We start from the raw sequence: 57,671 nt of genomic DNA on the forward strand, positions 1-57,671 counted from the left end.
CGGCGTGTTTTGGGCTACCATACGCCGTCAGAGCTATTTGATGCATTCCTCGATGAAGTTTATGCTAGTGAGTGTGTTTCCTGATTATGGTTGTTCAAATTCAACTTGCAATTTACCAGGCTAAAACAAAGGCGGCGTCGAAAGCCTTCCCTCTGCCGGGTCCGGTTTCAGCGCCGCGCCGCGTCTTATTCTTCCGTATCTTCTTTTAAGTACGTCCAGCCTTCTTGCTGGTAGATTTTCTGTTCCTTCATGAGATGGCCCAGGGCCCGCTTGAACGCAGCCTTGCTCAGGCCGAACTTCGTCTTGATGACCGCCGGCGCCGTCTTGTCGCCATAGGGCATCTTCCCCTTTCGCTGCTTGAGGAAGGCCAGGATTTTTTCGCTGTCCGGGTTGATGGCGTTTTCCTTAGTCTGGCGCAGGGAAATGTTGATGCGGCCGTCTTCGCGCAGGTACGTGATGCGCCCCTTGACCATCTGGCCGATGAGGATGGGGCCGCTGAATTCGCTGCGGTGCAGAAAGGCAATCCACCGTTCCCGCGTCATGAGGTAGGCTCCCTGGTCGGTCATGTTGTAGACCGCCCCTTCGACCCAGTCGCCGACCTTGGCGTCCGTCGCCGCCCTGGAGGCCCGGCGCATTTCGTCTTCTACTTCCATAGATACGGCCAGGCGATGGGACTTGTCTTCATACAGCTTAACCCATACGTATTCCCCTTCCTTGGGGCGTCCCTTCATTTCGGCAAAGGGCATGAAGATGCCCCGCTCCGTACCGACGTCGACGAAGGCGCCGAAGCGCGTCGTGTTGATGACCGGCGCATAGCCGATCTGGCCGACCTTGATTTTCGGCAGGCGCATACTGGCCGTCAGGCGGCCCGACGGGTCATGATACAAGAAGACCGTAACCTTGTCGCCGACATGGACCTCTTCGGTCTGCTGATTTTTATGGAGCAGTATGTCGTCGTTCGTATTGCCCGTGCCGCCGTTTAAAAATACGCCCATGTCGCTGGCGCGCAATACTTCCAGCGTGGCAATGCTGTTTTCCTGCAGTACCTGCATCTTACTCACCTTCGAACGGAATCCGTTCGGCGTCGCACCACAAGTTTTCCAAATCATAGTAGCTGCGGTCCTGTTCGACAAATACGTGAGCCACGACTTCGCCGGCGTCGATGAGTATCCACTTGCCTTCGCGGTAGCCTTCGACGTGGCGCACGTCGTAGCCGTGCTTTTCCATTTCTTCTTCAATGTTGTCGGCAATGCTCTGGGCCTGCTTGTTGTTGCGGGCGCTGCAGATGACGAAATAATCGGCCATCATGGACGACTGTTCCATGTCGAGGATGACGATGTTCCAGCTCTTTTTGTCACTAGCGGCCTGGGCCGCAATTTCATAGCTTTTCAGTTCTCTTTCTTCTTTCGTTGTCTTTATGGTAATTGGCATTCTGTGTTCTCCTTCTCTGACTCTGCCTTACGGCGTGTTGCTGGGCGGTTCGGGTGCCGGCGCGATGGCGTTGTTCGTCGCGCCGATGATTTTCTGCCCTTCTACGGGGTCGTAGCTCCACAGCGTTTTGCCGCCTGTCGCCCCGTCGTTGGTATTTTCGCCAGGCAAAATATAAAAATGAATGTCTTCAGCCGGCACGTGGCGGAAGCTGAAGGCCAGGGCCGCTATATCCTTTGCGGAAATATTCGAATCTACATTGTTCCAGAAGCGGTATAAAAACAGCATATTGGAAATGCCGAAGCGCTGCTGCCGGTCGGCGTAAAACAGCTTGACCAGCCGTTCCTGCCGCTGGGTCCGCGACAGGTAACCGTCTTCATCGATGTAGCGCATATAGCCCGCTGCTTCCTGCCCTGTCAAGGTCTGATACCCTTGGAACAGGTTGATATCCGTCGCGCCCGTTTCGTCGGCGTGGTACATGTTTTCTTCCACATACATGGGCAGGCCGCCGCTCATGTCGATCATCTTCACGAAGGTATCTTCGGAAAATTCGACATAAAAAGGAACGGGAATGTGAAACATGTCTTCCACGACGGCCTGAACGAGGGTCCGGCCGCCTTCGGTATACACGTCCTGGAGCTCCTGAATCCCCTTTTCCTTGCGGCCTTCAATCTTCGTATTGTCCGGCAGCATAATGAAGTCGATATGCTTCTTTTCCTTATTGACCGCCGCCAGGCCGACGAAGTTGACCTGCTGCGGCGTGTTGCCGTCGCGGCCGATGACCAGTACGTACAAGGGCGTATCGGGGCTGATCTGCTCAAAGGAACCTGACGCGCCGTTCTGCACGGCGTCGAGGCGGTTCTGAAACTGTTCGGCCCGGGACGTCTGGTAGTGCCGCCACGCCGTCACGGACAAGAACAGAACGGCCGCAACGGCGACGATGCCCGCCAGCAGGTGCAGTAGCTTTCTGCGCCGCTCCCGTTCGCCCGGCATAGTATGCTTTTTTTTCGGACGGTGAAACCATTTCTTCTTATCCATGATGGGTCCGATCCTTCTTCATCGATAAAATATGGGCATTCCGATTGGTCACCGTGCCGACGTAAATCATCTTGCCCTGCTCCAGCAGATGGAATATGGTCGAATCGTAGCCGGCCAGCACGGCTTTATCCAAGTCTTCCGCAGCTAGTCGGCGCAGCTTGTCCACGCCGTCGAAATCGCGGTTGACCTCGATGTAATCAGCCATAAAAATAATTTTTTCCAAGAGGCTCATATGCTCGGCCCCCGTCGTATGATGGGCCAGGGACGCTAAAAGGTCGGCGTCGTCGATGCCGTACTGTTCCCTGGCTATGGTCACGGCAGCGTAGCCGTGGAGCAGGCTGCCGATAGAAACGACCGTATCGGGCAAGGTAGTGCCGAAGCTTCGCCAGGCCAGCTTCTGCATGGCCGGCAGGTCCATCTGCTTGGCCGCGTCGTGCAGCAAGCCGGCAACCTCGGCCTGATCGACATCGCCGCCGTACTGCTCGGCCAGCTGGCGCGCCGCCTGGGCCACGCCCAGTACGTGCTGGTACCGGTGCTGGCTCAGCGTCGCTTTTAAATGTTCTTTAATGGTTGTCTTGAGTTCTTCGCTGTACATTGATATACTCCATGTTTTTCGATATATTCTATAACGACTTTGGGCATCATGTATCGGACGGACAGTCCGCTGCGTATACGGTGCCGCAGTTCAGTCGAAGAGATTTGCATAGTCGGTACGGTCAGCTTTAAAATGTGCTTTCCCAGCTCGCCGAAATGCTCGACGACCTGACCGATGGACTGCGTGCCGTCAGGCCGCGTCGCGCCGACAAACTGGCACAGCGAGAGGATTTCCTCCGGCTTGTACCACTGCGGCAGATCCTGTATCGTATCGGTTCCCGATATAAAATACAAAATATACGACGGGCCGTAAAATTCCTTTAAAAAGCGCAGCGTATCGACGGTGTACGACCGTCCCTTGCGGCGTATTTCCAAATCGCTGACGGCAAAATAGGGATTGTCGGCCGTCGCCAGCCTGGTCATGGCCAGGCGCTGCTCCGCCGTCGCGCCGTCTATATTTTTATTGGGCGTTATGTACGAAGGGATGAATAGCACCCTGTCGAGATGAAAGGTCTGCCGCGCTTCTTCGGCGATCATCAGGTGTCCCAGGTGAATAGGATTAAAAGTTCCCCCCATGATCCCCAGCCTAGTGATTTCCATGGTACAGATAAATTCCTCCCCACACCAGCGCCAGCGTCAGGCCGTATAACAACAGCCAGATGGCGTAGTGCTTGTATTCATAGCGAGTCTTCGGCGCTGACAGGTACTGCCGCAGCGTCCGCATGTAGGCCTGCACGACGCGCTTCATTACCGGATCTGGCCCTGACCGCGGACGACGTATTTATAGGATACGAGGGCTTCCAGCCCCATGGGGCCGCGGACGTGCAGCTTCTGCGTGCTGATGCCGATTTCCGCGCCGAAGCCGAATTCAAAGCCGTCGGTAAACCGCGTCGATGCGTTGACGTACACTGCTGCCGAATCGACGCTGCGCAGAAAGGCTTCGGCCGTTTCCGGATTGTCCGTTACGATGGCTTCGGAGTGATGCGTGCTGTAGCGGCGGATGTGCTCTAGCGCTTCTTCTAAGGACGACACGGTCTGGATAGACATGACGAGGGCGTTGTATTCCGTTTCCCAGTCGGCTTCCTCTGCGGCAAGGACGGCGCTGTCGACGCTGCGCGCTAGGTCGTCGCCGCGCATTTCGACGCAGTCCTGCTTCATGACCGGCACGAGCTTCTTCATCAGCGGGGCCAATACGCTTTCATGAACCAGCAGCGTTTCCATGGCGTTGCACGTCGACGGCCGGGACACCTTGGCGTTTTCGATGATGCGGACGGCCATGTCCAGGTCGGCGTCCTTGTCGACGTAGACGTGGCAGACGCCGCTTCCCGTTTCGACGCAGGGCACCGTCGCCGTTTCGACGACCATGCGGATGAGGCCGGCGCCGCCGCGGGGAATGGCCAGGTCGATGTACTGGCGCAGGGTCAGCAGCTCCTTCACCAGAGCCCGGTCCGTATTTTCCAGCAGACCTACGATGTCGGGATTGAGGCCCGCCGCTTTGAGAGCCTCCTTAATAACGGCAACTAAAGCCGTATTGGAATGAATGGCCTCGCTGCCGCCGCGGAGGACGCAGGCGTTGCCCGACTTGACGCACAGGGCAGCAGCGTCGACGGTGACGTTGGGCCGCGATTCGTAAATGATGGCGATGACGCCCAAGGGCACAGTCACCTTGCAGATATGCAGCCCGTTGGGCCGGTCCCATTCTTCAAGGCAGCGGCCGACCGGGTCGGAAAGCTCGATGACCTGGCGCACGCCGGCAGCCATATCGTGAATCCGCTGTTCTGTCAGCTTCAAACGATCCAGCATGGCTTCGCTCATGCCGTTGTTCCGTGCCGCGGCAATATCCAGGTGATTGGCTTCGATAATGCGGGCCGACTGCCGTTCCAGCTCGTCGGCTAAATACGCCAATGCTTTGTTTTTCGTATCCGTACCAACTAAGGCCAGCTCCTGGGCCCCCATTTTAGCCGCTCTGGCTTTGACTACTACTTCTGATTCCATAACAATCCCTCCTCACTGCATGACGACGAGGTTGTCGCGGTGAATGACTTCTTCATATACGCCTTCGTGGCCGAGAATCTTTTCGATGTCGTCGGTCTTGTGGCGCTTAATGGCTTCGACGCTTTCGCTGTTGTAGTTGACGATGCCCTTGGCAATGACGAGGCCTTCGTACATGACGTTGACGATGTCTCCTTCGTGGAACTCGCCCTCTACGGCGGCGATGCCTACGGGCAGCAGGCTGGAACCGTGCTCGACGAGGGCGTTGCGGCAGCCTCCGTCTACGATAAGGCTGCCCCGGGCCTTGCCTCCCGACAGGAGCCAGCGCTTTTTCGTATGCAGGTTCGAATCCTTGGCCGTAAACCAGGTGCCGACGTCCTCGCCCTGGCAAATGCGGCGCAGTACGCCGTCTTCACTGCCCGAAGCGATGACCATGTCAACGCCTGACGAGGTGGCAATGGACGCGGCCTGTATCTTCGTATACATGCCGCCCGTGCCGATAGACGAGCCGGCTCCGCCGGCAATGTCGTAGACGTGCTTGTCCACCTCCGTCACGACGGGAATGATGCGAGCCTCGGGATGGGTCTGCGGATTGGCCGTATACAGGCCGTCTACGTCGGAGAGGATGATGAGCAAGTCGGCTTCGATGAAATTGCTGACCATAGCCGACAAGGTGTCGTTGTCGCCGATTTTAAACTCGTCGATGGCTACGACATCGTTTTCGTTGATGATGGGGATGACGCCCATCTGCAGCATCGTCAGCAAGGTATTGCGAGAATTCATAAATTTCTTACGGTCCTGGGCATCCATGCGCGTCAGCAGTACCTGACCGACGTTCTGCCCGTATTCGCGGAACATCTTTTCATAAGTATGCATGAGGACGCCCTGCCCAACGGCGGCGACGGCCTGCTTTTCGCGGATCGTCTTGGGCCGCGCCGACAGCCCCAGCGGCCCCATGCCGGCGCTGACGGCGCCTGACGACACGAGGACCATTTCCTTCCCCTGATTTGCCAAATCGGCGATTTCCATTGCCAGCCGCTCGATGCGGTGGTAGTTGAGCTTTCCCGTCTCGTGGGTCAGGGTGCTCGACCCTACCTTGACGACAATGCGATTTTTCTTTTGCAGCAATTCCCGGTTACCGGCCATGTTATCCCAACCTTACATCGTAATAAAATCGAAGTGTGATTTTTCGTCTTTTTTCTTGAACAATACGCCGTAGTGGCCGATGACCTGCACCAGCTCGGCGCCCAGCATATCGGCCAGGTCTTCCATCGCTTCCCGCGTGTCCAGATTGGCATTGTTCAGGACGTGGGCTTTGATGAGCTCCCGCGCCGTGATGGCCGCTCTGGCGCTGTCGATGACGGCGTCGCTCAGCCCTTCCTTGCCGATCTGTACGACCGACGGCATGAGGCTGGCCATTGCTTTTAATTTCTTCTTATCTTTATTGTTCACTCTCGTTGCTCCTTTTATTCGTGATATTCAAATTCCATTTCGCAGATGCGGACGGTATTGCCGTCGCAAATGCCCTTTTCCTTCAGCAGCTTATCCAGCTCCATGTAGCGCCAGATGCGCTGGAAACGGCGCAGGGACTGGTCGTCGTCGAAGTTCGTCATGGCTACGAGGTTTTCAATACGGGGCCCCGTGACGACGAAGGCTCCGTCGTCGGCCCGCTTGACTTCAAAGTCCGGCTTGTCCTGCGCCTTGTAGACGACTTCTTCGGCGATTTCTTCCGGCTCTTCGACGTACGTTTCCAGCAGATCCCACAGCCGTTCGAGAAGGACTTCCAGCCCTTCTCCGGTCATGGCGCAGATAGGGTATACTTCCTGCCCCCGTTCGTCCATATAAGCTTTCAGCCGTTCCAGATTGTCCGAATCACCGAGCATGTCGATTTTATTCGCCGCAATGATCTGCTTTTTCCGCGACAGCTTTTCACTGTATTTGCGCAGCTCTTCGTTGATCTTTTCGTAATCCTCAATGGGGTCGCGGCCTTCCATGCCCGACACGTCGAGGACGTGGACCAGTATCTTCGTCCGCTCGATGTGGCGGAGGAAATCGTGGCCCAGGCCTACGCCTTCGCTGGCTCCTTCAATGAGGCCGGGAATGTCAGCCATGACGAAACTGCGGTGATCGTTCAGGTCGACGACGCCGAGGATGGGGTTGAGCGTCGTAAAGTGATAGGCCGCCACCTCCGGCTGAGCCGCCGACACCTTGCGCAGGATGCTCGACTTGCCGACGCTGGGATAGCCCAACAGGCCGATGTCGGCCAATACCTTCAGCTCCAGGCGGAGCCATCGTTCTTCGCCCGGTTCGCCCCGTTCGGCAAAGGTCGGCGTGCGGTTGGAGCTGGAACGGAAATGCCAGTTGCCCCGGCCGCCGCGGCCGCCTTTGGCTACGATGGCCTGCTGGCCGTCATGGCTCAGGTCGGCGATGATCTGGCCCGATTCTTCGTCTTTTACGATCGTCCCCAAAGGAACCGTAATGAGCAGGTCTTCGGCGTTGCGGCCGTAGCAGTTCGCCCCCTGGCCCTTGCCGCCGGGCTTGGCCTTGAACAGGCGGCGAAAGCGGAAGTCGACGAGGGTGTTGACGTTGCGGTCGGCTACGAGGACGACGTTGCCGCCGTGGCCGCCGTCGCCGCCGTCAGGACCGCCCTTGGGGACAAATTTTTCGCGGCGGAAGCTGCTCATGCCGTCGCCGCCTTTTCCAGACTGCACAAAAATTCTGGCTCTATCGATAAACATAATTCACCTCATTGAATACGAAATGTCTGAAAAGGACGCTATATACAGAAAGAGACACAGCATACATATACCATGTCTCCTGTCTATCTGTCCTGCTATATACACTTAAAACGGTACTGTTCAAATTTTAAAGCAAAACGGCTCGTCTGTAAAGTCATTTTGCCCAAGAAATTCAATTCGTTTACGGCTGCTGCAAGAGTTCCAGCCCTTTTTCCAGCTGATAGTCGACGGGATCGTTCGGCTGCAGGGGCACGACGACATCGGGCTCGATGCCCTTGCCTTCGACTTCCCGCCCCTTCGTCGTCCGATACTTGGCTACGGTGACCTTTACGGCGTCGTCCTTCGTAACGGGATAGACGCCCTGGACGGTTCCCTTGCCGAAGGTACGGACGCCGACGATGGGCCCCAGCTGCAAATCCTGTACGTCGCCGGCAACGATTTCCGACGCGCTGGCCGAATTTTCATTGACCAGCACGACGAGGGGAATGACCTCATCTGTCCCGTCGGCGACGAACTGCTGTTCCTGGCCGTCGCTGCTCGTATAGGACACGACGACGCTGTTCTTCGGCACGAAGTTGCTAGCCACCAGCGTCGCCTGGTCAACCAGGCCGCCGGGATTATTGCGCAGGTCGAGAATCATCTTTTTCATTCCCTGAGCCCGCAGGGACTGATAGGCTTCGGTAAATTCCCGGCCCGTATCCTCGCTGAACAAGGCGATGCGGATGTAGCCGATATCCGTCCCTTCGATCATCTCGCCGGCCGCCGTCTGCATGTGGATATTGCGGCGTATCAAGGTCATGTCCCTGTCGGCGCCGTCGCGGCGAATCGTCAGGACGACGGACGTATTTTCCGGGCCGCGGATGGACAGGGATACGTCTTCCAGCTCCATTCCCGCCGTCAGCTGGCCGTCGATAGCCATGATGACGTCGCCCCGCTGCAGCCCCGCCTCGCTGGCCGGGCTGCCGTCGATGACGCCGGCAATGAACACGCCTTCCTCGGCCTGGCTGATGTACACGCCGATGCCGGCATAGGAGCCGGTCATCTGCTCCGTAAACATCTTGAATTCGTCGCCGGTCAAATAGGTCGAATGCTTGTCGCCCAACGTGTCTACGACGCCCTTCATGGCCCCGTCGAGCAGGGCCTTCTTGTCGATGTCGCCGGCATAATGGTCCTCTACGACGGCAATGGTGCGGAAGAATTTAAAAATTCCCATATAATCGCCTGTCAGTTCGTACGACAAGGCGGCCAGCAGAAGAAGAACTGAGGCGACGACCGTCGTAATCCACTGGAAAAAGGGCTTTGCTTCCTGAAAAAAACGCTTCATAGACTCTTTCATCACAGCGCCGCCTTATAAGTAGGCCATGGGGTCTACAGGGTCCCCGTTGGAACGCACTTCAAAGTGAACGTGCGGCCCCGTCGAATTGCCCGTCGAGCCGGCATAGGCGATGGTCTGCCCTTTAGAGACAGACTGGCCGGCCGATACGGCCAGGGATTCGTTGTGGCCGTACAAGGTCGACAGGCCGTTGCCGTGATCGATGATAACGGCGTAACCGTAGCCGCTGATCCAGCCGGCTTCCACGACGTAGCCGCTGTCGGCAGCCGCTACGGGCGTGCCGTAATCGACGCCGATATCCATGCCGCTGTGATAAATAGTCGAGCCGAAAATAGGATGGACGCGGTAGCCGTACTGAGACGTAATGACTCCGTTGACCGGCCACATCATAGCTCCCGACCCGCTGACAGGCTGATAGCTCGTATATCCTCCTCCGCCCGCCGACTGCTGTGCTGCCGCTGCCGCCGCAGCTGCGGCGGCCCGTTCGGCCGCGCGCTGGCGGAGCATTTCGCCGATGGCTGCTGAAGACGCTTCCAATTCGCGGTACGCCGCTTCTGCCGTGGCCTTATCGTTTTCAGCCTGATACAGAATAGCTTGCTGTTCCTTCTTATGTTCTTCAATTTCAGCCTTCTTCTGTTCCGCTTCGGCCTTCAGCTGTACCTGATGCTGCCGTTCCGCTTCCAGTTCCTGCCGGGCCTGATGGATGATGTCCCGCTGTTCCCGAATGGACGAAATCAGCTCCATGTCGGCGGCGACGACCCGGCGCAGCAATTCGACGCGGTTGGCAAAGTCATTGAAGTCCTTGGCTCCCAGAATAACGTCGAGATAATTGAGCTGGCCGTGCATATAAATATCGCGGATGCGGACGCTGAACACGTCGAGACGCTTGTCCAGCTTAGCCTGTTCGGCCGCCAGCCGGGCTTCCGTATCCCTGATTTTGGCTTCCGTCTGGGCCAGCTGGTCGGAAATCGACTTGTATTCCGCTTCGGCGGCGTCGAGGCTTTCCTGGATGACCCGCAGCTTTTCAAAGACGCTGCCGATGACCGCTTCGGCTTCGTTTTTCTTTTGTTCCTGTTCCGCCATCTGCTGCTGCACGTCGGCCAGCTGGTTCTGCAAATCCTCGTCTTCGGCGAAGGACGCGAAGCACGGGCTCAGCAAGGCCGATATGACCATGGCAGCTACGTATTTTTTCTGTTTCGTAAACGTAACCATACCTTACACCTTCATATACCGCTTCAACGAAATCGTACTGCCGATAGCCCCGATGACCATGCTGAGGAGCAGGAGGACGCCCCCCATTTGATACATGAAGGGGTACATGCCGACCATGGGCAGGAACGCCAGAGTACGGTGAATCGTCACCGTAATGAATTCATAAAACTGCAGCAGGGCCAGGTCGGCGATGACGCCGCCGATAAAGCCCAGGAACAGGCCTTCCAGCAGGAAGGGCCAGCGGATAAACCAGTTCGTCGCACCGACGTATTTCATGATACCGATTTCCTTGCGGCGGGCAAATACGGTCAGGCGAATCGTATTGGAAATGATGAACAGCGTCGCAAAGGTCAAGAGGATGATCAAGGCAATGCCGCCCCAGCGGACGACGGCCGTAATCTGAAACAGCTGCTCGATAATTTCCTGGCCGTAATGGGAGCTTTCGACTTCCGGATATTCGGCGACAATAGCCGCCGTCTTTTTAACGGCTTCCGGATTGGTGAAGGTCAGCTCGTACGAGCTGGGCAGAGGGTTCTTCCCTTCCAGGGCATTCAGGATACCCGGCTGGTCCTTCATCCGTTCCTTCAGCTTTTCCATGGCCTGATCTTTATTGGTAAAGCTGAGTTCCTTGACATCGGGCAGAGCTTTCAGCCGGCGGCCGACGCTCATGACCTGGTCCGTCGTCAAGTCGTCCTTTAAATAGATGCTGATCTGCACCTGGCTCTCCAGATTTTCTGCAAAGTGATCCAAATTGGCGACGATAATCGTAAATACACCTAAGATGAAAAAGGACAAGGCGACTGTCGCAATGGACGCGATAGTCATGAAGCTGTTGCGCCAAAAAGACTTGACCGCTTCGGACACGAAGTAGCGCATCGTTCTAATCTTCATCACCGTATCCTCCCTTCTGTTCGTCCCGGACTACTTTGCCGTCGACGATTTCGATAACCCGCTTGTTCATCAAGTCGACCATCTGCTTATCATGGGTAACCATGAGGACTGTCGTGCCCATATGGTTTATTTTCTTAAACGTTTCCATAATATCCTTGGACGTGTCCGGGTCCAGGTTGCCCGTCGGTTCGTCGGCAATGAGCAGCAGAGGGCGGTTTACGATTGCCCGGGCGATGGCTACGCGCTGCTGCTCGCCGCCGCTCAGATTCTGCGGCAGGTCGTCGGCCTTGCTCAGCAGGCCGACCAGGTCGAGAACCGTCCGTACCCGCTCTTTAATGACCTTCCGCGGCGATTCGATAACTTCCATGGCGAAGGCCACGTTTTCCGCAGCCGTCTTATTGGGCAGGAGGCGGAAATCCTGGAAGACGATCCCCATTTTGCGCCGCAGATAAGGCACGCGGCTCTTAGGCAGCTTATTGACTTCTATCCCATCGACGAAGACCGAGCCCTGGCTGGGCAGTTCTTCGTGGGACAGCATCTTGATAAACGTCGATTTGCCGGCGCCGCTGGCGCCGACGACAAATACAAATTCGCCCTTGCCGATGTGCAGCGACACATGGCTCAAGGCTACGGAACCATTTTCATATACTTTTGATACGTCTTTGAAATCAATCATGGGAAACCTCTTTCCAAGTATCTGTGCAAACTGCGGCCCTAACGGCCGTCCGTATTTCTGCTCTTCAGGCGAGCCCGCAAACTGTCCTTTCCTTCGATAATCCGCAGGGCCAAATAAGCGTTGCGCAGCGACTGGCGGCGCAGGTGATTGAGCCGCGCCTTCACGTCCGGCGCAATGCCTCCGGCAGCCAGCTTCCTCGTCACGTCGGCGACAAGATCTCCGGCGGAAACCGTCTCGACGGTACCGCAGAGCTTCTCTCCGATGAGCTGGATAAAGCTGTCTATCTTCGGGTCATAGGAAATAGCCGTCACGGGCACCTCCATGAGGGAGGCGAACACCAGGGCGTGCAGGCGGTTGGCAATGACGGCGTCCATGCAGCCGATGAGGGACATGAATTCCACCGTATTATAGCCTTCCCGCAGGACGACGGCTTCCGTTTTCATCATGGCGGCAATATCCTCACCGGCCTTGACGTCGGCGGGATACTGCATGGGAATGAAGATGATGCGGGCATCCAGACGGCGCTGCAGCTCGTCGGCGGCCTTGGCAATTTCTTCTTTATACCCCGTCATCCCCTGCCAGTCGCGGACGGCGATGCCGACGCGGGTCCGGATGCCTGTGACGCCGGCTTTTTTCAGCAAGTAAAAGCCGATTTTCTTATCGACGGGATGCATGGAAAGGACGGCGTCGGCCGTGACGTGAACCGGCGGAACCGTCACGCCTAAAGACGCCAGCTCCCGCTTCGACTCGCTGTCGCGGACGCCGATGACCGTCGCCTGCTGCAGCACGCGCCGCACGGCCTGCCGGGCCTTCTTGCCCCGCACGGGACCTATGCCCTGAGCATAGAGCATGACGGGCTTACGGAAAAACAAAGCGATGCGCATGACCAGCAGATAGTAGTAGAGGCTGCGCGTGCTGGTCACGTCCTGAAGCAGGCTGCCGCCGCCGCTAATAAGAATATCACAGCGGCGAATAGCCGCTGCGATAGCGAAAAAGTTCATGCGGTGAACTGTATGTACGTTGTGATGTTTCCGGGTCGTCTGGCAGTTGCCCGTAATGACCGTAATCTCCACGTGGGGCATGATGTCCCGCAGGGAGCCGATAATAGCCGACAGCATGGCCTCGTCGCCGGCGTTGGCAAATCCGTAATAGCCGGAAATAACGACTTTACTCACGGGGCTTCACCTGCTTTCCCAGCCAGTTCGTAATGTACTCGAGGAAGGCGACGCCGCAGACGCCGACGACGCCTAACGGCAAGCCCAGCAGCCAGCCGTCGATGCCCCGGATAAAGGACATGAGGAAGGGCGTGCGGATGTGGGCAAACGTTTCGACCATAGAGCCGACGCCTATCGTCGCGGCCAGCACTAACAGGAAGTGCAGTATCTGCGGCCATTTGCGGTACATGGCGGCGACCATGAGGAAGAACGCCGGATGGCCGACGAGAAATTCCTTTTCCCGCGGACGGGCGTACATGGCGTTTTCCAGAAAACGGCGCAGCGCCACTTCAAAATCGGGCACGGGAACGCCTGCCGTATGGCCGCTCCGCCCGACGAAAATGAAGGCTACCATAGCCAGCATACCCAATAGGATGAGCGTCCCCATCTTGATGGGAATATTGAGGAAGTCCTTCGCAAAGGCCGCGAAATCCTGCGGCGAGGCAATCGTCCGGCCCCACAGGGGGAAGCGGAGCAAATAGCCTGCGGCTACCAACAGGATGGGCAGCACGAAGGTCAGCTTGACGCCGCGGTAAAAATCAAATTCCATAAAGAAGCGGATATTGCCGAGCATGGCCGCAATATACAAGCCGCCGATCATGGCAATCGCGACGGCGCAGGTCAGGCCGACGGCGCCGTCGCGGACGACTCGTCCGTACCCCAGGGGCGCGTCTATCGGCTTCTTTCTCCACCAATCCAGCAGGAGGAGCATGGCCGCTGTCGGCGACGCGACAGCACAGCCGATAGCCATGAGCTGCAGGAACAGGGCGCTATGAAACAGAGCCGTTCCCCCGGCTCCGCCGACGACTGCCAGCGCCAGGAGAATATAATTTACCTTTTCCGATAAGGGAATGAACAGGTTCAGCACGAAGACAAACCCGCAGGCCGCGGCCGCGGCCGTCACGGCCAGCAGCAGGGCGTTGGGATAATACCCTTCCATAATAGAGGCCCTGCCCAGCGCATAGCCCCGGTCTTTCAATTTCCGGGACGTTTCCTGAATATAGGACAGATTCGTCTCCGTCAGGTTCATGCCGTGAAGGGGCTTTTTATACAGGGGATACAAATTGACGCGGACGTTGCGCTCCAAATCGCTGATGTAAAAGCGCATGGCCGCTTCTTCCGGCGTAATCTTTTCCAGCTCTTCCTTGGACATGGCGTAAATACGCACCGTCTGATAATCGAGAAGGTCGGCCAAATCGTACATGCCGTCCTGACGGTCGTACTGCAGCTGGTTAGCCGCTTCGATCATGTAAAAGGGCAGGCCCTGGGCCTTCATATGCTCCGCCGTCACGGCCAGCATCGCTTTGCGCTGTTCCTTGTCCGGCGTATAGCCCAGCACTTCCTTGCCGACGAACATGATGCCCGACACGTCGGGAATATCCGCGGCCCGCTGGAAAAACTGATCAATCTGCTCTTTCGATACGTTGCTGTAATTCGTCGGCCGCAGGATGACGTGGAACCCGCGGGCCGCAATGGCCTTGGCGTCGGCCGACAAGATTCCCAGATTCGTATCGCCCAACGCCGGCATGGAGCCGCGCAGGCCTAAGATGCGGTATTGGGAATTGGCAATGACGCTGACGCTGTCCGCGCCGAGGCGGGTCTTCAGGTCTGCCGCAATTTCGTCGAAGTACGGGTCTTCCTTGTCCTTAGGCTGGCCGACGACGTAATAATCATAAGACAAATCGCCGATCTGCAGCTGCGGATAATACAGCTGGAAGCCCAGCCGCGTAATGAGCGATATGTCGCCCCGCTGGGTCAGCTTGTTCAGCGTCGTGTCGTATATGGTAAAGCTCGTAATGCCGGCCTGCCGGAATTTTTCCAGCGCCTCGCCGACGTCATAGCCGTCGTTGCGGACCATGCTGACGACGGCGTCGTAATCCATAGCCTGCTCGATCGTCATCGTCCGTTCTTCCACGGCGTAGCGCTGGACGCACATGTATATGGAGCAAAGGAGGCCGATGAGCACGGCGGCAATCATCAGCATGTTGCTGTAGCGATGTTGTTTTTCCATGTTTCCACCTTACTTAATGAGCGGCCGTCTGGCCGTGTATAGTCAGCACGTCGCCGTGCATCATCACGCTGTCCGGTACGATTCCCAGGGGAAATTCGCTGAAATCGTACACTTCGGCGCTGCCCAGACCGCGGGCGCGGTATTTCATGCCGAAGCCCTCGACGGTGACGTCGTCGGGAATGAACATGAGCTTTTTCTCATCCATGCCGAAGCGGCCGTGAATAACCGCCCGGGCGTTCAGCAGGCCGCCCAGCTTGGCCGAGCCGCTGACTTCAATCGTATCGCCCAGAAAGACGACCGACACGTCCTTCAGGCCGTCTACCTTTTCCACTAAAAAATTGCGCAGCTCATTGCTGCTCACGGACGCCGACATTTCGCCGTGCGCGGCGGAAGCCAGGGTCATCTGCTGGTCCAGCAAGGCGTCCATCGGACTGAATTTCACGCCCTGCAGGTCGCAGTCAAAGCTGTCGAACATCAGGCCGCCGACGCGGAAGGCCTTGCCGTGGACGCTGACCGCGTCGAGCTCGCCGAGGAGCACCTTCATGCCCGGCGAGGCCTCGACGCGCACGTCTTCCGGCTTGAGGTCCATCTTCTGGGACAAGGCGTAATGAAGAGCCACTTCCGCCGTCTTCGGGCCGAAGACGTTGACGCCGACGAGAACTGCCGCCGCGATGATCAAAAGTGTGATTAGCTTTTTCATTTATATATCCTGCTGTCTTGAAATCTTCTTATCCTTTTCCTGCTGCAGATAGCCTTCAATGAAGATATCTAAATCGCCGTCCATAACGGCCTGGATATTGCCCGTTTCCACGCCGGTGCGGTGATCCTTGACCAGGTTGTAGGGATGGAATACGTACGAGCGTATCTGGCTCCCCCATTCGATGGCCTGATGGACGCCGCCGATTTCGGCTTTCAGTTTTTCCTGCTTTTCCCGTTCCAATTCAAAGAGCTTGGCCCGCAGGTACTTCAAGCACATTTCCTTGTTCTGGAGCTGGGACCGTTCGTTCTGGCACTGGACGACGATGCCCGTCGGCATATGGGTCATGCGGACGGCCGAGCTGGTCTTGTTGACGTGCTGGCCGCCGGCGCCGGAGGCGCGGAAGTAGTCGACGCGGACGTCGTCCATATTGATTTCTACGTCTACGTCGTCAGGCAGCTCGGGCATGACGTCTACGGCCGTAAAGGACGTATGGCGGCGCGCCGCCGCGTCGAAGGGGGAAATGCGGACCAGGCGGTGCACCCCTTTTTCCGACTTCAAATACCCGTAGGCATATTCGCCTTCAATCGTAAAGGCTGCGCTCTTGATGCCCGCTTCGTCGCCGGGCTGCATATCCATGACGTTGATGCGGTAGCCGTTGCGCTCGGCCCAGCGCATGTACATGCGGATGAGCATCTGCGCCCAGTCCTGGGCTTCGGTGCCGCCGGCGCCGGCGTGGAAGGTGACGATGGCGTTGCACGTATCGTATTCATCGGAAAGAAGCAGGAGGATTTCCCTCTTTTCTACGTCTTTTACCAGTTCCTTATACTGCTTTTCGATTTCGCCGGCCAAATCGGCATCGCCTTCTTCCATAGCCAGCTCCAGGTAGTCGCAGGCATCCTGCACCCGCTGCACCAGCTCTTTATGGCCTTCGACTTCGGCTTTCAGCTGCGTCGCTTCCTGGGAAATAGCCTTGGCCTTTTCCGGGTCATTCCAAAAGTCCGGATCGCTCATCTGCATATCCAGATTCATAATTCGTTCTTCTTTTCGAGGTAAGCTAAAGTGAATCCCCGATTTCTTGTATTCTATTCTGCAAATCTTCCAAAGGCTTACGCAACTCTTCTAATAGCACAAGTATCACCATCTTTCATATATCAACATTAATTACCGATTATATCACAGGCATTCTCTTTTTTACAGAGAATTTACTTTCTTTTTCTGCATTTCAGCCTTAGTCCTGCTGCTGTTGCTTTCTCTGTTCTTCCCGTTCGATATCCTCGCGGCTGACGGGCTTGCTTTCTTCGTGCACTTCCGTCGCGCCCTGGAGTCGGTCTTCCGCCTTGGGAACGGGCTTGCTGTACGTTACCTGAATGTGATAGAGGAAGGTAATGACCGTCCGCTTGATGGAATCGATCATTTCTTCAAACATTTCATAGGCTTCGAATTTGTATTCGACCAGAGGATTCTTCTGGCCGTACGCCCGCAGGTTGATGCCTTCCTTCAAGGCGTCCATGGCATCGAGGTGATCCATCCACTTGCTGTCGACGACGCGGAGCATAATGGCTTTTTCCAGCTCGCGCATCGTTTCGGCGCTGATTTCCTTTTCCCGTTCGTCGTACAAGGCGACGGCAATGTCCTTGAGCTTTTCCTGTACTTCGATGCGGCTGAGGTTTTCCAGTTCTTCTACCGTTACAGTTCCCTTGGGCACGAAGTACTGTTCCATCTGAGCCAGGAGGCCGGCAAAATCCCATTCTTCCGGATAGAGCTTTTCGTCGGCATACCGGTCCAGACCGTCGAGAATAATATCATCGACCATGCCGAGGATCGTATCGCGCAGCGATTCGGCGACGAGGACCTTGCGGCGCTGCCCGTACAGGACCTCACGCTGCTGATTCATGACGTCGTCGTATTCAAGGACGTACTTACGGATTTCAAAGTTGTGGCTTTCGACCTTCTTCTGAGCCTTTTCAATGGAGCGGGTAATCATGGAATGGGTAATCGGTTCGTCTTCGTCCATGCCCAGCTTGTCCATGAATTTAGAAATGTTTTCCGAGCCGAAAATACGCATGAGGTCGTCTTCCAGAGACAGGAAGAACTGCGTCGTGCCCGGGTCGCCCTGACGGCCTGCGCGGCCCCGGAGCTGGTTGTCGATGCGGCGGCTTTCGTGCCGTTCCGTACCGATGATCATCAAGCCGCCCAGCTCGGCTACACCCTTGCCGAGCTTGATGTCCGTGCCGCGGCCGGCCATGTTGGTCGCGATGGTGACCATGTTCATCTGGCCGGCGTCTTTGATGATTTCCGCTTCCTTTTCATGATACTTGGCGTTCAGCACGTTGTGGACGATATTTTCTTTTTTCAGAAGCTGGCTGATGATTTCCGACTGGCTGATAGACGTCGTGCCGACGAGGATCGGCTGGCCCGTTTCGTGGCGCTTCTTGACTTCCCGGACGACGGCCCGGTATTTGGCGTGCTTCGTCTTGTAGATGACGTCGGGCAGGTCCTTGCGGATAGCCGGCTTGTTCGTCGGAATGACGTAGACGTCCAGCTTGTAAATCTTGTTGAATTCGTCTTCTTCCGTCTTAGCCGTACCGGTCATGCCGGCCAGCTTGTCGTACATGCGGAAGTAGTTCTGGAAGGTAATCGTCGCCAAGGTCTTGCTTTCGCCCTGTACCTTGACGTTTTCCTTCGCTTCGATGGACTGGTGGAGCCCGTCGCTGTAGCGGCGGCCGAACATGAGGCGGCCCGTAAATTCGTCGACGATGACGATTTCGCCGTCTTTGACGACATAGTCCTTGTCGCGGTGCATCATGAAGCGGGCCCGCAAAGCCTGGATGACCAAATGGTTCAAATCAAGGTGGTCATTATCGAACATATTCTTAATGCCCAGCATCTTTTCGACCTTGGCGACACCGCTTTCCGTCGGCGCGATGGTCTTTTGCTTTTCGTCCATCGTGTAGTCTTCTTTTTCAAAGGTCTTGACGATATGAGCCAGCGTATAGTACAAATCTGTCGATTTTTCGCCCGGGCCGGAAATGATGAGCGGCGTGCGGGCTTCGTCGATGAGAATGGAGTCCACTTCGTCGACGATGCAGTAGTTCAGGGGACGCTGTACCATCTGATCCTTGCTGATGACCATGTTGTCGCGCAGGTAGTCGAAGCCGAATTCGTTGTTCGTGCCGTACGTAATATCGGAATTATAGGCACGACGGCGCTGTTCATACGTCAGGTCGTGGACGATAAGGCCGACGGACAATCCCAAGAACTTATAAATCTGCCCCATTTCCTCGCTGTCGCGCGTAGCCAGGTAGTCGTTGACCGTGACGACGTGGACGCCTTTGCCGGTCAGGGCGTTCAAGTAGACGGGCAGCGTCGCGACAAGGGTCTTGCCTTCGCCTGTACGCATTTCTGCAATGTCGCCGCGGTGCAGGACGATACCACCCAGAAGCTGTACGTCAAAATGGCGCATGCCGAGGACGCGGCGCGACGCTTCGCGCACGACGGCAAACGCTTCGGGCAGAATATCGTCCAGCGTTTCCCCTTCGGCCAGGCGGCGCTTGAATTCAAAGGTCTTCTCCTGCAGCGAAGAATCGCTCAAGGCCGTAAGCTTCGGTTCCAAATCGTTAATATGGTGGACGATAGGCCACATCTTCTTTAATTCGCGTTCGGTATTATTGCCGAGCAGTCTCTGCATTATTTTATTAAACACGTAATAAGCCCTCCAATTGCAACTAAGTTATTGATACATATTTATATTCAATTATACATTGTATCAAAACAGGCCCTAAATGACAATACATTCTGCCCTTCCCCCCTCTCATCGGTCCCTCTGCGCCTCATCTTTTTACATTTTTTACTTATTCTATACATGATTTTCTGGTACAATATAGGTGTACTCATATCACCTGCATCGAATTTATGTGGATATGACTATTTATCTCTTAGAAAGAAGGGTATATATGATAACCATTTCTGAAGAAACAAAAAAGACCTTTCAAGACAGATATCCCGAATTTGAAAACGCCTGTCAGGCTTTTTTCCGCCAGGAGCTTCCGGCAGGCCAATATAAGGGCATTTCCGGCAAATACGGCAGCTACGCCGAACGGGGCGGTAAAAGCGGCATGCTGCGCATGCGGTTCTCCGGCGGCCGCGTCACAAAGGACCAGATCGCATTTTTAGCCCGGGCCATCGATACGTACCACGTACAGCTGGCTCATTTCACGACGGCTCAGGCCATTCAGTATCACAAGATGGACGGCCCCTCTATTTTATCCTTATATAAGGAATGCCTGGACCACGGCATTTACTGTATCGGAGGCGGCGGCGACAACCCCCGCAACATCACGGCCAGCCCGCTCCGCGGCGTAGACCCGAAGGAATTCTTCGACGTATCGCCCTACGTCGACGCAGCGGCTTCGTTCATTCTCACGCTCATTCCGGAGCTGCACCTGCCGCGGAAATATAAAATCGCTTTTTCCAACGGCACGGACAACGAAAGCCACGCCACCTTCAAGGATCTGGGCTTCTTAGCCAAGAAGAACGGCACCTTCGACGTCTATGCCGCCGGCGGCTTAGGAGCGGCCAATCCACGCCTGGGCGTCAAGGTAGGCGAAGATGTAGCGCCGACAAAGATTTTGTATTATATCGACGCCTTCGCCCAAATGTTCATGGCCCACGGCGACTATAAAAACAGAGCCAGAGCCCGGTCCCGCTTCATGCCAGTCAATCTCGGCGACGAAGAATTCTGCAAGACCTTCCAGACCTTCCTGAAACAATCGCAGGAAAAAGACCTCTCCTTTATCCCCCAGGAATACGTCGTAGCCAAGAAGGCCCCGTCCTCGGCCAAGCCGAACATCGCCCGCATCCACAGCCAGAAGCAGGACAACCTCTACTACGTAGAATACCATCCCCTCGGCGGCACGCCGGACATGACCGTATTCAAGAAGGCCCTGCAGTTCCTATCAGACGTTGAAGACGCAGAACTCCGCCTGAACACGGACGAATCGCTGTACGCCGTCAACCTGACGGCGGAAGAAGCTATGGCCTTCGCCGCCATCACCGAAGAGGACACGGCAAAAAATACCTTTGAAAAATCGGTCTGCTGCATCGGCGCGGCCATCTGCCAGCAAGGCCTGCGCGATTCCCACGGCATGTGGCTGCGCACAGTCAAAGCCCTGCGCGACAGCGGCGTCGACACGTCGTACCTGCCCAAGCTGCACATTTCCGGCTGCCCCTCGTCGTGCGCAGCCCAGCAGGTCGCAGCCATCGGCCTGCGCGGCGCAGCTAAAAAAGTGGACGGCGATATGAAGCCGGCCTTTACGGTCTTTGCCGGCGGTACCTACGCAACGCCGACGCAGGAACGCTTCGGCACGCAAATCGGCGTCATTACGGAAGACAACATCCCTGCCTTCCTGACGGCCTTGGCCGAAACACTGAAAACCAAGGGCCAAACCTTTGACGAATGGTACGGAGCCCATACCGATGAGTTTGCGTCGCTGGTTTCTTCCTTCGAATAACATATCTAAACGGCAAAAGCCGGGAGAACCCAAACGAATGGGCTCTCCCGGCTTCTTTATATTGCCTTCGGCATGATTATTTTACATTCTTTTTCGTCGCGTTGCTGCGGATATCCACTTCGACGAGCCGTTCTACCTCATCGCCGCGGACGCCGATGAAGTAATTGGTAAAGTTCGCCGTCGAGCAGGAATGATTCGGAATGATGCAGATCTTGTCGCCGACCTTCAAATCAGTTTTTCCGTTGACGTGAATCTTCCCGACTTCTTCCGACAATCCGTCTACGTATAATTCCGGATGCCCCTTGACCGTGCCGTACCCTACGATAGACGTATTGCCGTGGGCTCCCTGATCCAGCCCCAAACATTTCGTGCCGGCGTCGCAGATAAACAAATCTTCCGACGGATGGGACACGACGGAAGCCAATACGTACAGCGCGCATTCTTCTTCCGAAGCCGTCTGCGTAGACAACTGAATCGTATCGTTGAAGATGTAGTTGCCCGGATGATAGATGGAGATGTGCTCGTCGGCAATATTCTGAGCAAAGGTAGGCGTAGAACCGCTGGAAATGATATCCACTGTATAGCCTGCCTTTTGCAGCGCTTCTGCCGCCGCTGCCATGCTGCGGGCTTCATCTTCGCAATAGCCTGCCAGATCTTCATGGCTGCATGCGCCGTATACATGGCCCGGATGGGTAGAAATCCCCTTAAATACCAGATGGTCGCAGGCTTTCAACGCGTCGGCCAAGGGAACGACCTTATCGGGAGCCACACCGAAGCGGTGAAGGCCGCTGTCTACAATAATCGTGTATTGCACGGAAACGCCCTGTTTAGCCGCCTGTTCCTGAATGGCCTTAGCCGCGTCTTCCCCGTCAATGCGGATGATGAAATTACACTTCTGCGACAAGGCAATGACCCGGTCGATGGACACGTTCGTCGCCACGGGATAGGCATACATGATGTTTTGGATACCTGCGGCGCACAAGGCTTCCGCTTCGTCCAGCGTGCCGCACAAAAATCCCGTGCAACCATATTGCTGCTGCAATAACGCCAGTTCCGTGCTCTTATGCGTCTTGACCATCGGCCAAATCTGCTTTCCATGCGCCGCAGCCAAGTCAGCGTACTTCTTCAGGTTATGTTCCATATAATCCAAATTCAACAAAATAGCCGGCGTATACACTTGATCAATTTTCATATTCACATATCTCCCTTCTTGTACAAATCCTTCTTGTACAAATACAGTAAAAAATGTAATCAATTATTTTTTGTTAAACCGTAAATGTGCTGTCAATACAGCCCTTCTACACTAAGGCAAGTTTTTCCTGGTCATTTTTTAAACACATTTTATTTAAGCCGATTATATTAAATATAATTTCATTTGTCAATTATTAATTAAATAAAATTAAACTTAATAAAAATATATTGTATCTAGAAAAAAACAGAGCAGCCATTGCTATTGCATCTTCCGCTGCTCTGCTCTGTTTTGTTCTATCTATATTAAAACGTTTTATAAATCCCAGCTTCCCGCTTTTTCGTCGCCGCGTTCGATATATACGAGCCCAGGACGACGGAATAGCCTTTGCGCTCTGCGATTTGCCGCATGTAATCCAAATGGGGGCAAGGCGGCCGATGGGAGTTGTCGGAACAGACGCACGAAGCGAAATGGATGACGACATCTTCCTTTCGTTCGCCACGGCGCTTCAAATGCTTCGTCAGATTTTCCAGCTTGGCCGCTACTTCGGCGCCGCAGCAGCCGCCGCAGGTGACAGGCATATAGCGGACGTCTTCTTCATAGGACGCAAAAGCGCCTTCGCGCTTGTAAAAGGCATCCATACAGGGATACCCGCTGCAGCGGTTCATGACCAAATGACATTGAATGACGACGACGAGCTTGCTCATATCCATTCCTCCTCATAAAACGAATACATAACTACCTTCTGATCTTCCGCATCGTGTGCTGTACGTAGAAGTAACTTCCCGCCGTAAACAGGCAGGCTGCGCCCCAGCAGATCGGGCTGGCACAGCAGATGCCGAAAAATCCCCACATGCCGGCCAAAACGAAGGCCGACAGGCCGCGGAATACCAGCTCGATGATGCTGCTGATAAGCGGCACGCTGGAAATCCCCATGCCCTGCAAGGCGTTACGGTAGACAAAGATCTGCCCGAGAAAAATATAAAAGGGCACAGACGTGTGCAAGTACAGCATGGCCTGCTGCAGGAGCAGGTCGTCGTGCTCCGTCGTAAAGACGGAAATCAGCTCCTGCCCGTAAAACAGCATAGCCCCAATAGCAAACAAGCAGAAGCACAGCGACACGAGGGAACACTGCCGGACACCCTTTCGGATGCGGTCGTACTTCTGAGCGCCGTAATTCTGCGCCGAGTAGACAGCCATGGCGATGCCGAAGGAAATCATAGGCTGCAGAGCCAGCTGTTCAATCCGCGTCGCCGATACGAAGCCGGCAATGGTTTCAGGGCCAAAGGTATTGCAGACCGACTGGATGGCTAAAATCCCCAGGGAAATAATCATGAACTGCATGGCCATGGGCAGGCCAAGGCGCAGATGCTGCCATGCAAATTCCCTGTCGAAGGCCCAGTCGCCGCGGCGCAGTCGCAGCATGGGAAAGCGGCGGCGCATATAAAAGAAGCACAGCAGAGCCGACACGCCCTGAGCGATGACCAAGGCGATAGCCGAACCGGGCACGCCCCAGCCGAACTGCATGATAAATACCAGAGCCAGGACGACGTTCAAGACAGACGACAAGATGAGAAAATACAGAGGCGTACGGCTGTCGCCCAAGGCCCGGCAGATACAGGCCAGGAGATTGTACATCATCATGGCGACGATGCCGTACGTAATGATGATGATATAACTGTACGAATCGGCGTAGAGCTCGTCGGAAATATTCATGAGCTCCATGAGCAGAGGCATCTGCCAGGCCGCAATCGTCGTCAGCAAAACCGTCAATCCGACGGCCAGCATAGCCGACATGGCGACGGAACGGCGCACGCCTTCATCATCGTTTGCTCCGAACCGCTGGCCCGTAACGACGGAAAATCCCGACGTCAAGCCGATGGTCAGGCCCAGCAGAGCCATGAACAACGGTCCCGACGCTCCGACTGCCGCCAGGGCATGGACACCGATGGTCCGTCCGACGATGATGATGTCGGCAATATTATAAAATTGCTGAAATACGTTCCCAATCAGCAGGGGAACGGTAAAAGACAAGATCAGGCGTATGGGGCTGCCTGCCGTCATATTTTTGACCATATGCCCTCCTTTATCTTTCGCCATGATAGGCGCATAAAAAAATAATAGCCTTATTATACCATAGGCCGGCTAAAAGACAAGAAAAACAAAAAGAACGGCGTCGAAAGAGTATTCTTTCTCACCGTTCTTACGGACGCGCCAGCAATACTAACGATTGCAGCTTTTTTTCACTGCATTGCTCGACGTAGCTGTACAGCAGCCGTTCCAGTGCCGCTAAGCCCTTCGCGCTGAAGCGCAGCGTCTCCTCCCGCTCCCAGCGGTATTGCAGCAGGCGCTTCCAAAGCTGCCGGATCTCCGGCGTCAGCTTCTCTTCCTGCATGTCCGCCAGTCCTTCGTCGCCGAAGTAATAGCCCTCCTGACCATAGGGAGACGAAAACACACGCACCGTATCGACATCGGGATAAAACCCGGCCAATCCGGCCAGCTGCCAGCCGGCGATAATCGTCAGGACCCGCGGGTCCTTGGCCGCCAACAGGCGGCTGTAGCGCAGGAGCAGGCCGTACACGTTGCCGTCGGCCTGCCGGTACGGCGTGAGGTTCAGGACCATTTCGACGAAGATCTGCGAATACACGTAGTGGTCCCACGTCAAGTTCATCATGGCCTCGTTTCCCCGGCATTCGTATTCCCGCAGGGATAGGACGTCGCCTTGCTCGGCCGCATCAAAGGTAATCTCCCCCAAGGGCATAAAAGCCCCGGAACCGCTGCGGCCGCGGCTCCGCTCGGATACAAACAGCCGCAGCAGCCCTTCCTGCCGGGTAAAGACGGACAAGATCCGCTGCTTTCCCCGCTTCTGTACTTGAAGAATCAGGCCGTCGTACGGCCGGACCGGGCGGAATATATGGTTACTCCTTATCATGCTCCCCTTCCCCCTCTGGCGGCGGCAATTCTTCCGGCGGTATGGGCACGGCCTTGAGGCGAGCAATGCGGAACCGCTGCATTTCCAATACGACAAAGCGATAGGTCCCGATAATGGCCTCTTCCTTGACGACAGGCGTATGGCCCAGCACATTGAACACATAACCGCCGATGGTATCCGTATCGACGTCTTCTTCGACAGGTATGTGAAGCAGCTCTTCTACGTCCTCCAGCAATACGGTGCCGGCAAACTCATAGGCGCCATTTGCCAAAGGCTGGATTTCTTCTTTTTCCATGCTGTGCTCGTTCTTAATATTGCCGACCAGTTCTTCCAAGATATCTTCCAGCCCGATGAGGCCGACGGTGCTGCCGTATTCGTCGACGACCATAGCCAGATAGGTTCGCCGGGCCCGCATGAGCTGCAGGAGCTTGGACGCCGGCATGATTTCCGGAACCATCAGGATGGGCCGCTTGATTTGGCGGAGGTTGGTCTGCTTGTGCATGTACAAATCCATCAAATCCTTGATGTGTATCAGCCCTAAAATATGATCCTTGTCTTCTTCGCACAAGGGGTATCGCGTATGGCGGGACTGGCGTATCGTCGCGATGTGCTGGCTCATCGTATCTTCCAGGTACAGGCAGACGATGTTCTGCCGGGGAATCATGATTTCCCGGGCCAGACGGTCGGCAAAATCAAAGACGTTGCCGATGAGCTCGCTTTCTACCTGGTCGATCTTCCCTTCCTTGTGGCTGGCCGTGACGAGCATGCGGATTTCATCTTCCGAGTGGGCCATGTCGATTTCATTGGTCACCTCGAGATCGCGGCCGCGGAGAATGGCCTTGCCCAGCCAGTTGCCCAGGCAGATGAGCGGGTAAAACAACCGGCTCCACGGCTGTATCAGCGGCCGGATAGCCTTCAGGCTCCGCTCTGCCCGCTGCAGGCCGATGGATTTGGGAATGAGCTCGCCAAATACCCAGGCGATGCCGCACAGGACGATGCAGACGACGGCATAGGCCGCCCAGACAATCCACGCTTCGCCGGCATACTGCACAAACTGGCCGTATCCGTTATACAGGGCGAAATAGATCGTCGCGCCGCCGACGAGGCCGAAGAGGGCCATGCCCAGCTGGGCCGTCCCTAAAAACAAGGTCGGGTTATCGTACAGCTTGAGCAGGGGCTTGGCGCTCTCATCACCGTCTTCCACCAATTCTTCGATGTATTCGCGGCGCAGCTGGGCAAAGGCAAATTTCCCTGTAACGCAGACGGCGCTGCAAAGGACACATATGCAGTAAATCACAAAACATTCCAGCAATAGTTGCGGTTCAATAAGTCATCTCTCCTATTCGTTCTTATAGCCTAGCTCGCTGAGGGCCGACGCCTTATTGCGCCAGTCGTGCTTTACTTTAACCCAAATATCCAAAAATACGGACGACCCCAGCAGGTTTTCGATTTCCCGGCGAGCCTGCTCGCCCACTTCCTTCAAAACCGAGCCGTTCTTGCCGATGACGATGCGCTTCTGCGAATCCCGTTCGACGTAAATCGTCAGGCGGATGTACACCTTGTTCCTGCCGCGGGGCTTCATCTCTTCCACGTAGGCGGCGATGGCGTGGGGCACTTCGTCGCGCGTGCAGCGGAACAGCTTTTCCCGGACGATTTCCGCGACGAGAAGCCGTTCAGGCTGGTCCGTAATCATGTCGTCGGGGAAATACTTCGGCCCTTCCTGCAGTATCTTTTTCAGCTCGTCCAGTACGGCGTCCACGTTGTCGCCGTTCAGGGCCGATATGGGGATAATCTGTTCAAAGGGATACAGGGCGTTGTATTCCGTAATTTTTTGGAAAATCTCTTCCTTGCTCATCAAATCGACCTTGTTGATGATGAGGAATACGGGAACGCCGGCGTCCTTGACCTTGTCGAGGACGAACATGTCGCCGGGGCCCTTCTTTTCGTTGCCCGAAATGAGAAACAGCACGGCGTCGATGTCCTTGAGGGACTGGTAGGCCGCTTCGTCCATGAACTGTCCCAGCTTGTGCTTCGGCTTGTGAATACCCGGCGTGTCGAGAAACACGATCTGGCAGTCTTCGTCAGTGTGAATGCACAAAATGCGGTTGCGTGTCGTCTGAGCCTTATCGGACACAATAGATACCTTCTGCTTGATGATGCGGTTGATGAGCGTCGACTTGCCGACGTTCGGTCGACCTACGACGGCGACGAATCCCGATTTAAACGTAGTTTTTTCTTCCATATATACTCCTTATTCCGTTTCTTCCTGTAGTGTAAAGGCAAAGGGCAGCAAATCCTCAAGGGCCAGTACCCGGTAGGCGCCGTCGGCGCGGGTCGCGACGACGTAAGACACGCCGAATTCGGCCATGACCTGCCGGCACGCGCCGCAGGGCATCGTATCATCAGCGCTGCCGACAATGGCAACGGCTTCAAACTTCCGGCAGCCGGCGGCGACGCCGCGGAATATGGCGTTCCGCTCGGCGCAGCACGACAAGCCGTACGAGCTGTTTTCTACGTTGCAGCCCGCATATATAACGCCGTCTTCTCCCAGAGCCGCCGCGCCGACGTAAAACTGGGAGTACGGCGCATAAGCCCTTTCCCTGGCCTTTTTCGCCGCTTCGATGAGCAGGCGGACGCTTTCCCCGTCCATTATAATTCTTCTCCCTGACGGACGTAACCCAGGCGGTGGAGGATAAATTCCTCTTCCTTGCGCATTTCCGCCTTGTCGTCAGGCTCCATGTGGTCGTAGCCGAGGATGTGCAGCATGCCGTGAATCGTCAAATAGGCCAGCTCCCTTTCAAAGGAATGGCCGTATTCTTCGGCCTGCTCCTGCACCTTTTCCAGGGAAATGACGATGTCGCCCAAAAGGGCCGCGTCGGGGCCGTCGTAGCCGTCGTCTTCCCCCTCGTTCAGGGCGAAAGACAGGACGTCTGTGGGACGGTCAATCTGGCGGTACTGTTTGTTCAGCTCGTGAATGTATTCGTTGTGGCACAAGAGGACGCTGATTTCCGCGTTCGGCCCCAAGCCGTACACAAGAGCCGCTTCCTGGCATACCTGCTCGATTACCTGTTCGTACGTGTCGTTCTGGAACGACGGGTCTTCGTAGTTGATGTTGATATTCATACTGGTCCACCTTTCTATTCTTTTTTATAGAAATCTTCATATGCCCGTATGATCCGCCCGACCATGTCGTGACGGACGACGTCTTCGTCGGTAAAGTACACCATGCCCAGTCCGCGGACGTTCTGCAGGACCTTCTGGGCTTCGATGAGGCCGGACATCTTGCGGTCTACTAAGTCTATCTGCGTGACGTCGCCGTTGACGACGACGCGGGAATGATTGCCCATACGGGTCAGGAACATCTTCATCTGCTCCTTCGTCGTATTCTGCGCTTCGTCGAGGATGATAAACGATTCCTCCAGCGTCCGGCCGCGCATGTAGGCCAGCGGCGCTACCTCGATGATATTGCGGGTCACCATCTTCTGAAACTGGTCGTAGCCGAACATATCCGCCAAAGCGTCGTAAAGGGGCCGCAGGTACGGGTCGATCTTCTCCTGCAAATCGCCGGGCAGAAAGCCCAGCTTTTCGCCGGCTTCTACGGCCGGGCGAGTCAGGATAATCCGCTCTACTTCGCGGTTCTTCAAATAATACGACGCCAAGGCTACGGCCAAATAGGTCTTGCCCGTGCCGGCCGGGCCGATGCCGAAGGTCACGAGATTTTTCCGTATGGAATCGACGTACTGCTTCTGTCCCGCCGTCTTGGGCTTGATGAGCCGTCCCCGGGCCGAAATGCTGACCGTGTCGCCGTAAATAGACTGGAGCAGGTCTTCCTTTCCCTGCTTGATCAGCGACGACGAGTAGCGCACGTGCTGCGTCGTCATGTATGTATTTTCCCGGTACAGGTACCGCAGCGTGCGCAGTACCGTCTCCACCTGGCTGACGCCGGGTTCGCCGCCGACGATAATCACTTCGTCGCCGCGGGAGGCAATGCGGCAGTCAGGAAATTCCTTCTGTATGGTCTTTAAAAATTCGTCCTTCATGCCCAGCACGGCTTTGGCCTCGGACAAGTCCGAAAAGATAAATCGTTTTTCCATAGGCAATGGTCATGTCCCCTTTGTTAGTAATCTGTAAATTTCCGCACGGCTTTTCCGTGAAGGTACGTGCATTTCGCTCCTTGACGGGTGTCGCGCCGCACGAGCTCAGCGTCGATCATATCGCGGATTTTCCACCAGCCCATGCCCCAGTTAGCAAATTCCGTCGCCTCCTTCGGCGCCCGGCCGATGAGCCGCTGGAACACGATGTCCGGCCGCGTGTATTCCAAAAAGGTCACGACGCGGTCTACGTATTCTTCGGCGGAAATGAGCTGTATCTCCCCGGTCTTGTACCAATCGGCCATGACGGTATTCTTGATGATGTACAGGGCATGGAGCTTGATTTCGTGCGTCGGCAGGGCGGAAATAATCTTGGCCGTCTCGACGACGTCTTCCATCGTATCCCAGGGCAAGTCCAATATGACGTGGGTGCAGTTGCGGAAGGGATAGGCCTGTATCATCATCATGGCGTCGATGTATTCGGCCAGCGTGTGGCCCCGGTTGATTTTCTGCAGCGTCTTGTAGTTAACCGTCTGCAAGCCGAACTCGACGAGGATATCTACGCCGTAGGTCTCCTTGATTTCCGCCATAATATCGAAATACGTCGTATTGACGCAGTCCGGCCGCGTCGCGACGGCGATGCCGACGATGTCGGGCCGGCAGGCTTCGATGAGGTATTGGCGGAACACGTCGGGCCGGATATAGGTATTGGTGAAATTCTGGAAATAGGCGATGAATTTATTGGCCTTGTATTTAGGATGGATATGGGCGATGTTGGCCTCTATCTGCCGCTGTATGGTCATGTCAGCCGGCAGGTTTTCATACCCTGCGCCGATGGAGCCGCAGAAGGCGCAGCCTCGCGTGCCCAGCGTGCCGTCGCGGTTCGGGCACGTATCGGGAATGCTGATGGGCAGCTTATATACCTTTTCGCCGTACCGTTCTTTCAAATACGTCGAATATACATTATATCGTTCGTTCATATCTTAAATTCCCCTGTACTGTGTTTAGGCGGCACGATCTGCCACGATACGCCGCCCTTTCGTTTTTCTGCCAGAATATAGGCTCCTCCTTCAGGGATAGCTGTATAGCGCCGCAGCTCGTCCAGCGTATCCCTGCCGACGGGCCAGACGCGGCAGCGCATCTTGACGTCGCGCCAGCTCGTGAAAACGTAATCGGGTACATACTGGCGCAGCCATTCCTCGTCGCGGAACATAGCGTCCGTCTCTTCGCGAGGCGCTTCCTGCCAGCCCAAAAAGCCGGCATGATAGCGGAACTGGAAGCATACCTGCATATCCAGGGCCAGCAAATCCGCCGCGACGGCCTGCTGTTCTTCCGTCAGGCCCAGCCTGTCCCGGCAGCAATGCCACAAGAACTGGCAGAACCCCTCGTCCGACAGGGCCTGTTCGTCGTACCCCAGGGCCAGCCATTCGTCGGTCAGGCCTTCGTACAAAGCAAAATAATCCCGGGCGTAGATTCGGGATACATAGGACAAAAGACAGGTAAATTTTCCCGAATTATAGGTTCGTTCAAAGACGTCCTCAAAGACCTTCATGTACCGCACCCGTTCATAAGGCAGCCACGTCGTTTCCAGCACTTCGTAAGGCCCCTGCGGGTCATAGCGGTAGTCGCCGCCGTAATCGCGGCGGATGCCCGAGCCCTTGAGGAGCTTCAAAAAACCAATCTGCAGCTTGTGGGGCCTGAGAGCGTATATATCGTTAAACGACTGGCGCAGGCGGCCGAAATCCTCATAAGGAAGGCCGACAATCAAATCCAGATGCAGGTGGATGTTTCCGCATGCCAAGAGCCGTTCCATAATATGCTCGATGCGCGGCCAGTCGTTGTGCCGCCGAATAGCCTGCAGCGTCGGCTCGTGGGTCGACTGAATGCCCATCTCCAGCTGGATGCGCCCTTTAGGAGCCGCTGCCAGCAGCTCCAGGTCTTCGTCCATGAGCAGGCCCGGCTCGATTTCCAAATGGAAGTTGATATCTTCGATCACGCCAATCATATAGCGCAGCAGCGGCCGGTAGTGGGCCGGATTGCAGTTGAAGGTCCTGTCGACGAATTTGACCTGATGCACGCCGGCTGCGACGAACTGTTCCAGCTCCTGCAGCACGAGGGGCACGGAGCGGAAGCGGACGGCGTCGTTCATGCCCGACAGGCAGTATTGGCAGTGAAACGGGCAGCCGCGGGAGCTTTCGTAATACATGATCTTATGGTCGAGCAGGGAAAAATCCTGCCCCTCATAGGGAAAGGGCAGACGGTCCAGCTCGGCCACTTCCTGATAGGCATCACTGCCCTGAATCTGGCCTCCGACTCGTCCCATGACGCCCGGTACAGCCGTCCCGTCTTCGCCTCGCGCTAAGGCCTGCAGAAAGGCCGGCACCATATCTTCTCCCTCACCTTGAAGTACGTAATCAATGTCGGGATGGTCCCGCAATATCTCCTCTGCCGTATAGGACACTTCCGGCCCGCCGACAAAGACGATCGTCTGCGGCCGCACCTGCTTGATGAGGGAAATGATATGGCAGGTCATTTCGATATTCCATATATAACAGGAAAAGCCGATGATATCGGCGTCGAACTTGGAAATGCGGCGCAGAATGTCATAGGCATGCTGATTGATCGTATATTCCGCCGTCTTCACCGCGACGCCCTGCCGGCGGCACGCCGTATAAAGGCAGCGCAGCGCCAGGGAGGAATGGATGAACTTGGCGTTTAAGATAGTCAATAAAGTGTTCATGTAAGTCTTCTTTCCTTCAGTCAGAAAGTAATATCACTACAATTATACTACATGCCGCTCCTTTTCGCACCCTATGAGGCTATGCGATTTTGCACAGTCGCCTTAGACCTGTCGGGCATACGCGGCGTATCTTCCGCCCTCTCTATTCACAATGGCGCCTATGGAGTATAATAATAGGTATGAAATTATTTATCAGGGAGGCATATCTATGCTGAAAATTGCTCTCGCCCAGCTTGATATACATGCCGGCGACCCGCGCTTCAATACCGCCGCCATGAAAAAAGCCATCTCCAAGGCTAAGCAGCAGGGCTGCGACATGATTATCTTCCCGGAACTTTCGATTCCGGGCTATTTTATCGGCGACGTCTGGGATCAGCCCGACTTCATCGACGACTGCGTCCGCTTCGGCGAAGAAATCCAGGCCGCTTCAGAAGGAATTACCGTCGTCTACGGCAACGTAGCCAAGGAACCGGGCCGGGTCAACTTAGACGGCCGGACCCGCAAGTACAACGCCATGTTCATCGCCAGCGACGGCAAGCTCCTGTCGCCGGAACGGTCGCCCTATCCGTTTTACATCAAGACGCTCCTTCCCAACTACCGGGAGTTCAGCGACATCCGCTATTTCACATCCCTCATGGAAGTGGCCCAGGAGCGGCGCGCCTTTCCGGAAGACTTCTTGTCGCCCGTCCACATCGCCTTCGCCGACGGACGGAAGCTCTGCGTAGGCCCGCTCATCTGCGAAGACAGCTGGGACGACAACTATCCCTTCAAGCCCATGTCGTACTTAGGCAATACATACGACATCGACCTGTTCGTCAACATTTCCAGCTCTCCCTTTACGCAGGGCAAGACGGAACGGCGTCACCGCCTGTTCGGCAAGGCCATCGGCGAAATCGGCAAGCCCGCCGTATACGTCAACTGCACGGGCATCCAGAACAACGGCAAAAACGTCTACACCTTCGACGGTTCCAGCAGCGCCTACGACAAGGACGGCCGCCTTCACTACGAATGCGCCGCCTTCGGCGAAGAGCTGGCCATCGTCGAATACGACGAACAGAACCACGTCTTCACGTCGCCGGTCCACGTCAACGAACAGCACGGCAGCACGGCCGACATCTACGCCAGCCTGCATTACGGCCTGAAATCCTTTATGGGCTCCCTCGGCCTGGATCACGTCGTCATCGGCGTATCGGGCGGCATCGACTCGGCCGTCAACGCCGCCTTATACGCCACAGTCCTTCCGCCGGAACACATCCTCTTAGTCAACATGCCCAGCTGCTACAACTCGGAAATGACTAAGGGACTGGCTAAGGAGTTAGCCGACAACCTGGGCTGCCTGTATACGGTCATTCCCGTACAGGACAGCCTGGAATTGACGCGCCGCCAATTCAGCGATGCCGCATTATATAAAAATGACGTCAAAGCAGGCCGTCTGGAGCTGACCAGCTTCATTGAAGAAAACATCCAGGCCCGGGACCGTTCCAGCCGTATTCTGGCCGCGGCGGCAGCCGCCTTCGGCGGCGTCTTCACCTGCAACGCCAACAAGGCCGAATCATCTGTCGGCTACGCTACGCTGTACGGCGACAGCGCCGGCTTCCTGGCCGCGACGGCCGATTTGTGGAAGCATCAGGTCTACGACCTGGCCCGGTACTTGAACGACGAAGTGTTCAAACGGGAAGTCATTCCCCGCGGCTCTATCGACATCGTCCCCAGCGCCGAGCTGTCTTCCAATCAGGATATCACCAAAGGCCAGGGCGACCCCTTGGTATATCCCTATCACGACTACCTCTTCGCCGCCTTTATCGAACGGTGGCAGCGGGCGACGCCGGAGTCGATACTCCAGTGGTATGCCGACGGCACGCTGGAAGAACACATCGGCTGCCCCGTCAAGGTGCGCGACCTCTTTCCCGACGCGGCGTCCTTCATCGCCGACTTGGAAAAATGGTGGCGCCTCATCGCCGGCTTTGCCGTCGCCAAACGAATTCAATGCCCGCCAATCTTATCCGTCAGCCGCCGTTCCTTCGGCAACGACCTGCGGGAATCGCAGCTCAAGCCGTACTACACAACGCGCTATTTGGAATTGAAAGAAAAACTGCTGCAAGGCAGATAACTGCATATACGACGCATACAGCCGCATCGCAGCGATGCGGCTTTTGTCGTACATGGTATTGAGCATACAGAAAAGGAGTTCTCACGGGAACATACCCACGAGAACTCCTTTTCTGCGCCTTCAGCTAACGGTGCTGCACAAGGCAGCACCGATGAGCCAAAAACGTAAATCCAGTATCGCCCTTCCAGTCAAAAGGGAAGGTGCAAATACAATACGCTTACATATCACCTAATCTGCCGATGGTCTGTTTCTTCTTCACCGGCTGATGGCCGATTTTTTCAACGAGGATGAACAGCATCGGAATGAGGAATACGCCCAGAATCGTCGCCATAGACGTACCGAAGACGACGACGATACCCATGGTGACACGGGATGCCGCGCCGGCGCCCGTAGCAAGAGCCAACGGGATAGAGCCTACGACGAAGGCCAGGGACGTCATGACGATAGGACGGAGACGAATCTTCGCCGCTTCAATCGCTGCCGATACGGGATCCATGCCGCGTTCATCGACACGGACTTTAGCGTATTCGATAATCAGGATGGCGTTTTTAGCCGCCAAACCGATAACGGCGAGAATACCGATCTGGAAGTAAATGTTGTTCGTCTGGTCGAAGATGTACGTGAACAGCGTCGCGCCGAACAAGCCGGCCGGCACGCTGAACAGTACGGCGAACGGTACCTTCCAGCTTTCGTACAAGGCTGCCAATACGAGGAATACGAAGAGGATAGCCAGACCGAAGACGTAAATCGTCTTGTTGCCGGCTTCGACTTCTTCACGGCTCATGTCGGCCCATTCATAGGTGTAGCCTTCGCCGAGCGTATCGGCGGCGACTTCCTGCAGGGCTTTCAGCGCATCGCCGGAGCTCTGGCCGGCAGCCGGAGCGCCCATGATCTTAATGGCCGGATAGTCGTTGAAACGAGTGATAATAGAAGCCGAGCCAATTGGACGAGGCCGTACGAAGTTGGCCACGGAAATGAGCTCGTTATTGGAATTGCGGACGTAGAGGTTCTTGTTGCCGTCGACGGTTTCACGGAACTGCGGAGCTGCCTGGATGACGACCTTAAAGTTACGTCCGAAAATAGTGAAGTCGTTGATCTGGTACGAGCCGTAGAAAGACTGCAAAGTCTGGTATACAGAGCTCATAGATACGCCTTCTCTAGCAACCATGTCGCGGTCTACGTCGAGGTAATACCCCGGCGTATCGTTGGAAAAGGCCGTATAGACGGAGCCGATTTCCGGCCGTTTCGCCGCTTCGGCAATAAATTTATTGGCCGTTTCCATCAATTCGTCCGTCGTATGGCCGCCGCGGTTTTCGATGTGCAGCGTAAAGCCGGCAGAAATGCCCATGCCGTCAATAGGCGGCGGGTTGATGGCGACGATAGATGCCTGGGGAATCTGCGCACCGTGAGCCATGATCTTGCCTACCAGCGCGTCAACGGACATGCTCGGATCTTTACGCTGATCCCAGTCTTCCATGCCGACGAAAGCCGTCGCACCATTCGTCTTAGCGCCGCCGGCCAGCATGTTGTAGCCAACGATATTCATGGACTGCGTAACGCCGGGCTGCTGTTCAATCCAGTTGCCCAAATCGACGGCAATCTGCTTGGTAATCGTCTGGGACGTGCCTTCCGGCAAGGTCGTGCTGACGATGACGAAGCCGTTATCTTCCGACGGCACGAAGCCTGTCGGAATGATGGTGAACAAGAATCCGGAAATACCGGAAATCATAATCAGGAAAGCGACGCTCCACTTGATGCGCCGGTTCAAATGCACCAGACGGATACCGTACCAGTTCGTCATGCGTTCAAAGGCAAGGTTGAACTTCTGGAAAAATTTAAAGATACCCTTCGGGTTTTCCGTCGGCTTATGTACCTTCAGGATAGAAGCACACATGGCCGGTGTCAGCGTCAAGGCGACGAAGGCCGAAATAGCTACGGAAATAGCAATCGTAAAGGCAAACTGCCTGTACAAAATACCGCTCATGCCGCTCAGGAAGCCGACGGGAATAAATACGGATGCCAGTACGCAGGCAACACCGATAACCGGGTTCTGTACGTTCTGCATGGCGATGATCGTCGCTTCCCTCGGCCCCTTGTTGTTGTACTTGATTTCGTATTCGACAGCTTCGATAACGACGATGGCGTCGTCGACGAGAAGGCCGATGGCCAAAACCATGGCGAACAAGGTCAGGGTATTAATGGAGAAATCTAAAATCGTAAAGCAGGCAAAGGTCCCGAGCAGCGATACGGGGACGGCAATCAACGGGATCAGCGTCGACCGGCCGCTCTGGAGGAACAAGTATACGATAGCCGCTACGAGGAGCAGCGCTTCTATAAAGGTGTGAATAACTTCGTTAATAGACGCCGATACGAACTTCGTGCTGTCGTAAATAACGCGGTAATCCAAGTCGGACGGGAAGGATTTTTTCGCTTCTTCCAATACTTTCAGCGCACCGCTTACAGTCTGCATGGCATTGGCATCGGACGTCAGGCTGACCATGAAGCCTGCCTGAGGCTGGCCATTGAAGTTACCTTCAACGTTATAATCCTTAGCGCCCAGTTCTACCGTGGCGACATCGCCGACGCGGACCATCGTTCCGTCCGGATTGGTGCGGATGATGACGTCCCGGAATTGTTCGGCAGTCTGAAGACGGCCTTCGGCGCGCATCGTATACTGGTACGTCTGGTCGTTCGTCGTCGGCTGCGAGCCGATGGAGCCGACGGCAGCCTGGATATTCTGGCCTTCAATAGCAGAAATAATATCCGTCGGCGTGACCTGAAGGATATTCATCTTCAGCGGGTCCATCCAGATACGCATGGCGTAGTCGGAGCCAAATTCTTCAACGTTGCCGACGCCGGAAACGGATTTCAAGGCATCCATAAAGAACTGGGTTGCATAGTTCTTCATGAACGTGGCGTCATAAGTACCGTTCGGGGAATACAAGGCGAAAACCATAGCCGTAGAACTCGTCGATTTCTGGACCGTAACGCCTGTTGCCGTAACTTCCTGCGGCAATGTCGCCTGAACCTGGCTGACGCGGTTCTGCGTATTAACCGTGTCCATGTCGTCGTTACTGCCCGTTTCGAACTGGACGGTCAGGGAATACCGGCCGCTGTCGTTACTGGAGCTGGACATGTTTACCATGTCGTCGACGCCGATCATCTGGCGTTCGATGACGCTGGCAACGGTATCACTGATAACTTCGGCGTTAGCGCCTGTATAGGTCGCGGACACGCTGACCTGCGGAGGCGTAACGTTCGGATATTTTGCGACAGGCAGGGACATCATCGCCAAGAGACCGGCAATCGATATGATCAACGATATGACGATGGCGAAGATCGGCCTGTCAATAAAGAATTTTGATATCACTCTCTCGCCCCCTATTTACTTTCTGTTTTCACAGCTATATCGGAGCCGCTTTCAATTTCGGCTTTTGTCAGCAAGTGCTGATCGAGCGTCGCGCCGCCCGTAGCTTTCTGGTAGCCGTCGACGATGATGAGGTCGCCGTCGCTGATGCCTTCGTTGATAATCCAGAACTTGCCGACCTTCTGACCCGGCGTAACGGGCTTATTCTGCGCCTTGCCTTCGCTGTCGATGACTGAGACGAAGTAGCGGCCCAGGGTCTGCTGTACGGCGCGCTGCGGAACCATGACGGCGTGCTGCTGTACCTGCGTGTCAGAAACGACGGTAGCGTACAAGCCCGGAATCAGGAGGTTCTGCGGATTTTCAAACTGCGCTTTGATAATGATGGAGCCGGAATTGCCGTCCATGCCGTGGTTAATCTGCACGACGTGGCCTTCATAGGCGTACATAGAGCCGTCACTCAGGCGCAGCTGCAGATGGTCTCCCCAGCTGCCCGGTTCGTCCGACCGCTTCTTCATCATCTGCAGGTATTCCGCTTCGCTGACGGAGAATTCTACGTACACAGGATCTAACGTAGAAATCGTCACCAAGTCGGTCTGGCCGGCTGTAGCGTACGTGCCGACGGCTACGTCGTCGACGTTGAGCTTGCCGCTGAACGGAGCGTATACAATCGTATCGTCGACGTTATCCTGAGCAGATTGCACCAGCGCGTCGTTGGCTTCCAGCACAGCCTGCTGCTGCCGCGTCGCCGCTTCCTGATCCGTCAGTGTCTGAACGGAAATCGCGTCCTGCTCGACCAGCTGCTGATACCGGCGCAGGTTGAGCTGCTGATTGGCCAGATTGGCCGCAGCCTGAGCCCGGTTGGCCTTGGCGTTTTCCAAAGCCGCATCGTATTCGCGGCTGTCGATACGGAATAAAGGCTGCCCCGCCGTGACCTGCTGGCCGCCCTGCACGTATTTTTCAACGACGCGGCCGGAAATCTTAGCGCGTACAGGAACCTTATCCGTCGCAATGACCGTGCCGCTGTACTCGGCCCGCACAGGCGTGTCTTCCGCCGTTACCTTATACGTATTGACGGCGACAGGCGCCTTCTGCCCGGCCTCCTGAGAGCCGCACCCTGCCAATAACGACGCGACAGTCAGCACCGTCACGCCCATCGTGAATACCTTATGTTTGTGTATCATTCGTTACTTGCCTCCTGTCTTTTTATTCCGTATAAAATTACACGGATACATTTTTCCATATATTCGGAAAAAGAAGATTCATGTTCCGACTCGTCGAAGTATTCCAATATATCATCGGAAGCGCTGTGCAGCATGTGAATCAGAAGAAACTTATCGACTTCCTTAAAGGAATCTTCCTGCTGCGCTTGTTCGAACAACTGGCTCAGCAGCGCCCAATCCATGCGGCGCCGTTCTTCCAGCGCGGCGCAGACCTCGGGCATCTTGCGCAGGATTTCATCGGTCTTGCGAACGGAAAGGACAGAGATATAATGCGTCTTTACGTTGAAGAAGTTTATGATTTTTTCTTCCGTCGTCATCTCCGTATTCGCCAGCAGGGCCACATGCTGTTCATGTATGTCGTCGATTAAAGAAAGCATCGATTTCTCAATAATTTCCTGCTTCGATGAAAAATGCTCGTACAGCGTGCGCTTGCTGATGCGAAGGTTTCGAGCCAAATCATCCATATGAAAATCCGCGCCGCGGCGGTTGATTTCATGCAAAGCTTCGGCAATGATCTTTTCTCGAATATCTGCCGCCATTTCAACACATCCTATGTAATATAGTAAACTAAAAATGAAAACTCAGTACCAATTTATAGTTTAATATACTCTATCTTATTAGTCAATAGAAATTATCTGGGTGATGAAAACTTTTATTTCTTTTTAAGTTTCCGACGATCATCCGTTAGTATGCCTTTCCCAAAGACGCAATGCGTATTTTCATGATGGCCTTTTTAATCGGCTTCCCCTTTCCGTCGGGAGCGCAGAGGCAGCGATGGCCGTCGGCAGGCGTAAAGACGGCGAAGGTCCCAGGGACCATGCGGATTACCGTATCTTCGCCAATGCGGGGATTATAAAACCAGGCATCGGACGCCGAGCGGTCTTCCACGACGGCGCCGGCGTTGCGAATGGGCTGATAGCCGATAATTTCATCGCCTTCAATGACCGTCTGGATGTCGATGTACTCGCGATGGGCTTCCATCGTCCGTTCCGACGCCGGATGGGTTTCGCCGACGTCGACGTTCATGTAGTTGCCGTCGCCCAAGTCGTGACGGCCCGGTGCCAGCGAAGCCAAATCGTATGACGCCAGCTTTTCTATCCACCGGGCTAAACCCGCCGGCACATACGGAATTTCTTTTTCCCACTGCTTTAAGTTACCTACGTACATAGCTCGTCCCTCCTAGTCTTCTTCCTGTTCCCGCTGCGTTACGTTTTTATCGAACAGCGCATCGGCAAATTGAGCCGCGTCGAAGGGCCGCAGGTCGTCAGCACCTTCGCCGACGCCGACCCAGCGGACAGGCACGCCCAATTCCCGCTTGATAGACAAGATAATGCCGCCCTTGGCCGTGCCGTCGAGCTTGGTCAGCACGACGCCCGTCAGGGGCACGACCTCGCCGAACAGCTTGGCCTGGCTGACGGCGTTCTGTCCCGTCGTCGCGTCGAGGACCAGCAGCGTTTCATGAGGCGCGCCGTCGATGTTGCGGCCGGCCACGCGGGCCATCTTCCGCAGCTCTTCCATGAGGTTTGATTTCGTGTGAAGCCGTCCGGCCGTATCGACGAGGAGTACGTCGATGCCCCTGGCCTTAGCCGAAGCCGTAGCGTCGAACACGACGGCCGCCGCGTCGGCCCCTTCCTGATGCTTTACGATAGGCACGTCGTTCCGTTCGGCCCAAATCGTCAGCTGCTCCGATGCAGCGGCGCGGAACGTATCGCCGGCGGCCAGCATGACCTTTTTCCCCTGCTGGGTGTAATACTTGGCCAGCTTGCCGATAGTCGTCGTCTTTCCGACGCCGTTGACGCCGACGATGAAGATGACCTCCGTCGTCCCCGTCCGATCCGGCATGGGCTCGGCGTTTTCCTCCAGCAGCTCGACAACGCATTTTTCCAAATAAGGAACGACGTCGTTTCCGTCGCGAATCTCTTTCGATTTGACGCCTTCTCTGATTTTACCCAGCAGGTAATCCGTCGTTTCGACACCGATATCGCTGGTCAGCATGACCGCTTCCAAATCCTCGTACATTTCGTCGTCGATCTTGGCGTAGCCGCGGACGACCGTTTCAATATTCTGAATAAATGATTTCTTCGTCTTTTCCAGACCTTTGCGCAATTTTGAAAAAAAGCCCATGATTACGTTCCTTTCTCTAAGAGTTCGTCTACTTTAACAGTTAATAGCCGGGATACACCCCGTTCTTCCATCGTCACGCCCTGCAGCGTATTGGCAGCTTCCATCGTCTTGCGGCGGTGCGTAATGACGATGAACTGCGTCGCGCCGCTGTAATTTTTCAAATAGCGGGCCATGCGCTCGACGTTGGCCTCGTCCAGGGCCGCGTCCACTTCGTCGACGAGGCAGAACGGCGCCGGATGATAGGCCAGGAAGGCCAGGAGCAGGGCGATGACCGTCAGAGCCCGTTCGCCGCCAGACAACAAGGACAGCTGCTGCTTTTTCTTTCCCGGCGGCTGAATCATGATCTCGATGCCGGCGTTCAGCACGTCCTGCTCGTCCGTCAGCACGGCCTTAGCCTGGCCGCCGCCGAAGAGGCGGCTGAAAATCTGCTGAAAATGGCCGCCGATCTCGCCGAGAGCCTGACGGAACTGGGCCGTCATGGCGTCGTCGATTTCGGCGACGATGTCTTCCAGCTTGGCCCTCGATTCCTGCAAATCGGCGCATTGCTTCTGGTAAAATTCCTGCTGCGCCAGGGCCGCCCGGTATTCTTCCTCGGCGTTGCCGTTGATCTGCCCCAGATCGGCAATGCGCCGCTTCAAGTCGGCCACGCGGTCGTGGAGCTCTTTCAGCGAGCCGTCGCGCCGCCGTTCCATCGCTTCCTGCCGCGTCAGCCCCTGCAGGGCCAGCAGTTCTTCGCCGCGGCGTATGTCGCCGCTGTATTTTTCCAGCTGCACGTTGGCGGCGCTGAGGCGCTCGCTGCACAGCCGTTCCCGTTCCCGCAGCTCCGTCAGGGCTTGCTCCAGCGTCTGGCTTTGCCGGAAGTTTTCTTCCCTGTCGCGGTAAAATCCTTCTTTTTCCGCATCCTTCTGCTGCGTTTCCCGTTCTTTCAAGGCAATCTTTTCCGTCAATTCCTGCAGCAGCGTTTCCGTTTCCGTCAAGCGGGCCTGCCATTCGCGCCGCCGGTCGGACAGCCCTTCGCCGTCGCGGCCATGCTGCGCCGTTTCTTCGCAGTGCCGGCGCATCTGCTCTCCCGCCTGGCGTACCTGTTCTTCCAGCGTCGCCACGGCAATCTGCCGCTCCGTAAGGGTTTGACGGCATTCCTCCGCTTCCTGCAAGGCCGCCGTCCGCGCCGCTTCCAATTCCTGCGTATTTTCTGCCGGCGTCTGTTCCAGGATGGCCAACGCCTCTTCCTGCCGCACCAGCTCGGCCTGCATATCGGCCCGTATCTGCTGCAGCTGCTCTGCCTGCCCGTCGAGGCGCTGCAGCTCTTCCTGCGCTTTCTCTGCTTCCTGCCGGGCCGACTCAGCCTGCCACTGCCGCTTCTGCAGCTCTACCTGCAGCGCGCGGCTTTGCTCATCCTGTTTGTCAAGGGTTTGTTTCAGCTCTTCTGCTTTGCAGCGCATCTCGCGCCCTTGGGCAGCCGTCCGTTCCTTGGCCGCCCGAAGCTGGACGGCCTGTTCCTTTAAGTCTTCCAGCAAAGCCCGCCGGCTGATCAGGGAGCCTTCCTTGGCCTTCAGGCTGCCGCCGGTCAAAGAACCGCCGGCGTTGAACTGCGTGCCGTCCAGGCAGACGATGCGCAGCCTGTATCCATATTTCCGCGCCGTCCGGGAACCGGCGTCTACCGAATCGGCGACGAGGGTCTTTCCCAAAAGCGACGCAAAAATACCGGCATAGGCCGCGTCATAGGTCAAAATATCGCTGGCAAATCCGATGATGCCCGGCTCCTGGGCTGCCGCTTCTTCGTCACGGGTCCGCCGGCGTTCCTTCACCGTATCGAGGGGCAAAAATGTCGTCCGGCCGGCTCGGCGGTCTTTTAAATAGGCAATGGCCGCCTTCGCCGTCTGTTCGTCTTCTGTCACGATGTACCGGGACGCCGCGCCTAGAGCAACGTCCAGCGCCGCGGCGTAGGCCGGCGGTATGCGGCACAGTTCTCCGACGAGGCCGCACACCTGGCGTCTCCAGCCTGTCTTGGCGTCCAAAACGGCCTTAGCCGGACGGCCTGCCCCTTCGTGCTCCTGCTCCATACTTTCCAGCACGCGGATGCGCTGAGCCAGCGCGTCTTCCTGACCTCGCTGGCGGCGGTACGTATCTTCTATGCGCTGCAGCGCCTGCGCAGCTTCTTCCCATTGGCTGCGGCTGGACGCTGCAGCCCCTTCAGCCGCTGACGCTTCTTGCCGCAGGGCTTCTTCCTGCGCCGCCGCGTCGCCGCAGCGCCGCTCGGCCTCTTTCAGAGCAGCCTGCTGCGCCCCTACGGCCCGCTGCAGCTCATCGCAGCGTTCTCCATTTTCCTGCAGGCGCCGCCGCAGTTCTTCTGCATCGCGCCGCAGGACAAACAGCTTCTGCTGGCGGTCCGAATTAGACGCAGTTACCTTTTCCAGCTCAGCCGCAGCCTGACGGGCCTGCTCTTCCGCCTTGCCGAACAGGGCCTGCGTCAGGGCCAGGCCTTTCCTGGCCGCAGCCAGCTCCGCCGTCTTCTGAGCCGACAATTCCTGCAATTCCAGGCCGCGCTTGGCAGCGTCTTCCTTCTTTTTCTGCCAGTCCCGTTCTTCCCGATCCAGCTCCGCTCCTCTTTCCTTCAGCGCTTCCTTGCGCTGGACGAAAGCTTCGCGGCGGCTTTTCATGCCGTCCAGTTCAGTATGGACCTGTCGGGCTTCGCTGTCGAGTCGCCGCATCGTCTCCCCTTCCCGCTCCATAGCGGCCATCAGGGTACTGCGCTTCTCTTCGGCTTCGGCCAACGCCTTCACGACGTCCTGCCGTTCTGTCAGCACGGCCAGGCGGTTGTTTTCCGCCTTTTCCAGCAAGCGTTCGCAGTTGCGCAGCTCCTGCAGGGTCAGCGTCCCTTCATAGGATATGCGCTCTGCATCTAACTGGCGAAAGGTTTGTAATGTTTCGGCCTGTTCCTTCATGGGCCCCAGGCGTTCCTCCAGCATAGCCATCATGTCGCGGATACGCTCGACGTTTCGCTCCGTCTCGGCGATTTTCCGCAGGCCTTCCTGCTTGCGGCCCTTATAGCGGCTGATGCCGGCCGCCTCTTCAAAGATAATGCGCCGGTCTTCGGGCTTGCTGTTCAGGATACGGTCGACGCGGTTCTGCCCGATGACGGCCATGGAATCCTGCCCGATGCCCGTATCGGCAAAGAGCATGTGAATGTCCTTCATCCGGCAGGGCCGCTTGTTGATGTAATACTCGCTGTCGCCGGAGCGGAACAGGCGCCGCGTCACGACGACTTCTGCAAAGTCTACGTCCAGCGTGCCGTCGCTGTTGTCAAAATACAGCGACACCTCCGCCGCCCCCTGGGGCCGCCGCCTTTCCGTGCCGGCAAAAATGACGTCTTCCGCCTTCTGCCCGCGGAGCTGGCGCACGTTTTGCTCGCCCATGACCCAGCGGACGGCGTCGGAAATATTGCTCTTGCCGCTTCCGTTCGGCCCGACAATCGCTGTTATGCCTTTGTCAAATACCAGTGTCGTTTTGTCTGCGAAGGATTTAAATCCCCGCAGCTCCATTTTCACTAATCGCAATGGACCGTTCCTCTTTCCTCGCGGCAGTTTTCTTAAAACAATACAATAAGGTTATAATATATGATAGGAACAACCATACCCAGCGTATAATCGGCCACCTTGAGCTTCGTCAAGCCCATCATGTTCAAGGCGATAGCCAGGATCATGACGTTGCCTACGGCGCTGAGCTCGCGGATGACATCGGGCGTCATGAGGGGCGACAGCAGGGACGCCGCGGCATACACGGCCAGCTCGTATACGATGATGACGATGCCTACCGGCACGGCGCCCACTCCGTACAACGCTCCGAAAATAAAGGCCGATATGCCGTCAATGGTAGATTTCAAATATAAGAGCGTCGTATCTCCTAAAAGAGCTGCCTGAATAGGCCCTAAAATAGCCATCGCGCCGACGACCTGCATGACCGACAAGGTGACGAAGGCCTCGACAAAGTTCGAATCGCCGCCGGCTTTCATGCGGTTCCGCAGCCAAAGGCCGAAGGACTGCATCCGGTCTTCGATAGCCAACACCGTCCCAACAGCCACGCCGATGGCGATGGACAACACCATGAGCAGTATGTTTTCCGTTTGAATGGCGCCCTGAATCGCCATGACGGCCAGGCACAGACCGATGGCCGAAAAGACGGCCTTCGATACGTGCTCCGGCACGCCCTTCTTCAATATGACGCCCAGCACGGCGCCCAAAGCGGTCGCTGCCCCGTTGATAATTACAGCAATCACAATATATCCCCCTTTTGCTGCTTCCGCAGCTTCTCTGTACGTATCTTTCGAATTCCTTCGCCTCGCGGCGCGTCTTACAAAAAGATATACTTATTCATTATAACAAATTCTCTCTTGTTCGTGTAGTCTATTCTCTGCCTTCGCCGTGGCGGACGGCCAGCCACCCGTTTACCCTAAATTTACAGTTCATTTCGTTTAAAATCTGCCCCTTTCCCTTGACTTGATAGATATTTATGATTATATTAGAATTTGGATTCGAAAGTCCGCTAAACTAAGAGGAAACGGAGAAGCGCCATGATTCAAGTATACAAACACAATAACGGCCACCTGGAAAATAATATTTCCCTGGTGTCTGCGGAAAAAGGCTCATGGATCGACGTCGTAAATCCCGATTCGGAAGACTTACAGCTCGTATCGATGGTAACGGAAATCCCGACGGACGTGCTGAAGACCGCTCTGGATACGGAAGAACGTTCTCACGTAGAATTAGAAGACAACTACATCTTCGTCGTCATCAACATCCCGATTATTCTGGAAACGGACAGCTACGACACCTTGCCGCTGGGCATCTTTATCACGCCCGATTTCATCATCACCCTGTGCATCCAGGAAACGGAAGTCATGCGCGCGTTCACGGAAAATAAATATCCTCTGTTTTATACCTTCAAAAAAACGCGTTTCTTGTTCCAGATACTCTATCGCTCAGCCACGTTGTTCCTGAAATACCTGATGCAGATCAACCACCGCACCGACGATATCGAAGATATCCTGCGCCATTCCATGCGCAACAAGGAATTCTTCCTCTTATTGGAATTACAGAAGTCCCTGACCTACTTTACGTCGGCCTTGCGGGGCAACGGCATCGTCATGGAGCGTCTCATGCGCCTGCGCCGCAACACGTCTCTCCATCACCTGCTGAAAATGTACGAAGAAGACGAGGACCTGTTGGAAGACGTCATCATCGAAAACAAGCAGGCTATCGAAATGGTTGAAATGTATTCCAACATCCTCATGAGCATGTCCGATACGTTCGCCTCTATCATTTCCAACAACCTGAACATCGTCATGAAATTCCTGGCCTCCATCACGATTATCCTGGCCGTGCCGACGATTATCTTCAGTTTTTGGGGCATCAACGTCCCCCTGCCCTTCGCCAACAACGTCATGGGTTTCGTATACGTCATCGCCATCGCCTTTTTCTGCGCCCTCTGCGCCGTCTTCATGCTGTGGCGAAAGGATTTATTCTGACAGACCGCCTATACACTGCAAAAGCTGGCCTCGCCGCTGCCGAAACAGGCAGCCGGCGATGACCAGCTTTTTTGTCTGCATATATTTAAGTATATTATTGTCCGGCCGTCATGCTCTTGATCGGCTCAAAGCTGCGCCGATGGATGGGACAGGGGCCGTACTGCCGTATGGCGTCGACGTGGCGCTGCGTCAAATAGCCTTTATGGACGGCAAATCCGTACTGAGGATAAGCCTCGTCGTATTCCATCATGACCCGGTCCCTCGTCACCTTGGCGATAATCGAAGCCGCCGCAATAGACGCGCTCTGGCTGTCGCCGTGGACGACGGACTGATGAGGTACCGTCAGATCCTTCAAGGGCATGGCGTCGATGAGGACGGCTTCCGCCGGCACAGCAAGGCCCGCCGCCGCTTCATACATGCCCTGCATCGTCGCGTGGTAAATGTCGAGGGCATCGATTTCCAGCTCCGACTTGGCAACGCACGACACGGCCACGGCTTCAGCCATGATTTTATCATACAAAGCGTCCCGTTTCGCCGCCGACAGCTTTTTGCTGTCGTTTAATCCGGGACATTCCCAGTAAGGCGGCAGGATGACGGCGGCTACCATGACCGGCCCGGCCACGGGGCCCCGCCCGGCTTCGTCGATGCCGGCGACGTGGTATATGCCGTCGTTATAATAGGCCGTTTCCAGGGAATACATGTGCATGACTCGTTCCCGTTCGGCTTCTTCCTTCATCTTGCGGCGGATATAGGTATCCGCTAATTTTTGCACGGAAAGGCGGCGGTCTTCCTTCATAGTCTGCAGCAGGGCCATGACGTCGTCGGGATTCTGCTCCAGCAGGGCTTTAATATCAGCCGTCTTTAGCTGCCCGATGTCGATCATGATTCTCCGCCCCCACACGCTTCGCCGCAGCGGTCCAGGGAAATCAAGCCGATTTTGCCTTCGCGGTATTCCTTCAAAATGAGCTTATAAGTCTTCTCCATGTCGACGACGCCGCCTGATACGATGCAGCCACGCTTGCGGCCGATGGCTTCGATCGTTTCCAAGGGCGCAGCTCCCAGCGCGTCCAGCTTAAATCTCGCCAGCAATTCGTCGGCGTAGAACTGGCTCAATTCTTCGATGAGCTGGGTAATGACCGTTTCCATGTCGAATACCGTGTCGGAAATGGCCCCTGTCGCGGCCAGCCGATAGGCGCTGACCTGATTTTCCAGCTTAGGCCACAATACGCCCGGCGTGTCGAGAAGGTCGAGCTGATCGCCGATGTGAACCCACTGCTTGCCCTTCGTTTCGCCCGGCTTGTCGGCCGTCTTGGCGGCGCTGCGCCGGGCCAGCTTGTTGATGAGCGTCGACTTGCCTACGTTGGGAATGCCGAGAATCATCGTCCGCACGGAACGGTTCTTCAGCCCCCGGGCCCGCCAATGGGCCAGCTTGGGCTCGGCCAGCTTGCGCACCAAGGCGACGAGCTGCTTGACTCCCTTGCCATCCTTGCTGTTTAAGGGCAGCACGATGCGTCCCTGCTCCTTATAATACTGTACCCATTCCCTGACCATGTCCGGGTCGGCCAAGTCGGCCTTGTTCATGACGACGACCGACGGCTTCTGGCCGATGAGGCTGGCTATCATGGGGTTGGTGCTGCTCATGGGGATGCGGGCGTCGACGAGCTCGATGACAACGTCGATGACCTTCAGATTTGCTTCTATCAGCCGCCTGGCTTTCGCCATGTGGCCGGGATACCAGTTGATAATCATAACGTACCTCTCTTTTGTCTGTGTTTCGTTTCTATTGTAGGAGATTCTGTCCCTGCCGTCAACTGGCAGCCGGCCTTCGCGCGACTTGTCCGCCGCGCCGGGTTCTTCCGCTTAGAACGCGAAAATCAATTCTGCCCGCGTCTGTTCTTCCGGATCAGCCATGCCGCCGGCCTTGGCTTCCGTAGCGAAGGACTGCATGACGCTGAACATGGCGTTCTTGGCAAATACATAGTTGACGCCGACGCCCCATGACGTCAAATTGTCCATCTGCGAGGCGAAGCGCCACGACGTCGTAAAGCCGCCGAGCCAGGTACCGTCTTCTGCGTCGATGTATTCCGTCCAGATATCCCACGATTTCGGGATTGCCATGCTCGATTTCCCGTACATCAGGCGGCCGATGAACAAGTCGGCAGAGCCGTCGTCGTGCGTATATTTCGTATCATGGTTTAAGTTCGTGCGTTCATACTGAGCCAATACATTCCATTTCGAGCCGATGTTGACGCTGGCATAGGCGCCCCATAAGGAGTCGGCGTTAAAATCCCTGTTGGCTTCTCCGTTCCCAGTCGTATTGAAATCATTATAATATACGCCGGCAGCCGAATCGCTGCCAAAAAAAGCTTCGATTTCGCCGTAGCCAGTCTTTACGCCGTTGATGGAATCATCGCCTTGGACGCTGCCGGCCATGACATTCCCCTTTTTGAATTTTCCGTAGCCCGCCGTAAGAGCAAAAGCATCTGTACGGTATTGCCCTTCAGCGCGGTCGAAAATATCGCTGTACGTGTACCCATAGCTGCGCGGGCCGCCGATCTTGTATATATCCGTCCGGCCGAGGCTCAGATAAAAGGAATCCGCCTCGTAGTCGACTTTAAGGGCGTCGGCAAAGGCGTCGTTCGTGCCGCCGCTGACCGCGCCGTTTTCACTGAAGCTCTGCCAATCCGAACTAATGCTTACGGTGGCTTTCAGCCGTTCGTCGAACTGTGCCTGTCCGCGAAGGCGGATGCGGTAATCCCAGGAATTGTCATTTTCCTTGCCGGCGCGGCTGCCTGCAGAATTCTGATAGCGATAGCGGAAGCGGGCGTCGCCGCTAAACTTCACATTGCCGACCTTGTTCTCTAAAGCCGCGACGCGAAGGCCGAGGCGGTTCAGCTCTTCAGCGTACTCGTCGGCCAGCTTGTGAATCACGGCCCGCTGTTCCACCGACGCCCTGTCCATATGAGCCATAGCCTTGGCGACCATTTCAGCCGCTTCATACCGCGTAATGGAACGGTTTCCCTGAAAATAATTTCCGTCTACGCCCTGAATCACGCCGGCCTCAGCCAGCTCCGCCACAGAGTGGTAAGCCCAGCTGTCGGCAGGCACGTCGACAAAGGGATTGGCAGCCCCGGCACTTGTCATGCCCATTGTCAGGATACTGGCCGCCGCCATAGCGATTAGTTTCTTCATCATGTATAACCCTCATTTCAAACGTATAGTGCGTTCTATCTCCACTCCGTACGCAGCATTTCCAGCCGTCGCAGGCCACGCGGCTTGTACGCCCTATGAAGACACAACGCTACTTATTTTGCCTGATATATCCGATCTTGTCAACTATGAAATGAGAAAAAGTATGGCGAGACGAACCGTTTTGTAATAGGAAAAGGACATGCCCTGCACGGGCATGCCCTAACGTATATCCTATGCTATTATCCTTTGCGCGTAGCCGTTAGTTCCTGAATATGAGCGACGACTTCGTCGACCGGTTTTGCGCCGAGATCGCCTTTTGCTCTGTCACGGAGGGACAAGGTATTCGTTTCGATTTCCTTGTCGCCGATGATAGCCATGTACGGAACCTTTTCCATCTGGGCCTTGCGAATCTTGTAGCCGATCTTTTCGTTGCTTTCGTCTACTTCTACGCGGATGCCCAGCTTCTTGAATTTCTTGCGCAGTTCCAAAGCATAGGCCAAATGCTTATCGGAAATGGGCAGGAATTTGATCTGTACCGGAGCGAGCCATACGGGGAAGGCTCCAGCATAGTTTTCGATGAGGATGCCCAGGAAGCGTTCGATGCTGCCGAAGCAGGTACGGTGTACCATGACCGGGCGATGCTTCTGGCCGTCTTCGCCGACATAAGTCATGTCGAAGCGTTCCGGCATGAGCATATCGAGCTGGATCGTACCGCACTGCCAGGTACGGCCGATGGAATCCTTGACGTGGAAGTCGAGCTTCGGACCGTAGAAAGCGCCGTCGCCTTCGTTGACCTGGTACGGAATGTTTCTGTCTTCCAATACCTTGCGCAGGGTGCTCGTCGCTAATTCCCAAATTTCGTCGGAGCCCATGGAGTCTTCCGGACGAGTGGACAATTCGACGCGGTATTCCAAGCCGAATACGTTGTAAGCCTTGTCAAACAAGTCGATAACGCCGGAAATTTCTTCTTCCATCTGGCTCGGCAGCATGAAGATGTGGGCGTCGTCCTGGGTGAAGCAGCGAACGCGGAACAAGCCGTGGAGGGCGCCGTGGAGCTCATGGCGGTGAACCAGGCCTAATTCAGCCATCCGCATGGGGAAATCACGATAACTATGGACGTCGCTCTTATATACGAGGATACCGCCGGGGCAGTTCATCGGCTTAATCGCGTACGGTTCGTCGTCGATAGTCGTGAAGTACATATTGTCACGGTAATGATCCCAGTGACCGGACTGTTCCCACAGGTGGCGGCTCAGGATCGTCGGCGTGCTGATTTCGTCGTATTCCGCTTCATCGTGCAGTTCATACCAGAATTTGAGCAGCGTCTTGCGGAGAACCATGCCTTTTGCGTGGAAGAACGGGAAGCCCGGGCCTTCTTCGTGGAAGCTGAACAAGTCGAGCTGCTTACCCAATTTACGATGGTCACGCTTTTCCGCTTCAGCCAGCATGTGCAGATATGCATCCAAGTCGTCTTTCTTTTCGAAAGCCGTGCCGTAAATACGCTGAAGCATCTTATTATGTTCATCGCCGCGCCAGTACGCACCGGCCACCGTCAGCAGCTTAAAAGCTTTGACCCGGCCCGTCGTTTCGCAGTGCGGTCCTGCGCACAAATCGACGAAATCTCCCTGGCGGTATAAGGAAATCTGTTCGCCCTCCGGCAGGTCTTCAATCAATTCTACCTTGTAGTCCTGACCGGCGTCTTTAAACATTTTCAGCGCTTCGTCGCGGGATACGACTTCTTTCGTCAAAGCGAGATTTTCTTTGACGATTTTTTCCATTTCTGCTTCGATGGAGGCGAAATCTTCCTGCGTAAACCGGTGTTCCGTATCGAAATCGTAGTAAAAACCGTTTTCGATGGACGGGCCGATAGCGAGTTTAACATCCTTGAACAAACGCTGAACGGCCTGCGCCATGATATGGGATGCCGTATGGCGGAGCGTGTCCTTCCCTTCCTGGGCGTCAAAAGTCAGGAATTCAACGGTAGAACCGTCGACGATGGTTTCCCGCAAATCCGTTACGTCTCCATTGACTTTCGCTACCAATACTTTCTTAGCCAAGCTGTTGCTCAGCTCTTTTGCGGCATCATACAACGAAATGCCGTCGGCAAATACTTTTTTGCTGCCGTCTTTTAACACTAATTCTGCCATAATACATCCTCCTTAATAAAAAAGCTCCCGTCCTCAAGGGACGAGAGCATGCTCACGTGGTTCCACCCTAGTTCATCAGTAAAATACCGATGTACTCAAACGCTATAACGTGGCGACCGAACCGCCGTACTGCAACTTCCGGCGATTAGCTCCAAGGGGGTAACACTTTCACGCTTTAAGGACACTCACACCAACTATGCCCCTCTCTGATAAAGCCGCTGAAAATATCATGTCCTTTTCAAGGCTTGTTACATATTTCTATGTATGCGTAAATTATACGACGTACGATGTACCTTGTCAAGAAACTTTAGTCTTTTTTTACTTCAAATTAAGAACTTAAAGAACTGCAGCTACGTAAAAAGGACTGCCCGAAGACAGTCCTTTTTTAGGCTTATGGAAATCTAGGTATTATGCCATACCTTTGGCTGCTTTAATAGCTGCTGTGAGTTTGGGAACTACTTCGAAAGCGTCGCCAACGATACCGTAGTCGCAAACTTTGAAGATCGGAGCATCTTCGTCTTTGTTGATAGCGATGATGCAGTCAGAACCCGTCATGCCTGCCAAGTGCTGAATAGCACCGGAAATAGCGCAAGCGATGTAGAGTTTCGGGCCAACAGTCTTACCTGTCTGGCCAACCTGATGGAGAGCGTCGATCCAGCCAGCGTCAACAGCTGCACGGGATGCGCCGACAGCGCCGCCCAATACGTCTGCCAATTCTTTCAGGATACCGCCGTCAACAAACGGTTCAGCGCCGTTCATGCCGCGGCCGCCGGCAACGATAGCGTCAGCTTCTTCGATCTTAACGCCTTCGCCGCCCATTTTAATGAGTTCAACGAATTTCGTCATGAAGTCAGCGTCGGAAAGTTTTGCTTCCATTTCGATAACTTCGCCTGTAGCGCTCGGATCAGCTTCCGGTTTTTTGAATACGTTCGGACGAACAGTACCCATCTGCGGACGGTTATCCGGGCAAATGATTTCAGCCATGATGTTGCCGCCCAAAGCCGGACGAGTCCAAACGATCGTCTTGCCGTCTTCGTCAACGGAAAGACCCGTGCAGTCAGCCGTCAAGCCCGTTTTCAGGGAGTTAGCGACGCGGGGGCCGAGATCGCGGCCGATGTTCGTAGCGCCTACGAGGAATACGTTCGGTTTAACTTCATGGAAGAAGTCGCACAGAACTTTAGAGTAAGCCGTTGTGTTGTAGTTAGCCAATTTTTCATCGTCATATACATATACTTTGTGAGCGCCATGAGCGATGAGTTCCTGTGCCAACGGTTTTACGTTATAACCAATCAGTACCGCACCTACTTCGTCACCGATGCCGTCAGCCAATTTACGGCCCTGGCCCAACAGTTCGAAAGATACGTTACGTAATTTGCCTTCGAATTGTTCAGCGATTACATATACGCCTTTGTATTCTGCTAAATCCATTTTCACTGTTCCTCCTTAGAAATTAGATGATTTTGTTTTCAGTCAATTTAGCCATCAACTGATCTACTGCTACCTGGGCGTCTTCTTCGTTAATAACGAGACCCTGTGTTCTCTGAGGCGGTGTGAAAATCTTACGAACTTTTGTCGGAGAACCGCTCAAACCAATCTGAGATTCGTCAGCGTTGATGTCAGCAGCAGACAATTCAGGAATTTCACGACGTTTTGCTTTCATCGTACCACGGATGGTCGGGAAGCGCGGTTCGTTCAATTCTTTAACGGCTGTAATCAAAACGGGGAACTGAGCTTCCGTTACGATGTAGCCTTCTTCGTTCTGCTGTTTAACCGTTACAGTCGTGCCTTCAACTTTGATTTCGGCAGCATATGTAATCTGAGGAATGCCGAGTTCGCAAGCGATCTGCGGGCCAACCTGAGCCGTGTCGCCGTCGATAGCCTGTTTGCCGCAAAGGATGATATCGAACTGTTCGATGCCTTTGAGTTCAGCAACTTTTTTAACAGCCTGAGCCAGGCAATAACCTGTAGCCAATGTATCAGAGCCGCCAACTTTGCGGTCTGTCAGGAGATAAGCGTCGTCAGCGCCCATTGCCAGAGCTTCGCGCAATACGTCTTTTGCCTGCGGGGGACCCATGGAAAGGACAGTAACCTTTGCACCCTGATTGTCCTTCAACTGCAAAGCTGCTTCCAAAGCGTTCTGGTCAAAGGGGTTGAAAATGTTAGGAACACCAGCACGAATGACGGTATGTTTTACGGGGTCAATCTTAACTTCTGCTGTGTCCGGAACTTGTTTGACACATACCAATATTTCCATTTACGTTTGCCTCCTAAAAAAAGTATCTTTTTATTCAACAGGCTTGGTCTTTTCAGACCAAGCCCGTATCATAAACCTTAAAAATTGCTTACCGCAACAAAGCGCCGGATGTTACCATCAACTGAACTTCGTTGGTGCCTTCATAGATCTGAGTGATCTTAGCGTCACGCATATGACGAGCAACCGGATATTCTTCGCTGTAGCCATAGCCGCCGAAGATCTGAACAGCTTCAACGGAAACTTCCATAGCTACGTCGGAAGCGAATCTCTTAGCGATAGCAGCGTCAACCGTGAACGGCTGGCCTTCGTGTTTCTTGAATGCAGCTTTGTAAACGAGGTTACGAGCAGCTTCAATCTTCATCTTCATGTCAGCCAGTTTGAAGGAAATGGACTGGAATTTGCAAAGCGGTTTGCCGAACTGAACACGCTGTTTGGAGTATTCAACTGCATCGTTCAAAGCAGCTTCTGCAATGCCGAGAGCCTGAGCAGCAACGCCGATACGGCCGCCGTCCAAGGTCATCATAGCAACTTTGAAGCCTTTGCCTTCGCCGCCGAGGAGGTTTTCTTTCGGAACTTTTACGTTCTGGAATACTAATTCCATCGTCTGGGAAGTATGGATGCCCAATTTGTCTTCTTTCTTGCCGAATGTGAAGCCTTCCCAGCCTTTTTCGATGATGAAGGCGCTGATGCCCTTCGTGCCCTGGGATTTATCGGTCATAGCGAATACGATGTAAACGTCAGCTTCGCCGGCATTCGTGATGAATACTTTGGAGCCATTCAGGATGTAGTCGCCGTTTTCGTCTTTCGTAGCAACGGTCTGCTGGCCGGAAGCATCAGTACCAGCGTTCGGTTCTGTCAAGCCGAATGCGCCGAGTTTCGTGCCTTCGATCAAGCCGGGCAGGTATTTTTCTTTCTGTTCTTCCGTACCAAACTGCCAAATCGGGTTGATGCAGAGGGATACATGAGCGGACAAGGTGATGGACATACCAGCATCGTATTTAGCCAATTCTTCAACGGCCAGGATGTAGCTCAATACGTCGCATTCAGCGCCGCCGTATTTTTCTTCGAAATAAGCACCAGCCAAGCCGAGGCCGAGCATTTCGTCAACGAGAGCACGATCGAAAATGCCCTGATGGTCGCGTTCCGTAATCGTCGGGGCCAATTTCTTTTCGCCAAAGTCTTTAGCCAATCTTACAAATTCCTGTTGTACATCTGTTAAATTAAAATTCATGATACTTCCACTCTCCTTAAATAATAGTGTGAATAGTGAAACATTCCCGTGCAGTGCATACTGTTTGGGGCACATATACACAACCTTTAAGTGCTTACACCTGAATTGTACAACTTTTCACATGTTAAATCAATAGCAAATGTCACTTAAGGCACAATATAATTATGCTATTTTGTAATCCTTGTCGTGTATCCAGACTTTTTAGGACTACTTAGAAAAAAATTAAAAAATTACCTTGACAAATGCCGGAATGATTCAACCCATAAGATAAATGTGCTAATCGTCTCGCCGTGCTGCGGCAGACGAAAAGGCAGTGCAGCACTGTGCTTGTTCCACTTTTAACATTACGCATGGTAAATTATACGTCATACGAAAATTAAGGAAAGCTATGCGTTTATTATAGCACGAATCCCCAGGAAGTTGTCAAGAATCTGGGCCGTAATTCCCCAAATTTTGTATTCTTTATAATAGTAAAAGAGCACATTATATGTGCTGCGCTTTTTCCACCCTGCCTGTCCCGACACGGGCAGACCGGCGGGAAATCCCGGCCCCGGCCTCGTAGCCAGCTCAACCTGGGCAACCTCTGGCTTACGGCCGCTAAACCATGCCAAAGGCACCGTAAAGAGATGGTCTATCTCTCCCCGGCTGACAACGAAATTCGTCGTATCCAGCTGGGCCGCAAAGGGATATATCTTCACACCTACAGGCGATTCTACGTAATCCAATGGCCCCCAGACCCGGATATGCGGCAATCCTACGCCTAATTCCTCCTGCGTCTCCCGCAGTGCCGCCTCCAGAGGACTGGCGTCACGCTGTTCTATGACGCCGCCGGGAAAACAAATATCACCGGGCTGCCAGCTCAACTTGCTGCTCCGCACCTCAAAGACTACATGCTCTTCACCGTCAATGCGTACAATAGGTACCAGTACAGCGCAAAGCACTGTATTCATGCAGGGATTCTGCCGGACAATTCTTTCCGGCCAGGGCTTGAACTCATCCATGACCTTCCTCCTCATTGCAAAAAAAAGAGGATGCCGTTCAGACATCCTCCTCTATACTTCATATATTGCCGCCTTTATTTTACGACGATATTGATGATTTTTTTAGGTACAACGATAAATTTAACGATTGTCTTGCCGTCAGTGAAATCCTTGACACGCGGCATAGACAATACCTTTTCCCTCAATTCATCCTGACCGATTTCAACGGGAACAGTGATACGTTCGCGTACCTTGCCGTTAATCTGGACAGGCAGTTCGATTTCATCGACGACCAAAGCGCCAGCATCTACTTCCGGCCAATCCTGTTCGTGAACACTGCCTTCAAAGCCGGCAATCTGCCACAATTCTTCTGTAATGTGCGGCGTAAAGGGAGCCAGGAGCTTTAAGAGATTGGTGTTGACCTCTAAGGCAACGTCGCTGCGGATAGATGTATTGGCGCCGACATAGGCATACATGGCATTTACCAGCTCCATAATTGAGCTGACAGCCGTATTCAGCGCATAGTCGCCGTCTACGCCTTTGACGTCTTCCGTCACCTTGGCGATGGTTTTATGTTCCTGCAGGCGCAGCGCCTTTTCTGCTTCCGTCAAATCGCGGTCCCTTTCGCCGTTCTTAGCCAGGTCAATGTACTGGTGGACGATACGCCATACTCGGTTGAGGAAACGGTACGAACCTTCTACGCCCTGATCGGACCATTCGAGGTCACGTTCCGGCGGCGCGGCAAACAGGATAAACAGCCGGCCCGTATCGGCGCCGTATTTGGCGAGGATTTCTTCCGGCGATACGACGTTGCCCTTTGATTTCGACATCTTGCTGCCGTCCATGAGGACCATGCCCTGGGTCAGCAGGCGTTCGAACGGTTCTACATTGTCGACGAGGCCGGCGTCGTGGAAGACCTTCATGAAGAAACGGGAATACATCAGGTGCAGAATTGCGTGTTCAATGCCGCCGATGTACTGGTCTACATTCATCCAGTGGTTGGCCTTCTTCGGGTCCCAGGCCTGTTCATCGTTGCGGGCATCGGTATAGCGCAGGAAATACCAGGACGAGCAGACGAAGGTATCCATCGTATCGGTTTCTCTCGTCGCCGGGCCGCCGCATTTCGGGCAGGTGCAGTGAACGAATTCTTCGCTCGTCGCCAAGGGAGATACGGCGCCGGCCGTAAACTGGACATCCGTCGGCAGCTTAACCGGCAGCTGATCTTCCGGCACG

At 55.0% G+C, this 57,671-nt stretch carries 49 protein-coding genes and 1 other annotated feature (1 of these 50 running past the window's edge); of the genes, 3 read left to right on the top strand and 46 right to left on the bottom strand.

Annotation, left to right across the window (positions count from 1 at the left end; translation table 11 throughout):
- Positions 1 to 185 precede the first annotated feature (185 nt).
- The 19 genes from OCV58_RS06875 to secA form a co-directional block, all read right to left on the bottom strand.
- Positions 186 to 1,052, bottom strand: coding sequence for a CvfB family protein (locus OCV58_RS06875; RefSeq protein ID WP_087477496.1), 867 nt, complete (start codon positions 1,050 to 1,052; stop codon positions 186 to 188).
- Between the two features lies 1 nt (position 1,053).
- Entirely contained in the window at positions 1,054 to 1,431 is a 378-nt protein-coding gene (gene rsfS / locus OCV58_RS06880; RefSeq protein WP_087477497.1) for a ribosome silencing factor, read from the bottom strand.
- 27 nt (positions 1,432 to 1,458) lie between these two features.
- Entirely contained in the window at positions 1,459 to 2,466 is a 1,008-nt protein-coding gene (locus OCV58_RS06885; RefSeq protein ID WP_267312830.1) for an LCP family glycopolymer transferase, read from the bottom strand.
- On the bottom strand, positions 2,459 to 3,061 hold the full coding sequence (yqeK, locus tag OCV58_RS06890) for a bis(5'-nucleosyl)-tetraphosphatase (symmetrical) YqeK (RefSeq protein WP_154877362.1): 603 nt from the start codon (positions 3,059 to 3,061) through the stop codon (positions 2,459 to 2,461). The genes OCV58_RS06885 and yqeK overlap by 8 nt, the downstream gene beginning before the upstream one ends.
- The gene (nadD, locus tag OCV58_RS06895) at positions 3,019 to 3,660 is read right to left on the bottom strand and encodes a nicotinate-nucleotide adenylyltransferase (RefSeq protein WP_095629675.1); all 642 of its coding nucleotides are present in this window, start codon (positions 3,658 to 3,660) and stop codon (positions 3,019 to 3,021) included. Before nadD ends, yqeK begins: the two co-directional genes overlap by 43 nt.
- Positions 3,647 to 3,808 carry a hypothetical protein gene (locus tag OCV58_RS06900; protein ID WP_162860315.1) on the bottom strand — a complete coding sequence of 54 codons (162 nt, stop codon included), beginning with the start codon at positions 3,806 to 3,808 and terminating at the stop codon, positions 3,647 to 3,649. The genes nadD and OCV58_RS06900 overlap by 14 nt, the downstream gene beginning before the upstream one ends.
- Positions 3,808 to 5,055: a glutamate-5-semialdehyde dehydrogenase gene (locus tag OCV58_RS06905; RefSeq protein ID WP_154877363.1), complete on the bottom strand. Its 1,248-nt coding sequence runs from the start codon at positions 5,053 to 5,055 to the stop codon at positions 3,808 to 3,810. Before OCV58_RS06905 ends, OCV58_RS06900 begins: the two co-directional genes overlap by 1 nt.
- A gap of 12 nt (positions 5,056 to 5,067) precedes the next feature.
- The gene (gene proB / locus OCV58_RS06910; protein WP_154877364.1) at positions 5,068 to 6,198 is read right to left on the bottom strand and encodes a glutamate 5-kinase; all 1,131 of its coding nucleotides are present in this window, start codon (positions 6,196 to 6,198) and stop codon (positions 5,068 to 5,070) included.
- 12 nt (positions 6,199 to 6,210) lie between these two features.
- Positions 6,211 to 6,504, bottom strand: coding sequence for a YhbY family RNA-binding protein (locus OCV58_RS06915; RefSeq protein WP_154877365.1), 294 nt, complete (start codon positions 6,502 to 6,504; stop codon positions 6,211 to 6,213).
- 14 nt (positions 6,505 to 6,518) lie between these two features.
- Positions 6,519 to 7,790 carry a GTPase ObgE gene (obgE, locus tag OCV58_RS06920; protein ID WP_154877366.1) on the bottom strand — a complete coding sequence of 424 codons (1,272 nt, stop codon included), beginning with the start codon at positions 7,788 to 7,790 and terminating at the stop codon, positions 6,519 to 6,521.
- 181 nt (positions 7,791 to 7,971) lie between these two features.
- Positions 7,972 to 9,126, bottom strand: coding sequence for a S41 family peptidase (locus tag OCV58_RS06925; RefSeq protein ID WP_154877367.1), 1,155 nt, complete (start codon positions 9,124 to 9,126; stop codon positions 7,972 to 7,974).
- Between the two features lie 12 nt (positions 9,127 to 9,138).
- Entirely contained in the window at positions 9,139 to 10,335 is a 1,197-nt protein-coding gene (locus tag OCV58_RS06930; protein ID WP_154877368.1) for a murein hydrolase activator EnvC family protein, read from the bottom strand.
- 3 nt (positions 10,336 to 10,338) lie between these two features.
- A complete protein-coding gene (ftsX, locus tag OCV58_RS06935) occupies positions 10,339 to 11,226 on the bottom strand; it encodes a permease-like cell division protein FtsX (RefSeq protein ID WP_107195270.1) in 888 nt (295 codons plus the stop codon).
- Entirely contained in the window at positions 11,216 to 11,902 is a 687-nt protein-coding gene (gene ftsE, locus OCV58_RS06940) for a cell division ATP-binding protein FtsE (protein ID WP_154877369.1), read from the bottom strand. The genes ftsX and ftsE overlap by 11 nt, the downstream gene beginning before the upstream one ends.
- Positions 11,903 to 11,940: 38 nt before the next feature.
- The gene (csaB, locus tag OCV58_RS06945) at positions 11,941 to 13,077 is read right to left on the bottom strand and encodes a polysaccharide pyruvyl transferase CsaB (RefSeq protein ID WP_154877370.1); all 1,137 of its coding nucleotides are present in this window, start codon (positions 13,075 to 13,077) and stop codon (positions 11,941 to 11,943) included.
- Entirely contained in the window at positions 13,070 to 15,127 is a 2,058-nt protein-coding gene (locus tag OCV58_RS06950) for a DUF5693 family protein (protein WP_154877371.1), read from the bottom strand. Before OCV58_RS06950 ends, csaB begins: the two co-directional genes overlap by 8 nt.
- Before the next feature lie 13 nt (positions 15,128 to 15,140).
- Complete coding sequence (locus tag OCV58_RS06955; protein ID WP_154877372.1) at positions 15,141 to 15,827, bottom strand: LmeA family phospholipid-binding protein; 687 nt, start codon at positions 15,825 to 15,827, stop codon at positions 15,141 to 15,143.
- Positions 15,828 to 16,968, bottom strand: a protein-coding gene (prfB, locus tag OCV58_RS06960; protein ID WP_338088175.1) for a peptide chain release factor 2 whose coding sequence is annotated in 2 segments (ribosomal slippage) — positions 15,828 to 16,895 and positions 16,897 to 16,968 — 1,140 coding nt in all. Because the reading frame shifts where the segments join, the coding sequence is not laid out codon by codon here. It lies immediately after the preceding gene.
- Positions 16,969 to 17,055: 87 nt separating this feature from the next.
- On the bottom strand, positions 17,056 to 19,530 hold the full coding sequence (gene secA, locus OCV58_RS06965) for a preprotein translocase subunit SecA (protein ID WP_087477512.1): 2,475 nt from the start codon (positions 19,528 to 19,530) through the stop codon (positions 17,056 to 17,058).
- Between the two features lie 250 nt (positions 19,531 to 19,780).
- On the opposite strand from secA, the gene OCV58_RS06970 reads away from it, so the two are divergent.
- Positions 19,781 to 21,337 (top strand): nitrite/sulfite reductase, encoded by a 1,557-nt coding sequence (locus tag OCV58_RS06970; RefSeq protein WP_154877374.1) that lies wholly within the window; start codon positions 19,781 to 19,783, stop codon positions 21,335 to 21,337.
- A gap of 76 nt (positions 21,338 to 21,413) precedes the next feature.
- On the opposite strand, the gene OCV58_RS06975 is transcribed toward OCV58_RS06970, so the two are convergent.
- The 11 genes from OCV58_RS06975 to OCV58_RS07025 all read right to left on the bottom strand — a co-directional run bounded on the left by OCV58_RS06975 (position 21,414) and on the right by OCV58_RS07025 (position 32,289).
- Positions 21,414 to 22,529 carry an alanine racemase gene (locus tag OCV58_RS06975; protein ID WP_154877375.1) on the bottom strand — a complete coding sequence of 372 codons (1,116 nt, stop codon included), beginning with the start codon at positions 22,527 to 22,529 and terminating at the stop codon, positions 21,414 to 21,416.
- Positions 22,530 to 22,831: 302 nt separating this feature from the next.
- Positions 22,832 to 23,233 (bottom strand): CGGC domain-containing protein, encoded by a 402-nt coding sequence (locus OCV58_RS06980; RefSeq protein WP_087477515.1) that lies wholly within the window; start codon positions 23,231 to 23,233, stop codon positions 22,832 to 22,834.
- Between the two features lie 31 nt (positions 23,234 to 23,264).
- Positions 23,265 to 24,602 (bottom strand): MATE family efflux transporter, encoded by a 1,338-nt coding sequence (locus OCV58_RS06985; protein ID WP_267312831.1) that lies wholly within the window; start codon positions 24,600 to 24,602, stop codon positions 23,265 to 23,267.
- A gap of 127 nt (positions 24,603 to 24,729) precedes the next feature.
- Complete coding sequence (recO, locus tag OCV58_RS06990) at positions 24,730 to 25,458, bottom strand: DNA repair protein RecO (protein WP_154877376.1); 729 nt, start codon at positions 25,456 to 25,458, stop codon at positions 24,730 to 24,732.
- Positions 25,445 to 26,755 carry a hemolysin family protein gene (locus OCV58_RS06995; protein ID WP_394802412.1) on the bottom strand — a complete coding sequence of 437 codons (1,311 nt, stop codon included), beginning with the start codon at positions 26,753 to 26,755 and terminating at the stop codon, positions 25,445 to 25,447. The genes recO and OCV58_RS06995 overlap by 14 nt, the downstream gene beginning before the upstream one ends.
- A gap of 42 nt (positions 26,756 to 26,797) precedes the next feature.
- A complete protein-coding gene (era, locus tag OCV58_RS07000) occupies positions 26,798 to 27,700 on the bottom strand; it encodes a GTPase Era (RefSeq protein ID WP_087477518.1) in 903 nt (300 codons plus the stop codon).
- A gap of 9 nt (positions 27,701 to 27,709) precedes the next feature.
- Entirely contained in the window at positions 27,710 to 28,108 is a 399-nt protein-coding gene (locus OCV58_RS07005; protein WP_154877378.1) for a cytidine deaminase, read from the bottom strand.
- Complete coding sequence (ybeY, locus tag OCV58_RS07010) at positions 28,108 to 28,581, bottom strand: rRNA maturation RNase YbeY (protein ID WP_087477520.1); 474 nt, start codon at positions 28,579 to 28,581, stop codon at positions 28,108 to 28,110. The genes OCV58_RS07005 and ybeY overlap by 1 nt, the downstream gene beginning before the upstream one ends.
- A gap of 14 nt (positions 28,582 to 28,595) precedes the next feature.
- Positions 28,596 to 29,552 carry a PhoH family protein gene (locus OCV58_RS07015; protein WP_087477521.1) on the bottom strand — a complete coding sequence of 319 codons (957 nt, stop codon included), beginning with the start codon at positions 29,550 to 29,552 and terminating at the stop codon, positions 28,596 to 28,598.
- Between the two features lie 23 nt (positions 29,553 to 29,575).
- Entirely contained in the window at positions 29,576 to 30,529 is a 954-nt protein-coding gene (locus tag OCV58_RS07020) for a tRNA modification radical SAM protein MnmL/YtqA (RefSeq protein WP_154877379.1), read from the bottom strand.
- Positions 30,526 to 32,289, bottom strand: coding sequence for a B12-binding domain-containing radical SAM protein (locus tag OCV58_RS07025; RefSeq protein ID WP_154877380.1), 1,764 nt, complete (start codon positions 32,287 to 32,289; stop codon positions 30,526 to 30,528). The genes OCV58_RS07020 and OCV58_RS07025 overlap by 4 nt, the downstream gene beginning before the upstream one ends.
- Positions 32,290 to 32,497: 208 nt before the next feature.
- Here OCV58_RS07025 and nadE point away from each other — a divergent pair, with 208 nt between their 5' ends.
- A complete protein-coding gene (gene nadE, locus OCV58_RS07030; protein ID WP_154877381.1) occupies positions 32,498 to 34,399 on the top strand; it encodes an NAD(+) synthase in 1,902 nt (633 codons plus the stop codon).
- A gap of 217 nt (positions 34,400 to 34,616) precedes the next feature.
- On the opposite strand, the gene OCV58_RS07035 is transcribed toward nadE, so the two are convergent.
- From OCV58_RS07035 to OCV58_RS07065, 7 genes are all read right to left on the bottom strand, one after another.
- Positions 34,617 to 37,769: an efflux RND transporter permease subunit gene (locus OCV58_RS07035; RefSeq protein WP_154877382.1), complete on the bottom strand. Its 3,153-nt coding sequence runs from the start codon at positions 37,767 to 37,769 to the stop codon at positions 34,617 to 34,619.
- An 11-nt stretch (positions 37,770 to 37,780) separates the two neighbouring features.
- The gene (locus OCV58_RS07040; protein WP_087477526.1) at positions 37,781 to 38,947 is read right to left on the bottom strand and encodes an efflux RND transporter periplasmic adaptor subunit; all 1,167 of its coding nucleotides are present in this window, start codon (positions 38,945 to 38,947) and stop codon (positions 37,781 to 37,783) included.
- On the bottom strand, positions 38,944 to 39,525 hold the full coding sequence (locus OCV58_RS07045) for a TetR/AcrR family transcriptional regulator (protein WP_087477527.1): 582 nt from the start codon (positions 39,523 to 39,525) through the stop codon (positions 38,944 to 38,946). The genes OCV58_RS07040 and OCV58_RS07045 overlap by 4 nt, the downstream gene beginning before the upstream one ends.
- Positions 39,526 to 39,670: 145 nt before the next feature.
- A complete protein-coding gene (locus tag OCV58_RS07050; RefSeq protein WP_095630141.1) occupies positions 39,671 to 40,153 on the bottom strand; it encodes a NanQ anomerase/TabA/YiaL family protein in 483 nt (160 codons plus the stop codon).
- A gap of 12 nt (positions 40,154 to 40,165) precedes the next feature.
- On the bottom strand, positions 40,166 to 41,110 hold the full coding sequence (gene ftsY, locus OCV58_RS07055; protein ID WP_154877383.1) for a signal recognition particle-docking protein FtsY: 945 nt from the start codon (positions 41,108 to 41,110) through the stop codon (positions 40,166 to 40,168).
- A 2-nt stretch (positions 41,111 to 41,112) separates the two neighbouring features.
- Positions 41,113 to 44,652, bottom strand: coding sequence for a chromosome segregation protein SMC (smc, locus tag OCV58_RS07060; RefSeq protein WP_449566819.1), 3,540 nt, complete (start codon positions 44,650 to 44,652; stop codon positions 41,113 to 41,115).
- 47 nt (positions 44,653 to 44,699) lie between these two features.
- The gene (locus OCV58_RS07065; protein WP_087477531.1) at positions 44,700 to 45,386 is read right to left on the bottom strand and encodes a DUF554 domain-containing protein; all 687 of its coding nucleotides are present in this window, start codon (positions 45,384 to 45,386) and stop codon (positions 44,700 to 44,702) included.
- Positions 45,387 to 45,680: 294 nt separating this feature from the next.
- On the opposite strand from OCV58_RS07065, the gene OCV58_RS07070 reads away from it, so the two are divergent.
- Positions 45,681 to 46,634, top strand: coding sequence for a magnesium transporter CorA family protein (locus tag OCV58_RS07070; protein WP_087477532.1), 954 nt, complete (start codon positions 45,681 to 45,683; stop codon positions 46,632 to 46,634).
- A 94-nt stretch (positions 46,635 to 46,728) separates the two neighbouring features.
- Here OCV58_RS07070 and OCV58_RS07075 read toward each other — a convergent pair whose 3' ends face one another.
- The 9 genes from OCV58_RS07075 to leuS all read right to left on the bottom strand — a co-directional run.
- Entirely contained in the window at positions 46,729 to 47,517 is a 789-nt protein-coding gene (locus tag OCV58_RS07075; RefSeq protein ID WP_107195287.1) for a ribonuclease HII, read from the bottom strand.
- Entirely contained in the window at positions 47,514 to 48,383 is an 870-nt protein-coding gene (gene ylqF, locus OCV58_RS07080; protein ID WP_154877385.1) for a ribosome biogenesis GTPase YlqF, read from the bottom strand. The genes OCV58_RS07075 and ylqF overlap by 4 nt, the downstream gene beginning before the upstream one ends.
- 111 nt (positions 48,384 to 48,494) lie before the next feature.
- Complete coding sequence (locus OCV58_RS07085; protein ID WP_317239263.1) at positions 48,495 to 49,829, bottom strand: S-layer homology domain-containing protein; 1,335 nt, start codon at positions 49,827 to 49,829, stop codon at positions 48,495 to 48,497.
- Between the two features lie 236 nt (positions 49,830 to 50,065).
- Positions 50,066 to 51,973 carry a threonine--tRNA ligase gene (gene thrS, locus OCV58_RS07090; RefSeq protein WP_107195289.1) on the bottom strand — a complete coding sequence of 636 codons (1,908 nt, stop codon included), beginning with the start codon at positions 51,971 to 51,973 and terminating at the stop codon, positions 50,066 to 50,068.
- Positions 51,974 to 52,006: 33 nt separating this feature from the next.
- Positions 52,007 to 52,224: a binding site (T-box leader), on the bottom strand.
- Between the two features lie 157 nt (positions 52,225 to 52,381).
- Positions 52,382 to 53,401 (bottom strand): electron transfer flavoprotein subunit alpha/FixB family protein, encoded by a 1,020-nt coding sequence (locus tag OCV58_RS07095; RefSeq protein WP_087477536.1) that lies wholly within the window; start codon positions 53,399 to 53,401, stop codon positions 52,382 to 52,384.
- Between the two features lie 22 nt (positions 53,402 to 53,423).
- The gene (locus tag OCV58_RS07100) at positions 53,424 to 54,227 is read right to left on the bottom strand and encodes an electron transfer flavoprotein subunit beta/FixA family protein (protein ID WP_087477537.1); all 804 of its coding nucleotides are present in this window, start codon (positions 54,225 to 54,227) and stop codon (positions 53,424 to 53,426) included.
- An 88-nt stretch (positions 54,228 to 54,315) separates the two neighbouring features.
- Entirely contained in the window at positions 54,316 to 55,458 is a 1,143-nt protein-coding gene (locus OCV58_RS07105) for an acyl-CoA dehydrogenase (protein ID WP_154877386.1), read from the bottom strand.
- 386 nt (positions 55,459 to 55,844) lie between these two features.
- Positions 55,845 to 56,459: an NUDIX hydrolase gene (locus tag OCV58_RS07110; protein WP_095630132.1), complete on the bottom strand. Its 615-nt coding sequence runs from the start codon at positions 56,457 to 56,459 to the stop codon at positions 55,845 to 55,847.
- Positions 56,460 to 56,533: 74 nt separating this feature from the next.
- Positions 56,534 to 57,671, bottom strand: the end of a protein-coding gene (gene leuS, locus OCV58_RS07115; protein WP_154877387.1) for a leucine--tRNA ligase. Its footprint extends 1,340 nt past the window's final position; the window shows 1,138 of its 2,478 coding nt (coding positions 1,341-2,478); the start codon falls outside the window, past its right edge — the gene reads right to left on this strand; the stop codon is at positions 56,534 to 56,536.

The sequence above is a fragment of the Megasphaera stantonii genome (assembly GCF_025567065.1).
GTDB classification, from domain to species: Bacteria; Bacillota; Negativicutes; order Veillonellales; family Megasphaeraceae; genus Megasphaera; species Megasphaera stantonii.

Bases quoted from the DNA above. Each gene is read 5' to 3' on its own strand.
- nadD (WP_095629675.1), bottom strand. From the start codon at position 3,660: ATGGAAATCACTAGGCTGGGGATCATGGGGGGAACTTTTAATCCTATT.
- OCV58_RS06950 (WP_154877371.1), bottom strand. From the start codon at position 15,127: ATGGAAAAACAACATCGCTACAGCAACATGCTGATGATTGCCGCCGTG.
- OCV58_RS07005 (WP_154877378.1), bottom strand. From the start codon at position 28,108: ATGGACGGGGAAAGCGTCCGCCTGCTCATCGAAGCGGCGAAAAAGGCC.
- thrS (WP_107195289.1), bottom strand. From the start codon at position 51,973: ATGGCAGAATTAGTGTTAAAAGACGGCAGCAAAAAAGTATTTGCCGAC.
- OCV58_RS06930 (WP_154877368.1), bottom strand. From the start codon at position 10,335: ATGGTTACGTTTACGAAACAGAAAAAATACGTAGCTGCCATGGTCATA.
- OCV58_RS07095 (WP_087477536.1), bottom strand. From the start codon at position 53,401: ATGGATTTAGCAGAATACAAAGGCGTATATGTAATCGCTGAACAATTC.
- OCV58_RS06955 (WP_154877372.1), bottom strand. From the start codon at position 15,827: ATGAAAAAGCTAATCACACTTTTGATCATCGCGGCGGCAGTTCTCGTC.
- OCV58_RS07075 (WP_107195287.1), bottom strand. From the start codon at position 47,517: ATGATCGACATCGGGCAGCTAAAGACGGCTGATATTAAAGCCCTGCTG.
- OCV58_RS07100 (WP_087477537.1), bottom strand. From the start codon at position 54,227: ATGGAAATATTGGTATGTGTCAAACAAGTTCCGGACACAGCAGAAGTT.
- OCV58_RS07105 (WP_154877386.1), bottom strand. From the start codon at position 55,458: ATGAATTTTAATTTAACAGATGTACAACAGGAATTTGTAAGATTGGCT.
- OCV58_RS06905 (WP_154877363.1), bottom strand. From the start codon at position 5,055: ATGGAATCAGAAGTAGTAGTCAAAGCCAGAGCGGCTAAAATGGGGGCC.
- OCV58_RS07015 (WP_087477521.1), bottom strand. From the start codon at position 29,552: ATGGAAAAACGATTTATCTTTTCGGACTTGTCCGAGGCCAAAGCCGTG.
- OCV58_RS07020 (WP_154877379.1), bottom strand. From the start codon at position 30,529: ATGAACGAACGATATAATGTATATTCGACGTATTTGAAAGAACGGTAC.
- OCV58_RS06900 (WP_162860315.1), bottom strand. From the start codon at position 3,808: ATGAAGCGCGTCGTGCAGGCCTACATGCGGACGCTGCGGCAGTACCTG.
- OCV58_RS06975 (WP_154877375.1), bottom strand. From the start codon at position 22,529: ATGAAAATTGATCAAGTGTATACGCCGGCTATTTTGTTGAATTTGGAT.
- smc (WP_449566819.1), bottom strand. From the start codon at position 44,652: ATGGAGCTGCGGGGATTTAAATCCTTCGCAGACAAAACGACACTGGTA.
- OCV58_RS07025 (WP_154877380.1), bottom strand. From the start codon at position 32,289: ATGAACACTTTATTGACTATCTTAAACGCCAAGTTCATCCATTCCTCC.
- OCV58_RS07050 (WP_095630141.1), bottom strand. From the start codon at position 40,153: ATGTACGTAGGTAACTTAAAGCAGTGGGAAAAAGAAATTCCGTATGTG.
- yqeK (WP_154877362.1), bottom strand. From the start codon at position 3,061: ATGTACAGCGAAGAACTCAAGACAACCATTAAAGAACATTTAAAAGCG.
- proB (WP_154877364.1), bottom strand. From the start codon at position 6,198: ATGGCCGGTAACCGGGAATTGCTGCAAAAGAAAAATCGCATTGTCGTC.
- ftsX (WP_107195270.1), bottom strand. From the start codon at position 11,226: ATGAAGATTAGAACGATGCGCTACTTCGTGTCCGAAGCGGTCAAGTCT.
- OCV58_RS07045 (WP_087477527.1), bottom strand. From the start codon at position 39,525: ATGGCGGCAGATATTCGAGAAAAGATCATTGCCGAAGCTTTGCATGAA.
- OCV58_RS06980 (WP_087477515.1), bottom strand. From the start codon at position 23,233: ATGAGCAAGCTCGTCGTCGTCATTCAATGTCATTTGGTCATGAACCGC.
- OCV58_RS07110 (WP_095630132.1), bottom strand. From the start codon at position 56,459: ATGGATGAGTTCAAGCCCTGGCCGGAAAGAATTGTCCGGCAGAATCCC.
- OCV58_RS06925 (WP_154877367.1), bottom strand. From the start codon at position 9,126: ATGAAAGAGTCTATGAAGCGTTTTTTTCAGGAAGCAAAGCCCTTTTTC.
- era (WP_087477518.1), bottom strand. From the start codon at position 27,700: ATGGAAGAAAAAACTACGTTTAAATCGGGATTCGTCGCCGTCGTAGGT.
- ybeY (WP_087477520.1), bottom strand. From the start codon at position 28,581: ATGAATATCAACATCAACTACGAAGACCCGTCGTTCCAGAACGACACG.
- OCV58_RS07085 (WP_317239263.1), bottom strand. From the start codon at position 49,829: ATGATGAAGAAACTAATCGCTATGGCGGCGGCCAGTATCCTGACAATG.
- ftsE (WP_154877369.1), bottom strand. From the start codon at position 11,902: ATGATTGATTTCAAAGACGTATCAAAAGTATATGAAAATGGTTCCGTA.
- OCV58_RS07040 (WP_087477526.1), bottom strand. From the start codon at position 38,947: ATGATACACAAACATAAGGTATTCACGATGGGCGTGACGGTGCTGACT.
- ftsY (WP_154877383.1), bottom strand. From the start codon at position 41,110: ATGGGCTTTTTTTCAAAATTGCGCAAAGGTCTGGAAAAGACGAAGAAA.
- recO (WP_154877376.1), bottom strand. From the start codon at position 25,458: ATGATAAGGAGTAACCATATATTCCGCCCGGTCCGGCCGTACGACGGC.
- obgE (WP_154877366.1), bottom strand. From the start codon at position 7,790: ATGTTTATCGATAGAGCCAGAATTTTTGTGCAGTCTGGAAAAGGCGGC.
- OCV58_RS07070 (WP_087477532.1), top strand. From the start codon at position 45,681: ATGATTCAAGTATACAAACACAATAACGGCCACCTGGAAAATAATATT.
- OCV58_RS06970 (WP_154877374.1), top strand. From the start codon at position 19,781: ATGATAACCATTTCTGAAGAAACAAAAAAGACCTTTCAAGACAGATAT.
- ylqF (WP_154877385.1), bottom strand. From the start codon at position 48,383: ATGATTATCAACTGGTATCCCGGCCACATGGCGAAAGCCAGGCGGCTG.
- OCV58_RS06875 (WP_087477496.1), bottom strand. From the start codon at position 1,052: ATGCAGGTACTGCAGGAAAACAGCATTGCCACGCTGGAAGTATTGCGC.
- rsfS (WP_087477497.1), bottom strand. From the start codon at position 1,431: ATGCCAATTACCATAAAGACAACGAAAGAAGAAAGAGAACTGAAAAGC.
- nadE (WP_154877381.1), top strand. From the start codon at position 32,498: ATGCTGAAAATTGCTCTCGCCCAGCTTGATATACATGCCGGCGACCCG.
- OCV58_RS06985 (WP_267312831.1), bottom strand. From the start codon at position 24,602: ATGGTCAAAAATATGACGGCAGGCAGCCCCATACGCCTGATCTTGTCT.
- OCV58_RS06885 (WP_267312830.1), bottom strand. From the start codon at position 2,466: ATGGATAAGAAGAAATGGTTTCACCGTCCGAAAAAAAAGCATACTATG.